The sequence below is a fragment of the Pantoea sp. 18069 genome, from assembly GCF_902706035.1.
Lineage (GTDB): Bacteria > Pseudomonadota > Gammaproteobacteria > Burkholderiales > Burkholderiaceae_C > Comamonas.
Window position 1 is genome coordinate 1 of sequence record NZ_CACSJA010000044.1, and the last position, 40,871, is coordinate 40,871.

The window sequence follows — 40,871 nt, forward strand, 5'->3', positions numbered from 1 at the left end:
ACGCACGTTCATCGTCTGGGGTGTTGGCGTTGTGAATGGTGAGGGACGGGATGCCTGGGCAATCCGTGGGAATGCGGTAGGTGGTGCCGCCGGCCCAGGTCTTGGCGGTGGCGGTACCGGGCAGGCCCGGGAGGTGCTCGAGGCCGCGGACGTGGAGCTCGGTATCGCGGAAGACCACGCCCAGGCGCTTGGCAATGCCTGCGACGGTGTCGGAGTGGAATCGTTTGGTGGCTTGCTTGAGGGTCATGCCCCAGCCGTACACCTGGAGGAAGCCTGCGAGGTCGTCGAATTTCATGCTGGGCGCCTGTGATGACCGCCCCCGCGCGAGCGCAGGGGCTGGGAGGGCTTACGCGCTGGGCGTGCCGTTCAGGATGGCCAGGCCGGTGCCTTCTGCGATGCGCGCGCGCAGTTCCTTGACCGCTTCCTCGATGACCTTGTGCGGGCGCACCAGTTCGACCCACATGACGAGGCGGCCGCCTTCTTCGATGCGGTAGCGCAGGCGCACGTCGACGCGCCATTTTTCGCCATTCTCGAAGACTGGCACGCCAATCACGAACAACTCGGGAATGGACAGCTGACCCTGCTGCGCTGAGCCCTGAATTTCTTCGGCGAAGGTGAACTGGTTGGTGCCATCGGACAGGCGGATGCTGCTGGAGAAGTTAACTTTCTTCTTGGCTTCCAGCGTGCGGCAGATCTCGAGCAGCGTGGCGCCATCAGGCTCAACCACGTCGACCAGGTTGTTTTCGATGAACTGGGCGATTTCGACCTGGTTCATCTTCTTGCCGTCGATGCCGGTCCAGGCCTTCCATTCAGGGGCGAGGGGCGCGTTGTACTGCGCCTTGTGGTCGCCCCAGCCGGCGCCGTCCGCATTGTGGTTGAACACCGCGGTGAAGGTGGGCGGGCTGATGGTGCTGAACAAGCGGGTGTAGTCCGTTTTCTGGTCGACCACCACAGCAACGAACGATTCAGCATCGTTCAGCGTGACGGTGCCTTTCTTGCGAAGCGGCTCGAGCATCGTGGTTTCAAAGGTCTTGACATTCATCCCCGATGGGAGGATCAGGACCGGCGCGCCGTTGATGTACTGAACTTTCTGTTGGCTCACGGCTAGGTCAGAGGCCAGCTGCGCAGTCACAGCGGCGTTGGTCTGGGCTTCTTCAATTGCAAAATTATTCATGGTTGTCTCACTTCAAGGGTTGGGAAAGGGGTCAATGGGCGACGACGCGCAACGGCGCGGCCGCTGCTGGAGGCTCGGTGGGCGCCGAGCGCAGCTCGGACTGGGCTTCCGCTTCCTGGTCGGCCGTGCGCAGGCCATCCAGCGTTTGCTGGCGCGGGTTCTCGCGCTGCAGGTTGTTGTCCGGCGTGGCGAACATGAGCGTCTTGCCGCGCGTGGGCGCGGGCAGCTTGGTCTTGACGTCGATGTCGAGTTCGACCTGGCCGGCCTTGCCGCCGATCGGCTTGAATTTGATCTTCAAGGTGATCTCGGCGGCTTTGCCGGTTTCGGTGGCCGCGTGCACGGCGTCATTGATCGCGTCGGTGGCTTCATCCTCGAGGCCGGGGATTTGCTTGAGCACGTCGCTGAACGGCTTGCGTTTGGACTTGAGGGTCGGGTTTTTGATGGCGCTCACGGGGTCTCCATGAAAAAAGCCCACCAGGAGGCGGGCAGGGGGGGGATGAAAGGGGCAGTCAGAAAACCGCCGCCAGCAGCAACATGAGGCCGGCCACGGCAGACGCGTCGCCGATGAAGAACAGGCCTGCGATGAAAAGGAAGACGCCGCGCATGGCTGGTGCGCAGGTCAGGCGGCTTGTTTGGGGAGGCGGGAGATAGCCCAGCTGCAGGCCTGGGCGACGGCGCCGATCTGGCCTTCGGCGGTCAGGCGGTCTGCGTGGCCGGGAAGCAAGCTGTCGCGCAGATCTTCCAGCTCAGTGATCAGCGCAGCGGCTGTGCCCTTGAGCTGTGCGGCCTGGCCGGTGTCGGAGTCGGTCAGTCCTACCGCGCGGCATGCCGACTGGCTGATACCACCGCTGGCCACCAAAGTTTCTTGCGCGGCTTGGTCGGTCCCGCTGTCCTGGGCCGCGGCCGCGGGGCCTTCGGTGGCTTGGCTGTCGCCGTTCGCCTGCTGTGCAGGATTGCAGCCTTGGCAGGCGGGGTCATCGCACTTTCCCGCGAGCAGCGCAGCCAGGAAGGCCGGGGCGCCATTGTCGGTGGCGGCGCGCAGTTTGTTGGCCGCTTCTGGCGTGGACAGAACGAGTGCAAGAAGAGAGATAGCGTTCAAAGGGCTCGGGTTGCGCATGGAGTTTCCAGGTGATGACGAAAAAATGCCCGCTGGGCGCGGGCGGGCGGTGCTGGCGCTCACGGGATGAGCATCGGCGGTTGGGATATGGCGATGGAGAGCAGAAGGCCGAAGGCCATCAGGCCCAGCCACAAGAGGGCAAAAAGCAGTGTTTTCAAGGCGATTCCTTCAAGCAATACACCGTCGTCCCTTCCCACTCGGCATGCATTCCTGGGCAGTTCCAGGCGCCGGCCGCGGCGCGCTTCAAATCTGCTGCGCTGATGCTGATGCTGATGCTGGCGCTGGTCGGCTGGGCCTCGGCGCTGCCGCAGGCGGACATGGCCAGTGTGATCAGCACCAGCATCGCCGCTGCAATCCAGAACGCGGGGCGGTTCGGTACCGGAAAGCGCCGCGGCGACGCCGCCAGGTGTGGATTGAAGGGGAAGGCCTCGGCCATGCCGCGCGAGTACTTCGCGTCGGGCTCGGGGTTGACGTCTGAGGGGAATGTCATGCGGATTGCCATGTCGATCTCCAGATTGAAAAAACCCGCGGGCGCGGGCTTAGATTGCGTCTGCGCTGCACTCGAGCAGCGCGGGGAGTTGGTCCAGCAGCTGCCGGACCCGCTCGGGCGGCCGCGGCGGTGGCGGGGGATGTGGCAGGCCATAGTCCTGGGCCGTGGTGCGTATGACGCGGTGGTGCTGGGCGATGGCAGGGTGGTGGGCGGCGCTCATATCGGGTCGGCCAGCGCGATGCGCTCGACTGGCGCCAGTGCATCGCGTTTGCACTTGCACTTCATGCGCCAGTTGTGGGCCAAATGCTCGAAGCGCATACCGAAGTCGTGCCGGCCGTAAAGCTGGTTCAGCAGCTCATGCACCTCATCCTGGGGGCGGGCATCGAAACGCAGCAGCTGCAGCGCCATGTCCAGATCCTTGGTGTCGAGGCGGCGCAACTCGGTCAAGTCGAAGGGGAAGCGCGAGCCGCTGTAGAGCCCCAGCAGCAGTTGGGCCGCGACGTGGGCTGTGCTGTGGCTGTGGCCATCGGCCAGAATAAAGAAGTGGACCAGGATGTGCAGAGGATCCCGGGCGGGTGTGGGTGCAGGTGCTGATGCTAATGCAGCCATGACGAACTCCAAGAGGGCGAAGAAAAGCCCGCGCGCTGGCGGGCCGGTGGATAAAGAGCCGCGTGGTGCCCGGTAAAGAGAGAGGGAGGGCGGAGGTGCCGGGCGCGGCTGAAAACGAGAAAGCCCACGTGCGCGGGCTCGGTGATGAAGAAGGCGGAAGGGCCCCTCATTGCCATTCCTGACCAGTGCGTCGCGGTCTGTTGCGAAGCTGGCTTGACCATCATTGAAGCGGGCTGGGCTTGATTCCAGCTGTCGAAAAACCGCGTGTCGCGCTTGTGCTTCGCTTCACTCTACGGCCCGCGTGTCCATCCACGCCGCCGCTTCAATGATGGCCCGGGCGCTGGGCCCGGACAGGTTCGAGATGCCGGCGAGCAGTGCGCCAGGCAGGAGGATTAAACAGGTGTTGAGCCCTTGCCCTGGGCCGCTTCAATTGCTGCTTGCAACTCCGGGCCTCCGTCGTTCCCCAGTGGAATGCCAAGGCGGGCTGATATGCCAACAAGCATCTCGGCCTTCTCCTGCACAGACTGGCCACCTTCTTCGCTGGTGGCTGGGCTCTCGGCCTGGGGCTGCTCGTTCTCGGCCCAGTCGTCACCGCCTGGCATTGCCCAGTCCATGTAGGTGACCTCACCGTCGTCGTCCTGGTCCCGGCACTGGCCGAACAGGTTGTTGAACCACTCTCGCTTGGTCATCAGGCGAAAGCCATCGGGCATTTCCTCGCTTGCGAACTTGGCAACGCGATCGCGCAGTTCCTGTTCCGTCGGATACGCGCCATGGCCCATCCCGATGGTCACGGTCCCGATTTTTCCCTGCCCGTCGGTGATGCTGATCTTCAGATCGACCTCAATCGGGGCTTGCAGCTTTTGTGTCACGTTGATCTCCTTGAAAAAACAAAAGCGCCGACCCGCGACGCTTTCGATTTGCCCCTGATAACGCTCAGGTGGCTGGCGCTGCTTGCGCAGTTGAGCCGCGCAAGAAAAAGCCGCCTCAATGGGCGGCCTGTGAAGTTCATCGAGTTGTCAGTGCATGGTGGCTATCGTGACTATAAAAATCGCAGCTACGACTGCAATCATGAAATTTGCAGACCCTGAGAAGCCGTTCTTCTTCACGAGAATCTTGTAGATTCCATAGGCGATGGCGAATATTGCTAGAAGCATAGGTATCGTGAGCTCGCCATCCGCGCTTGCGCCATCCTCATGCAAGAGATTTCCGCCTCTCCCCACTTGCGCCCAAGCCGCCATCGGCGCAAAGGCGGCGAACAGTGCTGCACAAAGTTTTCGCATGTTTCCCCCCTCAGTTTTGAAAGAGTCAATGGTATCGGCACAACCTCGAAATTGAGAAGTAGCGATGCACTGAAAGCGAGCTGTTGTTAATAGCAAAAAACACTCCTTGAATGCTCTTTGGTATCCACCGTGACTTTCCGGTGTGTCAGCGCTCGCGCGCCGGCCGTTGTTTTTCTTGGCCTTCCGTTATGCCTCACCCCCGTTTGAACCCAGGGTCTGGTTCGCAGGCATCGGGGGCCACAGGTGCCGCCCCCACATCTCGTTCGCGGTGCCGATCCCCTCCGGGGGCAGAGCGCTACTAGCCTTTGCGTGCGTTGCCTGTTTGGCCTGTGGGTTGTCCCATCTGTTTTTGCCGCAGCCGACATGTCGCTGCCGCCTTGTGTTTACCCAGCCGTGCGTGCTGCAGGAGCGTGGAGTGCCGGCCGATGTCGTGCCACCCATCGCCATGTGTTTGGCGACGGATGAATAATCACATAAGTGATTAAATTAGTCAACACTAAAGTGATTTTATTGGTGATGCCCATGCAATCAACTCTTGCCCGCTTCAGGCGGATAAGACAAAAGCCACTCGGAGGTGGTGCTTTGCTTGCATGCTGTAGCCGAACGGATACAATCAACTGCATGTACAGCGTCATCGAAACTGAGTGCTTTGCCGAATGGGTGGACGGTCTGCGCGACATGCCGACCCGCATCCGCTTGCGCCGAAGAGTGGGCAAGGCAAAGCTCGGCAATCTGGGCGACGTCAAGGCCGTGGGCGATGGCGTCTGGGAAATGCGGGAGTTCTTCGGCCCCGGATGGCGGATGTACTACGTGCAGCGCGGCGACGTGCTGATCGTGATGCTGGGCGGCGGCGACAAGTCCAGCCAGGAGCGGGACATTGAAGCCGCGAAGGCGATGGCCAAGGAGATAGATCTATGAGCAACATCAAGACCCGGCCGTTCGATATGGCCAACTACCTGAATAACGAAGAGGAAATCGCGGAGTACCTGCGCCAGGTTCTGGAAGACAACAACCCGGCTGAGCTGGCTGCTGCTCTGGGCGATATTGCCCGTGCGCGAGGCATGACGCAGCTGGCGCGGGACACTGGACTGTCCCGTGAAAGCCTCTACAAAAGCCTCTCGGGCGAGCGTGCACCAAGCTCTGACACGCTGTTCAAGGTCATTCACGCCATGGGGTTCAAGCTCTCTCTGGAGCCGCTGGCCCACGCGTGATTCTCGTTCTGGGCTGCTTGTAGAAAAGCGACCTAAGAAATGCTGACAGGGTAGGTCGGCGTCGAAAGAGGTGCAGAGTTAAAAATAGACATGCACATCACTTGACCCAATTCTCAAAATCAAGGTTGAGCTGTCTGCAGGATCTTGCTATTTGCTCGTAACTTGTGTTTTCCACAAGAGACTGCCGCTTGAAGGCCAGGGGGCTCTCATGTAGTTCGGTGAACGCATAGTAGGCCGTATAGATGGGATGGGAAGGGTTGCCGCCTGATCTCTGTAGGATCTCTTGAATTGACATGCGCAGCACCTGGCGGCCAGTTCCACTTCTGGTGAATTCGTCGCAGCGTTCCATCATCTCGAGGACCTGCTTCGATGGAATGGATGTGCCTTGACTCTTCACGCATTTCGCCCCAAGCATGCAAGAAGGGCTGAAGGCAATTGCATTTGAGCAGGCCGCCATTAATGCAAATACAGCTATTGCAGTTTTGGACACTTCATCGTTCCTACAGTTTTTTAGCGTGCTGACACAGCGGGTGCAGATGTCATTGTGTTCGGCCTGGAGTCTGAGCGTCTTGAATGCGTGTTCGCAAATACGACAGGCAGGCATGATTTGTCACCCGTCTTCCCACTTGCCCAGCACGGTTCCCAGCACCCTGAAATGATCACGGATAGGTTCGTGTGATGGATTCAGTGGCTGCAGCCACTGCCGGCCGTCTTCGTTTTTGTAAACCTTAAAGGTCACCTCATGCTCAGCGCCTGGGCTGTCCATGCAGGCCACGATACGGTCACCGTTCGAAGGGTTGCGGCGCTCCGGATCCACAAAGATGAAGCAGCCTTCGGGATAGGTGCGTGTATTGCCGTGTGCTGCCGTCATCGAATCACCGCGCACGCGCAGTGCAAACGTCGCTGGGCTATGGCCCACGGGGCAATCCATCCAGCGTTCAACGTCATCGGGATCAAGTGAAATATCGGCTTCACACCACTCGCCGGCGCGCACCCACGAGATCAGCGGCACTTTTCCGCGCAAGTCCGGGCCAGGTTCGACGTTCGATTTGCTTGGGCGATCAGCGGTGCCGCGAAGGTAATCAGGGCTGACGCTCAAGATGCGCGCGATGTCGATCACGCTGTCGCCGTAGCCTCGCGTATCGCGCTCAATGTTGCCGATTGCGCCTTGGCTTTTAAGGCCTGCAGCGGCCGCAAGCGCGCTCTGGGTAAGGCCTTTGGCCTCCCGAAGACGCTTCAGGCGTTGTCCAAGTGTTTCCATTATCAGATTCCATCACTTTTGTGAATCACTTTGGTGTTGACTCTGCGAATCACTTAAGTGATGATTGAGGGATGAAAGCACTTGATATAGCAATCGAACGGGCGGGAGGCGTAGGGCGGCTTGCTGTAGCAATTGGCGTCGGCCAATCTGTTATCAGCAACTGGCGAGCAAGGGGCACCAAACCGGATCCCGTGCATTGCGTCGCCATAGAGCGCTTCACCGCCGTTTCCCGACAGAACCTTCGCCCTGACGACTGGCAGCAGATCTGGCCCGAGCTGGCGGCCCAGCCAAGCGAAACACTCTTTACACAGCCCCCCGGCCCTGCTGCCGACGCAGCGCCGCCAGTTGCCCAGGAGTGCACCCATGACTGAAGCACCAAGCGCCGGAGAGGATGAAGCCCAAGATCCTGGCAGGCCCGGCGCGGGCCATTCCTCTGCATATCCAGGCGCAGCTATCTCTGGGTGGCTGAGCCTGCTCGCGCCCCTGCACACCGTGAGAACGACTTCATGAACCATGACACAGACATCCCCATGTTCGCCCGAAGCAGGCACGGCACGGCCGCCAGCACGGCAATGGAGCTGCGCGGGCAGTGCCCGAGCCACATCGTGGCCGCGCTCGACGCGCTGGCCATGGCCCGGGGCCTGGACCGGAACGCCTACGTGAATTCGGTTCTGAGTGCTCATGTGCAGGAGGAAGTTGACAGGGCCAGTGTCTTGGTTCGGACGCTGCGGGGCAATCCGCTGCTGTCGGATGGAGTCGGAGGCACATCGGAATGAGCCTGTCCCATTCGCTGGCGAACGTGGGCCGCGCTGTCGCCTACTACCCAACGCTGTCCAAGTTCTTTGGCAGCATCAATGCATCAATCTTTTTTACCCAGTTGCACTACTGGCAGAGCCGCACAAGCGACGAGCGCGGCGTGCATAAGACAGCGGATCAGTGGACGGAAGAGACCGGACTGTCGTACCGCGAACAGGCCACCGCGCGCCAGCACTTGGTGAAGCAAGGCTTTCTGATCGAGACGCCTGAACGCCTGAAACACCGCATCTATTTCCGCCTGGATTTGCTGGCGCTGGACGCCTCTTTCGAGGCATGGACGAAAGCGCAATTCGCGAACGACGAAAACGCAATTGGGGAAATGCGGAAAGCGCAATCCGCGGAAGACGTTTTGCGCAGTTCGCCAAGTGCGGCAAACGCAGTTGGCGGACTGACAAAAACGCATTCCGTTAATAAAGAAAAGATTACTACAGAGATTACTGCAGAGACTACTGCAGAGAGTGTTGTGACCCCCCCCCGTAAACGGCGGAAGGTCACCCCCAAAAAGGCGCCTGCACCCAAGCCGCAACCGAAGAAGGCGGCGAAGGTCGACGTTGAACCAGCGCCGTCCGTGCCGATGCTCATCACGGCGGGCAACGGGACTGTTTACGAAATCCCGGGCGAGCTGCGTTACCCCGGAGAGGGCACCAAGACGCACAAGGCTTGGATTGCCTACGCCATTGCGTACCACGGCCGGTACCACTCCTGGCCCGTGTGGAATGGCACGGTCGGCGGCCAGATCTCGAACTTCATCGAGCGTGTCGGCATCGAGCGCGCGCCGCGGATCGCCGTGCATTACGTGCGACGCGTCCATGAGGAATTCGTGGTCAAGCAGATGCACCCGGTGAAGCTGCTGCAGTCGGACGCTGAGAAGTGGGCCACCCAGTGCGATACCGGCCGGACTGTGACGTCGGAGGGTGCGCGCCAGCTGGACCGCACCGCCACCAACGCCAACACCGCCGAAGGCGCGGTAGCGAAGGCCATTGCCTTGGTGAAGGCGCGCCGCGCCCGCGAGGCCGCAGCAGGCCAGGAAGGTGGCGCAGATGCTTGATGAACAAGGAATCGCATGGCTGATGGGCGAGCTTGTGGCCACGGCAGAAGCGACGGGGCAAACGATCAGCGAGAACACTGTGACGTTGATGGCTGCGGATCTGGCGTCGTTCCCCCAGTCCCAGCTGCGCATGGCGCTGAGCCGCACACGCAAGGAGTGCACGGGCAAGCTGACGCTGAAACTCATCCTGGACCAGTTGGACGTCGCTCAGGGCCGGTTGGCCGGCAATGAGGCCTGGGCGCTGGCGCTGCGCGCCCGGGAAGAGCGCGACACCGTGGTGTGGACGGACGAAGTGGCGCAGGCCTGGGCTGTGGCTGCGCCGATGGCGAGCGGCCGCGACCTGGTTGGTGCGCGCATGGCGTTCAAGGATGCCTACGAGCGGATCACCCAGAACGCCCGCGACACGTTCAAGCGCCCCGAGCCGCAGATTGCGGTGGGCTGGGACAACGCGCAGCGCATTGCCGTGGTCACAGAGGCGCACAACGACGGACGGATACCTCTGGCGCTTGCGCTACGGGTGGTAGGGTCGCATGAAGTGGCCCAGGTAAGGGGGCGGCTAGTCCCTGTTGCTTCGGGCGGCTTGCAGGTCGGCTACGACGGTCAAGGCGTGCCGTTCAAACTGCCAGCGCCAGCTGCGGGCGCCGGGATGCTGGCGCTGGGCGGGCCCCAGGGGGCGCTGCCCGCGGTGATGAATTCCGGACTGCTGGCGCCGAACGTGGCCCAGCGCATCCGCGAGATTCAGGCCAGCGCGGTGATCACCGACCGCAAGAAGAAGCGGCGGGCGTCGGCGCAGGCGCGGCTCGAGCGCTGGAAGCTCGGCCAGGCGAAACGTGCAGCGAATGAAGCAGTGGCCCAGCGGCTGGCGCAGGAGGCCGGGACAACATGAGGACCATCGAAGAAATCAAGGGCCGGTGCTTCATCACAGAGGATGGGCATTGGCTGTGGAAGGGCGCGCTGCGTCCGGATGGCCGTCCCAACATTCACGCCCCCGACTACACACGCGGCGATGGAGGGATGCAGACCCAGTGCGGTACGCGCGCGGTATGGCACTGCGCCAACCAAAAGCCCGTCCCGCCTGGCTACCGCGTGATTGGCACATGCAGCGAGAAAGCTTGCTGCAACCCGCGGCACGTTGCGTGCGTGAGCGAATCCGAATTTGGGGAGCGCCTGCGCAAGACCGGCGCTTACAAAGGCAAGACCACCCGCATTCTGGCGAATCGCGCGATCGGTCGGAAGCGCTCGGTGTTCACGCCTGAGCGCATCGCCTACATCCAGGCCAGCACAAAGACCGGGATCGAGCTTGCTGCAGAGCTTGGCATCAGTAAGTCGTCGATCAGCAAGGCGCGCCGCGGCCAGCTGGTGGTGTTTGCAGGCGGCGCTGCTGCAGGCATGTTCCAAGGATTGATGCAGCGGGGTGCAGCATGAGCCAGCTCCCCGGAAATGGCGGGCGTTTGGAAGTGACGCTTCCCTGGCCGCCGATAAGCCTGAGCCCGAACACTCGGCAGCACTGGAGTGCGCTGGCGCGCGCGAAGAAGGCCTACCGCCAGGCTTGCGCCATGCAAGCGCGTGTCCAGGGCCTGCGGAAGATCGACGCGACTCGTTTGCATGTGGCGCTGCTCTTTGTTCCTCCAAACCGTCGCGCATTCGACCTCGACAACCTGCTCGCCCGCATGAAGTCTGGGCTTGACGGGTTGGCCGATGTGCTGGGCGTGGACGACAAGGACTGGAAGCTGACGATCGACAAAGCCGACTCCATCGGCGGCATGGTGCAGGTTGTGATAACGGAGGTGAATCCGTGAAGCGGGGCGCGCCTATGAGGCGCACCGGCTTCGCGCGCCGCGTGGCTGGCGCTGCCAGCAGCCCTGTGAACACGCGCGAGGAGCGACTGGCGAGCCGCGCGGCGCGCGCGATGGCTGAGGTCGTGCCTACGGCCTCTTCTATTGCGCCCGTTACGGCCGCATGCGTGCCGGTGCTCAAGGCGATGCTGGTGGACAGTAAGCCTTATCGCCGAGTTGTCGCTGGTCTGGCGTGTATGTGGTGCGGTCTCCAGGGTTCCAGCCAGCACGCGCACTTGAACCGCGGCAAGGGCTTGGGCCTGAAAACCGACGACCGCACAGGCTTCCCGCTGTGCGCCAGCCGCCCAGGCGTCGAAGGTTGCCATGTTGCCTACGACCAGTACCGGCTGGTGGAGGGCGGCAACGAGGCCCACCACGCCTACGGCCTGGAGTGGGGCCGAATCACCCGCGCCGAGATCCTTTCCCTTGGCCTCTGGCCCATCAATCTGCCGCTGTGGCAGGAAACAACATCGAGCAAGTAATGGCCAGTTCCCCCTACATGTACAAACGTTTCATCCTGCCGTCCGGCAAAGTGGTTGAGGTTCGTGGCGTAGAGCAGGGCGCAAACCCTGAAGTCGCGGTGCGAGAAGTGAACGAGCACGATCAGCTGGCGCCGCGGGAGGATACCCTCACACTGCGGTTTCTCCTGACCCGTTGCAAGAAGGCACTGTCATGAGCCAGGTGCCGGAAACTAAGCCCTCTGCCTGGCCTGACGGTACGCCGCGCAGCCAGGGCAATGCATTCGCGGTGCTCTACAGCCAGCGCGTGGCGCGCGCCGCGGGCGAAGACAGCCTAGCGCGCAAGCCGCGGGCTGGAGGAAAACAGCTGCCTTTCAGTCTGCCAGGGACCCGCTGCCGGAGCTGAGAGCTCTCTACTGGCCGCGGCTGGAAGTTAACTCGTTTGCCCCAGCGGGAGGCTTCCATCCCCGGCCGATGCCCGCGGCATCAAGGTCATCAAAAGACTTCAGTTGCGGGCCGCCACCTGGCACCGTATATAGCCTTGGTTCTTTCGACCCGTCATTTGCGGGGCTCATGGGCGCGAGGGCAGAAGGTTGCTGGTTTCTCGCCTTCTCGGCAGTCACGATTTCTTCATATATGGATGCGTCCGAGAGCCGCGCGTTCTCCGCAGTCTGACGTGCTCCTAGGGAGTTAATCCATGGCCCAACCGTTCCCAAGACGACGAAGATCCAGGCCAAAACGAAAAAACGTGTTGGCCATGCATTTCTTGCGTGCTTAGTGAAAAAGAGTGCGTACAAGGCAAACGCCGCGCCTGCGATTGCCAGGGGAGCGAGCCAAGCAGTCAGCCAATAGCTTATCGAATCGCCGCTGTAGTAAATCAGCGGATTGGCCAACGTGACGATCGCCATTCCAACTATGTGGCGGCAAAAGATCAGTGCGCGGGGTGTTGGTGAAGTCTCGGCTGCCTGCATTCTTCCCTCTCCTATGTGAGGGAATGTATCAGACACCGCCCGTACCCCCTTGAATTCGGCATGGTGCTGTCGTTTCATAGCGCGCGCCGGGGCCGGTGTGTGTGCCTGCGGTGGAGCAGGGATACATGACCAGTCCAATCATTGCCTTTTTGGCCGGCGCCGGTTCCGGCTACCTGAAGCAGCGCAACGTCGAGGATGAGCGCAAACGCGATACGGAAGACCAGAAGTGGAGAAATGAGCAACGTGACCGCCAGCGCCGAGCCGACGCAGATGCTGATGCGCTGAATACTTCCCTGAAGCAGGCTCAGGCGCCGGCCGAGGTAGTGGAAGGCCCGCTGGGCGACCAAAGCGCAGGCCCACCGATTCCGGCAGGGCTTGGTCAGGCCTCTGCGGCGCCGATTGCTGGGCAATTGGGTTCCAGTGGTGGTGCCCCCGCCGTGCAGCGGCAAACTTCCGGCGCGCCAGTCGCCGGTCAAATGGGGAGTCAGGCCGCAGCGCCTGCAGCGCCCCAGGCATTTCGCATGGTCGCGCCGGGAGGGGTGAACAAGACATTCAGCTCGGTCGCGGAGGCCCAGGCTGCGGCAAAGGAATATTCCAGCCCCGAAGCCGCGAACGCCCGTTTTGTGGCGGCATATCGCGGCTCGGGCCACATTGACAAGGCCGTGGAGTTGGAGCGCAACCTGATGCAGGGCCAGGCCGCAAAGCTGCAACTGGACGAAGCCACGCAGGCGCGGGCTGATAGGGCTTGGGACCAGGGCCTGACGGCCGCGGCCACCAGTGCAGACGCGCTGGCGCAGTACTTCAGCGGCTCGCCTGTCGTTGGCGGCAACCAGGTGAAGGCCGTGCCCGCGGCCGACGGCAAGACAGTGCAATTTGTCTCGCTGGGCGCCGACGGAAAGCAAACCCCGCTTTACCAGCCGGTGGACAGCAACCCGGCGAGCTGGGCGCCGTTGCTCACGCAGATGTCGCGCAGCCTGGCGCCCGAGGCGCGCCTGCAGCACATGTACCGCATCGACGAATCGCGCCGCCAGCAGGTCAACTCAGACCGCGATTACGAATTCAAGAAGCAGGTTCACGCCGATGACCGCGACTACAAGAGCCGCATGCTGGCGCTGCGCACCACAGCGGCCGGTGCTGCTGGCAAAGGGGGGGCGGCAGCGCCAGCCGCTTTTGACCCGCTGTCCGACTTCGATTCCAAACAGGCCCGTAAGGGCGCGATGGATCAGGCGCTGGACGAGGCCAAGAACAGCGCCAGCGGTCAGCCGGTGAGCGAGAAGGAAATTGCTGCGCGGGCCCAGGCTATCTATGCCGGGATGCGCGATGCGGCAGCCGCTGACAACACCATTCGCCAACGAGCGGAGGTTTTTGCCGCGGAGGCGCAAGACGCAAAAACGCCAGAGGCAGTCCAGATCGTCAAGGAACGCGCCATGCAGATAGGACTCACCGAGGCCGAAATGGCGCGCATCGATTCACGCTTTGCGCCAGCTCCGAGCGAGAAAAAAGAGTCTGCAGCGCCGCAGAGCAGCAGCGGCGCGAAGTCGGTCGAATCGGCGCCAAAACGCGAACCGTCGCCTGGACGCCCGCCATCTCCGCCGCCCCTGAATCAAGCCGTTCAGCAGCCAAACGCCAGCGATCGGCTGCAAGCTGCCGTGACCCGTGCTGAAGCTCGCAAACGCCAGGCTGCCGAGGAGCAGCAAGCCTCCTTCATCGCGGCCCAAGAATATGAAGCACGGAAGGTGGCCGAGCGCCGCCGGATCGCTGCGGGCATGGACGAACTCAAGCGCAACGCTGCCGCGCGCATTCAGTAAGGGGATGGACATGGCCAAGAAGAAGCAACTGCCCGCGGTATTGAAGACTTTCGATGATCTGGACGCGGCCGGCATTGGGATCGGATGGAAATCTCCGTTTACGGCTGAGGTAACGCCAACTCCGAAAGCTCCCAAGAGCGGCAGCCTGATGAGCGGAGCAAACGACATGGTGATCGAGCTCGCAAACGCAGCTGCAGGCGGGGTGAAGTCGGCGGCAGATTTCGTGAAGCCGGGGAACGCGGTTTCGGGCTGGATCGATAAAAACATCATCAAAGCAGGTGAAGATTCGCAAAGCGATTCTGCGAAGGCATGGAAACAGCAGCTCAGCAATGAGGTGGACCAGGCTGATGGGGCAATGGGTGAGTTGAGCGCGGTTGGCAACTATCTCACCAGCGCGCCGCACTTAGCTGTGGCGCAGGCACTGGGATCGTTTGTCGTGCCCGGCGCCGCGATCAAGGGCGCAGGCATGGCCGGGCGAGCAGCTGGGCTTGGCGCGAAGGGTGTGCAGGTTTCGGGGCGCGCGGGTGGCGTGGCTGCTGGTGCAGCCCTGGCCGGTGGCGATGCGGCCGGTACCGCCTATGAGCTGTCGACCAAAGCGGGAGCCACAGAGGATGAGGCCGTTTCCGCGGCGCGCGGCGCCAGCGTCATTCCTGCGCTGGTGGGCGCGGCTGGCGGCGCGTTTGGCGCGGAGAGCCTGCTGGCTGGAGCCAAGGGGTTCGGCGGCGGCGTCGCGGCGCGGGCAGCCAAGACTGGCCTGAGCGAGGCGGCGCAGGAGGCTGTGGAAGAAGGCGTGACCCAGTACGAGGGGCAGCGTGCGGCCATGCCTTTTGATGCGAGCATCGACCCCAGCAAGGGAGTGGCGGCCGCGGCTGGCATGGGCGCGGCGCTGGGCGGCATGACGGGCGCGGGCACGTCGCTGCTGGTTGGTGACCGCGGACGTGAAGCGCCCACCGCCCTGGATGCTGCTCTTGCTGCCGATGATGGTGGCCTGCTGTCGACGCCGACTGTCGAGCAGGACCAAGGCGCGCTTGGCCCTGCGGCGTCGAGCAATCCTTCGCCTGAACAGCTGGCGCTGCTTGAACAGTTGCAGGCCGACAGGTCCGGCGCCAACAACGTGAGCCCGATCCTTGACATGGACACCCTGCAGCGCCAGGGTGTTACCCCGGCCGGCGTGCTGGATGAGCGTGCGCTGGCGCGCGAGGGGCTGGGCGGCCCAACTGCTGTGATGCCGGCGGCCCCGGTCCCCGTGGTTCCGGAGCGCGGCGCGCTGTCCCGGGCCGCAAACCTTGCCGCGGCCTCGGCGCCACCTGCAATTGCACCGCTCACGGACGCCGTGCAGGCCCAGGCACAAGGGCAGCCCGCGATGGCGGCGCAGAACGCTGACGACGAAACGGGAGAAATCTCGCCCGAGGAGCGTGTGGGCCAGATCGAGGATCGGCTGGACTATCTGGCACAGATGGGCCGTGCCCAAGGCTGGAGTCCCGAGGCCGTGGCCCAGCGCAGTGCGCTGCAGCAGGAATTGGATCTGCTGTCGCCCGCTCAGCGCATGGACGACCTGCAGGCCCAGGCCGATGCGGCCGAGGCGCGCGCCGCGGACTGGGCCGGGCGCGAGTACCGTCCAAACCCCATGGAACTACCAGCGCACGCTGCCCAGGGCGGGCCCGTCGACATCCAGGAGGCTAACGAGCAGCGCCGGCTGAAAAGCATCAACCAGGCCCAGCAGGAAGCCGCCGCGGCGAGGGACCAGGCCCAGCAGCTGGAGAATGAAGGTAACGCGCAGGCCCAGCTGGCTGCGCAGCAGGACCGCGCGGCGCGCCTGGATCCTGAGATCAGCGCAGAAGCCCCCAACCCCAGCACCATGGACGCCGGCGCTGGCGAGCAAGCAGACCTGCAGGCAAGTCCGGTACCGGAAGCACAGGCCCCGGCAGCGCCCGACATCCTCAACCGCCTGGGCAAGCCCTTCACCGTGAAGCTGGCAGCCAACAAGGCAGCAAAGGAAGCTGGCGCTGGATGGGAGCCGGTGAAGGTGGAGGGGGGCTTTGTGGTGCGCCAGGTTCAGCCCAGCGCCAGCATCAGCGCCGCAGCGCCCGCCGCGCCGGCGGCGCAGCAGGCCGTGGCCCAGGGTGAGGAGGTTGGGAGCGAGTCCAGCGCCCAGGACCAGGTGCCAGCAGCGCCGCAGGAGCCGGGCGCGCGTTGGGATGGGATGGCCCCGGAGGCGCAGCGCGCCGTGTTGGCGGCCGCGCCCAACTTGGTGCCCGTGCTGCGCAAGAACCTGGAGGGCAAGGCCTGGGAGAAGATCAGCGAAGGAAACCGGGCCAAGCTGTCCTCGGCCATGACGGCCCAGCAGGCTATGACTGGCCCGCAGGGACCGAGCACCGCGCTCGCGCCAAGCTCATTCCAGGAGGAGCTGGGCGAAGGGGTGGGCACCTTTTCCGAGAAGTTGGCTGCCAAGATCAACGATGCACGGTACAAGCTGGCGCAGGGCGAGAGCATTGCGCCCGCTATGCGGAAAATCAATGGTGCGGATGTGCCCGCCATGACCACCGAGGTGCAGCGACTGGAGAGCTTGCGCGAAGAGGCGAAGGCGTTGGACGCCACGGCGCAGCGCGACGACACAGCGCGCGGGATGCTCAAGGCTGCGCGGCAGGAACTCGACGCCAGTGCGTTGAACGCGACCGCTCGAACCGAGGCTGTAGCGCGCGCTGGCGCCACCGGCAGCGCAGTGGATGCATCGCAGGCAATATTCGACGCCGTGGACAGCAAGACCACGCCCGTGCCGGTGGAGGGCGAAGACCTGGGCAACGGCTGGGCCGCATTCGCTCCAGAGTCCGGCACCAAGGGTATCCCGCGCGCCGAGATGCCGCAGATCAAGGCTGAGCACCGCGGCGCCATGGTCAATTTCATGAATGCCCGCGGCATCGCGCATCAAGAGGAAACGGTTCCGGCCGCCAGCCTGAAGCCCACGCAGGCCGAGTTCGACCGCGCGAAAGTGCAAAAGGCCATCGGCTTCCAGGGCGGCGACCGCTCCATTCTTGTGTCGCAGGACGGCCATGTGCTGGACGGCCACCACCAGTGGCTGGCGGCGCGCGAACAGGGTAAGGACGTGAAGACGATCCGCCTCGATGCGCCCATAGAGCAACTGCTGGAGAAGGCGCGGGAATTTCCCAGCAGCACCACCAGCGCGGGCGCGGTGCCGGGGCTCGATGTCCAGGCATTCAGCAGCCGGCCGGTGCCGGCCCAGGTCTCTGCCCCGCGTGCGGGCCAGGATCCGGCGCCGGCATCCGTTGAGAAACCCAAACCCGCAGGTCCGATAGATGGTCCGGCATTCAAAAAATGGTTTGGCGAATCCAAGGCGGTGAGCGACGAGGGCAAGCCAATGGTGATGTACCACGGCACCAGCGCCAGCGAAGACGGCCAGGCCTTCGGCATGTTCGACACCTACGCGTCGAACTACGGCCTTATGGGCATGGGGGGCTATTTCACTGCTGACCCGGATGTGGCCAGCAACTACACGAGCAAGGGGAAGGGCACCACGCCCACGGTGTATCCGGTGTACCTGTCGGTCAAGAACCCGCTGGATATGGACGCGAAGGCCACGCCGGATGCTTGGCGCAAGCAGTTCCCGGATGCGGCGAGCTTTCACGAAGGCGGCGACACGAACGAATCCTGGTACCGCGCCGCAGAGGAGGCGCTGAGCCAGGAGGGCCTGCCCAAGTGGGAGGGGGCGGAAGCCATGCAGGACGGGTTGCGCGCCATGGGATTCGACGGCATCACCCATGTGGGAGGTGGCCGGGTGAAGTCCGCTGGCGTGAAGCACCGCGTGTATATCGCTTTCGACCCGGAGCAGATCAAAAGTGCCACAGGCAACAACGGCGAATTCGACGGCGGCAATCCCGATATTCGTTTCCGGCGCGCGGACCAGGAGGGCGGCAAGGGCGCTGCGGGCCCGGGAATGACGCCCGAGCAAGCTGAGCAGTTGCTGCGCATCATGGGCCAGGCCCCGCAGCAGTCGCGCGCGGCCCAGGCCCGGGCCGTGAGCACGGTGCGCGCCACGGCGGACGGCATCCGCGCTGGCTGGGCCAATGGTCCAGAGGTGATCGTGGTGCACGACATGAGCGATCTGGCCATCCCGGCCGCGGCGCGGCGCGCGGACCAGGCGCAGCGCAGCGGCGGCGCCGAGGGCGATCCGGAGGGCTTCTATTACGGCGGCAAGGTCTACCTGCTGGCGAGTCAGTTGCCCACGCAGCAAGACGCGGCCCGGGTGCTGATGCATGAGGCGCTGGGCCACCACGGCTTGCTCGGGGCGTTCGGCAGCGGCTTGGACGGTGTGCTGCAGCAGATCGTGGCCGTTCGTCGGGGCGACGTGCGCCGCAAGGCCGCGGAGTATGGGCTGGACTACGAGAAGCCGGCACAACGCCTGCAGGCTGCCGAGGAGGTGCTGGCCGAGTGGGCCCAGACCCGGCCCGAGATGGGTTTCGTGCGCCGCGCCGTGGCTGCCATCCGCACCTGGCTGCGCCAGCATGTGCCCGGCCTGAAGCGTCTGGCCGTCACCGACGCCGAGATCATCCGGTCCTACATTCTGCCGGCCCGAGGCTGGGTTGAGCGTGGCGCTGGCGCTGGAATGGGCCGGGGCCTTGCCTTCAGCCGCGCCACCGGATCGACCAATATTCCCGACTCCATCATTGGAAGCACGCTGGGCGCAGCTTCCTCGCATCCTGACTATGCGTCTGCCAAGGGCGGCGACATCGAGGCGGCCGTGCGCTTGGCCCAGGATCTGGTGACGCCAGAGTTGGAGGCTAAAGTTCGGGCCGCCATTGGCGACGCAAAGCCGCGCGTGGTGCCGGTGGCCGCCGAGGAAGCGGCAGGGCGCAACAAGATTCCGCGCGCCGCGGCCGAAGTGCTTGCCATGCGCCTGGGTCTGGAGACGGCCAGCGGCATCGTGCAGGCCAATCGCGCCCGCCGCACCGGCCTGGATGGGCTGGATCGCATCTTTGCGCCCGTTGACTTCGCCGGTACCGTCGAGCCTGGCCCCTATCTGCTGGTGGATGACACCTTGACGCAAGGCGGCACGTTCGCGGCGTTGGCCAGCCATATCAGGGAAGGTGGCGGCACCGTGGCGGGGGTCATTGCGTTGACTGGTAAGCAGTACAGTGCAACAATTCAACCCTCTTCAGAAACCCTGACAGCCCTCCGACAAAAACATGGTGACCTCGAAAACGAATTCCGCGCCGCAACCGGCTACGGCTTCGACGCGCTCACCCAGTCGGAAGCCCGTTATCTCGCGCGCTACGAGCCGGCTGACCGACTCAGAGATCGAATCCTTGCAGAAGGACGACGCGGACGCCAGCGCGAAGATCAAGGCGATTCTGGCTCAGGCGCAGTAAGCGACGGTCCGGTCTTCAGCCGCTCCAGCCTCGCAACTCTCAAGAATTCTGCCCTCGACCAACTGGGCCAGGCCCTGAGCCATCCGGGCAAAGTCACGCTTTGGGACAAGACCGTGGGCACCATGCGGCACTTGGCCGAGCGCTCGCCGGTATTCCGCCCAGTCTATGAATCAGCCCAGCGCAACATCGACGATGTCAGCATGCTGGCCAACGACGCCGCCGACCGCGCGCCGCGCATCCTGCCCCGGGTGGAGAGCATGGGCGACATCGTGGGCAAGAATCGCAAGCGCCCGGTATCCGCCGAAGACAACAAGGCAGTGGCCCGACCGCTGTTCGAAGGCACGCTGCTTTACGGCCGCGATGTCGACGGCAAGCCGGCGTTGGTCGATGACCTGGCGAAGAAGTACGCGAACATGGCCGTGTACAACAAGGCCGCGCTGCTGCTGCGCACCAAGAAGCTCGACTCCGGCGTGTTGGCCATGTGGCAGGGGCTGCCGGTCCAGCAGTATGAAAAGCTGATCGAGTCGCGCTTCCAGAGCAAGATCGTCAAGGCCGGCGTGGTCTGGAGTGATGCGGAGCTGAAAGCGATGTTCAGCGCCAGCCCGAACCAGATAAGCCTGTACCGCGAAGCGCGCGCCGCAGTCGACCGCTCCATCGACCTCACGGCGCGCACCGACATGCTGCGAGCTCTGGGCGACGAGTACTCCGGCATGCGCGATATCGTGCTGGACCAGGCCGACCTGGCTGGCGCTGCCCAACTGCTGCTGGACACGCTGGAGCAGGACGCCAAGGCAGTTCCGGACAATCGCGACCGAATCAGCGAGCTGATGCAGCAGGTGCGCCGGCGCCTGGACACGGCCACCGACCTGCAGCAGGCCGGATATGCGCCACTGTCGCGCTTCGGCCAGTACACAGTCGACGTGGTGGATGCTGCAGGGGAGCGCCAGTACTTCGGCATGTACGAAACCATGCGCGAGTCGAACATGGCCGCTCGCAATTTCCGCCAGACCTTCCCAGGCGCAGCGGTGACGCAGGGCACCATGAGCCAGCAGACCTTCAAGCTGTTCGCCGGCGTGTCGCCCGAAACGCTCGAGCATTTCGGCGAGATGCTGGGCCTGAAGAGCCAGGGCAACGACGCCCAGGACAAGGCATTCCAGGCTTACCTGCAGCTGACCAAGAACAACCACAGCGCGCTCAAGCGCCTGATCCACCGCAAGGGCACGGCTGGCTACAGCACCGATGTTGGGCGCGTGGTTGCCAACTTCGTTTACTCCAATGCGCGCGCTGGCGCGCTGGGCCTGAATGCTGGCACTCTGGACAAGGCGATCCAGGCCATTCCGCAGGGGCAGGGAGAGATACGCGACTTGGCGATGGGACTGCGCAGCTACATCCAGGACCCGCAAGAAGAAGGCCAAGCCGTGCGCGGCATGCTGTTTGCCCAGTATCTAGGCGGCTCGGTGGCCAGCGCGTTTGTGAACATGACCCAGCCATTCCAGGTGACGCTGCCATGGCTGAGCCAGCATGGCGGAATGAAGAAGGCCGGCGCCCAGCTGGCTCGCGCCCTCAAGGATATGGGCACCAAGGGGTTCCAGTACGAGACGGAGCTGGCGAAGGCCCTGAAGTCTGCCGAGGATGACGGCGTGGTCAGCCCGCAGGAAATTCACCAGCTGATGGCGCAATCCCGCGGCGCTGGCGGGCTGCGCGCCGGCGACGGCACAGCGGCGGGCAATGCCCGGGCCGCCGCGGGCAATGCGTGGGAGCGCACCAAGGTGGCATGGGGCCAGCCGTTCGCTCTGGCCGAGCAGTTCAACCGCCGCAGCACCTTCATTGCGTCATACCGGCTGGCGAAGCAGCAGGGCATCCAGAACCCGGCGGCATTCGCGCGCCACGCGGTGCTGGAAACCCAGTTTGTTTACTCCAAGGCCAACAAGCCGCAGTGGGCCCGTGGCACGATCGGTGGCACTTTATTTACGTTCAAAACCTATAGCGTCAGCTACCTCGAGCTGATGCAGCGCATGTGGACGCAAGGTGGCCCAGAGGGTAGGCGTGCGGTTGGCTGGTCCCTGGCCATGCTCATGCTGATGAGCGGTGCCGGCGGCTTGCCGTTCGTCGAGGATGTGGAGGACCTGATCGACGCGGGCGGCCAGATGATGGGCTACAGCATGAGCACGAAGCAGTGGCGCAAGCAGTTCTTGCAGGACCGGGTTGGCAAGGAATTCGCTGATTTCATGGAGCAAGGTATCTCTGGCCTGCCAGGCGCGCCTATCGATATCTCGGGACGATTGGGCATGGGGAATCTGCTGCCCGGCACAGGCTTGTTCCTGGAAAAGCGCGATCACACGCGAGACGTGGTGGAGGTCATCGGGCCTGCCGGTGATTTGCTCCAGCGGGGGGCATCCGGCCTCCTCGATATCGCTAAGGGCGTGTTTTCCGGTGATGTCGCATCTATTGGGCGCGGCGCGCTGGAGATGGCCCCGACCGCAGTGCGCAACCTCGCCAAGGGCGTCGACATGGCGAACAGCGGGGTGTACAAGGATTCCAAGGGCCGTAAGGTGATCGATGTGACGCTGGCCGAGGCAGTGGCCAAAGCCATCGGCTTCCAGCCCAAGAGCGTGGCAGAGGTGCAGGAGGCGACGGGCACCGAGCAGAACCTGATCGGTCAGAACCGAGCGATGAAGGAGCGCCTGACCGCCGACATGGCCCAGGCCGTGTACGACCAGGATGCCGAGAAGCAGAGTGAGATCCGCGAGCGCATGCGCACCTGGAACAGTCGCAACCCGGAAAGCCCGGTATTCATCGACAGGCGTGCGGTGCGTAGCCGGGTGATCAAGATGCGCCAGACCAAGGCTGAGCGGGTGGCTGCCGCGGCCCCGAAGTCCATTCGCGCCAGCGTGCGCCAATCCTTGACCGAGGCACAGGCCGCATCAGCAGCCCCTTGAATCGGTCAGTGCGCGCGCACATAATGCGCCCACACACTCTCTGCCCAGGGCATGCGGTTCCTACCAAGGAACCCCGATGCCCCTCAAATACTCCACGGCGCCGGCCGCAAACGGACATGCCGCCACCTTCTTCACAAGGGGGGCGCGAGCATGAAAAAACCACTCATCGCCTTGCTGGCGCTGCTGGGCATTCAGCACCACTTGAGTGCCGAGCAACGAGATGACATTGCCGGCGCGCTCTATCAAGCAACTCCCGGAGCTGTCACAGCGGGAAGTTTCCGCCTTGTCGGCCTGCCTCTTAGCGATTGGCTGGTGCTGGCCTCCATAGCATTTGTGGCGTTGCAGGCTGCATACCTGATCTGGAAGTGGCGCCGCGATTCTCGCCAAGAGGCCCGCGCCGCGCGCCGTGCCGAGTTGCTGGAGAAGTCCTGCGTTTCGGATCGGGGGCCTGCATGAGCAAGGTCCCTAAATTCCTTGCATCGAGCCTGGCCGCGCTGGCGCTGCTCGCAGGGCTGGGTGGTGGCGGCGCCATCCTCATCCACGATCAACCGTTGCAGGTGTCGGCCGCCGAGATGCAGCAGGCGCTGGCCGACCAATACGTGCGCGTCGTCGCCGCGGACCCTACCACCAGCCAGGCAGTCAAGGTGGCCATGGTGCTCGGCAGCTTCTACGAGTCCAGCGGCAAGCACATCGGCAAGCCCTACGTTGACAAGCTGGGCCGCGGTCAGCCGCTCACGGTCTGCAACGGCATCACCGGCGCCGGCGTTGTGGCCGGCAAGTGGTACAGCCCAGCCGAGTGCTACCAACTCGAAAAGCGCAGGTATCTGGCGGCCGAGCGCGCGGCGCAGCGCCTGCTGGTGCACTGGGATCGCTATGACCCGCTCGTGCAGGGCCAGTTCATCGACTTCCTGCACAACAAAGGGGAGGGCGCATTCACCACCAGCACGATGCGGCGCAAGGCCAACGCCGGCGACCTGGTGGGCGCGTGCCGCGAGAACCCGCGCTGGAACAAAGGCACCGTGGCCGGGCTGCTGCAGGTGCTGCCAGGCCTGCAGGGCCGCGCCGATGCAAACGACGAGATTTGCCGCCTGTGGCGAGTGAGTACGCCATGAGCATCCGCGCAGTCACCCACCTTGCCGCCGCCGGCGCCGCGGCCCTGGCCGTCTGGATCTTCCAGGACGCGCGGCTCGGCGTCGACCTGGCCGAGGCCAATCTGGCCGCCACCACCTACCAGCTCGATGTCAGCCAGGCCCAGCGCGCGGCCGATGCGCGCGTTGCGCTGGTTGGCCAGCAGATTTCCAGCACATACCAAGGAGCCCTGAATGCTGCCCGTACACGCGAGGCGCTGCTGCGCACTGAGCTTGACCGCCTGCATGTTGTTTCTGACGGCCTGCGCGCAACCGCCGCAGATGCCGCCCGCCGACTTGCCGAAGCTCCCCCCGCGACCGTCCTTGACTACGCCCTTACCGGAAACGCCGTATTCGACGACTGCCGAGCAGCGTATGCAGGGATGGTCAAAAAAGCTGATGGGCACGCAGCTGATGTCCGAACCCTCAGCGAAGCCTGGCCAGTGATCACAACCCCCAAGAAAGAAGTCCCATGACCAAGTACCGTAAAAAGCCCGTAGTCATCGAAGCCGTCACGTTTGATGAGCTGGTGGCCCATGGCCTCAAGAACTGCACTTCCGCCGTCGATGGCATGCCCTGGGCGTTTGACTACAACGGCCATCCCATCACCCACGAGAACGACGACTGCTACCTGATCCCCACGTTGGAAGGCGTGATGAAGATGGGGCGCAGCGACATGCTGCTTACCGGTGTCAAGGGCGAAATTTACCCGTGCAAGCGCGACATTTTTGAAGCGACCTATGACGTTCTGGGCGGCAGCGCCATGACATTTGGCCAGGCCATCGAAGCTGCCAAGGTCGGCCAGCGCATCGCGCGCACCGGCTGGAACGGTAAAGGCATGTTCGTCTACTTGGTGCCGGCCGCCAGCTATCCCGTGCAGACCGGCGCGGCGAAGGCCCACTTCGGCGAAGGCGCGATGGTGCCCTATAACCCTTATCTTGCCATCAAGAACGTGGACGAGACCGTCAGCACCTGGGTGCCGAGCGTCAACGACTGCCTTGCCGGCGACTGGGGCGTTGTGGGTCAGGCCGTGCCCGGCCACCAGCAGCGCGTGCTGGCCGAGAAGCTGGAACTCGATCTGCGCATCAGCGCCCTGGACCCCTTCATCGATCGCAACCCAATATTCGCCACTCTGCCCGTCGATGAGCAGGCCCGCCTGAAACGCCAGCTCGACGTCATGCATGAGCTGTCCTCGATCCTGGGCGAGCGCATCGCCCAGTTCTAAGCCGGTTGGAGCGGGCTGGTGAAGCGAGGTCGACACCCCCTTGAATTCTTCTCAGTCTTGTTGTTTCATTGCCCGCGCCCAATAGAGGGCATGCCACTGACAGGACTTGAGCAAGAAGCGCGCGTCACCTGATCAAAACGCCAACCCGGCCTCGAAGACCGCGCCTACCCGCGTCCGCACCTCATCTTTCAAAGCCCCGGCTTCAGCCACGAAGCCGCCTGCGGCTGCCAAGACCTCCCCCATCAAAACAGCCATCAAGCCTCTGACGCCTTTTCAACGATGGTCGTCGGGCATTGGTGCGCTTGACCAGTTCCTGGCATTCGTCCTGGAGGGCGGTCATATGGCCGATTTCTGCCGCCAGAACGAGTTTGCGTACACGACCATGCTGGACTGGATCAACGCCGACCCGTCCCGCGCCGAGATGTACGCACGCGCGCGCGAGGACCGCTCGGACAAGCTGGCCGACGAGATCGTGGCGATTTCGGACGAATGCGAGTATGAGCCGGTCACGGACATCAGTGGAAACACCGTGGGCGTGGTGTTCGACAAGACGGCCGTAGCACGCAACAAACTGCGCATCGACGCTCGCAAGTGGACTGCTGCGAAGCTCAAGCCGCGTGTCTACGGCGACAAGGTCCATCTGGAGGGCACTGTCGACCACAAGGTGATGAGCGATGACGCGCTGCTGCTGCGCCTGTCCAAGCTGGGGGTGAAGGTGGACGGCATCGTGCCGCTGGGTGAATCGGGGAGCGGTGATGCTGGCTGAATCCCTCCTGCATCTCACCCCTGATCAGCGCATCGAGCTTGCCGGGCTCCTGGATGAGCTTGAGCGGCGTCGGCGCACGCGGCTGCTGGACACCATGTTTCCCGACGCAGGCCCACTGCGCCGTGAGCTGTATCCGCGGCATGTGCAATTTTTTGAGCTGGGCGCGACCTGCAGCGAACGCGTCTTCATGGCCGGTAACCGGGTTGGCAAGACCGTGGCTGCGGGGACCGAGCTGGCTTATCACCTCACGGGGCGCTATCCGTGGTGGTGGGCCGGACACCGCTTCGACAAGCCGGTGCGCGCGCTGATTTCTGGCGATACGCACGAAACGACGCGCGACATTCTGCAGCTCAAGCTGCTGGGCTCGACCACCGACAAGCCGGAACGTTTCGGTACCGGGCTGATACCAGGCGACGCGATCACCGGCATCGTGTCGCGCACCCACGTCAAGGGCGCGGTCGAGCGCGCAATGATCAGGCATGCGAGCGGCGGCGAGTCGGAGCTGTGGATGCGCAGCTATGTGCAGGGGCGCGAGATTTTCCAGGGCTTCGAGCTGGACATTTTTTGGGCGGATGAGGAGTGCCCCGAGGACGTGTACGAAGAGGGCCAGGTGCGTTTGATGACGCGCGCGGGTATCTCCATGCTGACGTTCACGCCGCTGTCGGGCCTCACGCCGCTGGTGCAGCAACTGACATCGCCCGATCCCGAAGGCAAGGTGATTGGTCGAGCAGTGGTGCAGTGTGGCTGGGACGATGTGCCGCACCTGACCGCAGAGGCCAAAGCCAAGCTGCTGTCGCGCCTCATGCCGCATCAGCGCGATGCGCGCACCAAGGGTGTTCCAGCGCTGGGCGCGGGCGCAATCTACCCGGTGCCCGAGAACGACATCGTGGTACCGGATTTCGCTCTACCCGACTTCTGGCCTCGTGCCTATGGCATGGATGTGGGCTGGAACCGCACCGCGGCCATCTGGGGTGCGCACGACCGCGATTCGGACATCGTTTACCTGTACAGCAGCCACTATCGCGGCCAGGCCGAGCCTTCGGTACATACGGCCTCGATCAAGGCGCGCGGCGATTGGATACCCGGCGCTATCGATCCGGCTGCGAAAGGGCGCTCGCAGAAGGATGGCGAGCAACTGCTGCAGAACTACGTTGACCTGGGCCTGCAACTGACCCCCGCCAACAACGGTGTGGAGTCCGGCATCTACCAGGTCTGGGAGCGCATGAGCACCGGCCGCCTGAAGGTCTTCAAGTCGATGCACGACTGGCTCAACGAATACCGCATTTACCGGCGCGACGACAAGGGCCAGATCGTCAAGAAGGACGACCACGCCATGGACGCGACGCGCTATCTCATCGTGACGGGGCTGTCTCTGGCCTCCGTCAAACCTCGCGCCAGCAGCAGCTCTGCACGGCGCAAATCCTGGAGAGTTGTATGACCTCGATTCTTGGGCCACGCGGCACGCCGGTGGCCGAACTGGGCGGTGAACGCGCGTGGCGTCAGCGCGTGATTGGCGACGTGGTGTGCAGCTACCAGTGGCTGGACCTGCGCGCGGCGGGCGACGATACCGCGGACGGCGAGCCCGAGCCTGCCATGGTGCTGTTTCCAGCCTTTCGTCGCATGGAGACCGGCGCCTATGTCATTCCCCAGCGCAATGCCTACGCCTACGTGGACAACAAGGGCAACCCCACCCCGCAGTTCATCCGGACCGCGGCGCTCGCGGCCGAAACGATGGGCTTCACGATGACCGACCGCAGCAGCATCAGCCGCATGCTGGACATCATCTGCGAGGGCATCCCCGACCTGATCGACATGCCGTCGGAGCAGCCGCGCGCGCTGGAGGTGCAGCGCCACCGCCTGGGCATTGAGGTGACGGCCCGCGCTTGCGGCAAAGACCTGCATAGCGAGGTGCTGTGATGTTCGAAGTGCGCGACAACCCTTCCACCCCGGCAGGCGACACGCTGGATAAGGTCAACGTGGAGCCTATGGCCGAGGGCGCGGCCGAAGGCGGGCAAAACGAAATGGTGCAGCAGAGGCACGCCACGCTCATGGAGCTGCTGCAGTACGAGCACGAGCGCCAGGGCGAGGAGCGCCAGCAGATGCAGATCGATGAGGACTACCAAGACCATTTGCAATGGCGCCCAGAGGATGCCCGTGAACTGATGGATCGCGGTCAGGCTCCTGTGGTCTTCAACGAGGGACGACAGACCATCGAATGGATCTGCGGTACCGAGAAGCGCTTGCGCAAAGACTACAAGGTGCTGCCGCGCGAGCGCGACGACGAGGCCATGGCCGAGGTTAAAACGAAGCTCATCAAGTACACGGACGATGTGAACATGACGCAGTGGCACCGCAGCCGGGCATTCCGCCAGTCGGTGACGGCCGGCCTGAGCTGGCTGGAGGAGGGAGTGAACCGTGATCCCGAGCGTGAGCTCATCTACTCGGGCTGGGAGGACTGGCGCAACGTATACCGCGACAGCCACAGCCGCAACCTGGATTACAACGTCGACGCGCGCTACCTGTTCCGCCGACGCGTGGTGGATCTGGATTACGCGGTCGCGCTGCTGCCTCAGAGCCGTGTCCACCTGCTGACTATGGCCGGCAGGCACGACGACCTGGACCCAGAAGGCATCTGGTATCTGGGCGAGCGGCTGACCGGCGCCAGCGAAACCGAGTGGGGTACTGCTGCCCACATCTTTGGTGCGCGCGCGGCAAACATCGCTCGGTCAGGCTACTACGACAACAGCCGACGCCGCTCTGTGGAGCTGCTGGAATGCTGGTACCGCGTGCCTGAGCGCGTGAGCGTGTTTGCGGACGGACAGCTGGCGGGGAAGATTTTCAATTCCGCCGATCCGCTGCACGCCTTTGAGCGAGAAGCGAAATCCGCGCGCCTGTATGACACGGTGAAATTCCGCATGCGAGTGCAAATCTGCACGCGCGAAGCGCCTTGCCTGGACATGCCAAGCCCATTCCGGCACAACCGATTCCTGATGGTGCCCATCTGGGGCTACCGACGCGCGCGCGACGGCCTGGCCTACGGTGCGTGGCGCGGCATGCGAGACATTCAGGACGACCTGAACAAGCGCCGCTCGAAGGCGCTGTTCGCCTTGAGCGTGAACCGCATCATCATGGAGAAGGGCGCTGTGGATGACATCGATGACCTGCGTGAGGAGGCAGCGCGGCCGGACGGGATCATTGTCAAGAACCAGCAGCGGGAATTGAAGTTCGACACCAACATGGGCGACTTCCAAGCCAACGTGGAGCTGGCCGCGCAGGATGCGCAACTGATCCGCAATGCCGGTGGGGTGACGGAAGAAAATTTGGGGCGCAACACCAATGCCAGCAGCGGCGTAGCAATTCATGCCAAGCAGGACCAGGGCTCGCTCACAACCAGCGAGTTCTTCGACAACCTGCTGCTGGCGATCCGCCAGGCCGGTCAGCTGCGCCTGAGCCATATCGAGCAGTTCTACACCGAGGAAAAGGTGGTGCGCATCGTGGGCGAGGGCCAACGCCCCATCGAGTGGCTGACCATCAACCAACAGGACCCGGCCACGGGAGAAATCCTCAACGACATCACCGCGCGTGAAGCGGATTTCATTGTGGACGCGCAGGATTACCGCTCGTCGATGGCCCAGGCCGCCCTGGAGCAGATGTTCGGGCTGCTGGGCCAGATCGCGACTTACGCACCTCAGGTGGTGCTGTCGGTGCTGGACTTGGTGGTGGAGTCCGCCGATATCCAGGGCAAGGAAGAGTGGGTGGCGCGCATCCGCAAGATCAATGGCCAGCGCGATCCGAGCAAGCCGCCTACGCCCGAGGAGGTCCAGCAAGAGCAGGCAGCAGCAGCCAAGCAGGCCGAGTCCGAGCAGTTGGCCGCCGACACCGCGCGCGCGCAGCTGGGCAAGATCCAGGCCGAACTGAACCTGGTGCAGGCGCAGATCAAGAAGCTGGGAGTGGACGACGTGCTCAAGAAGGTGCAGTCGATGCTGGCCGCCCTGCAGGCCGGTCAGATCGTGACCGCCCAGCCGAACGTCGCGCCCGCGGCCGACGAAATCACCGCGGCGGCTGGCCTGGATGACGCCTTGCCCGCTGCCGAGGTCACCGCGCCCGCGCCAACCCAAGGCGAAGCCGCGGCGCCGCCGCAATCCGAATTCCAACCCGCTCCCACCGAGCAACCCCAGTAAAGGAGTATTCCCATGTCCATGTTCAACGAAGAAGACCTGGCAGGCCTGTCCGAAGCCGAGCGCAATGCACTGCGCGATATGTCCGAAGACGACGAGGATCTGCAGGGCGCGGCTGACAGCGCTGGAGGTGCTGATGACGCTGCCGACGTCGGCACCCCTATCGACCCTGCTGACGTTACTGGCGGCGCGGCCCAAGACCCAGATCCTAATGCCGGCGCGGCGAAGGATCTCGAAGGCAAGCCAGGCGTGGCGGACGGCGCGGCAGGCTCTGAACTCGATTCAGCGACATCTGCCCCGGTACAGCCAGCGCTGCACCCTGTCACCCCGGAGGACGCCGGCGAGCAGCGCAAGGTCTTGCGCGCTGAAAAAGCCGACGCGCTGCAACAACTGCTGGATGGGGTGATCGACCAGGAGCAGTATCAAGAGGTAGAAGCCCGCGTGCAGGACAAGCTGGACGACCTGGCGCGCGCCGCGGCCGTGGATATGGCCCGTACGCAGCTTCAGCAAGACTCGATGATTGCCGAGTACGGGCAGCACCTTGCAGTCGTGCAAAAGGAGTTGAAGGCAGCCGGTATTGACCTGGATGGCGATGCAGGCTCGCAATTGGACCGCGCCATTCGACTGTTCGCCCAAGATGCGGCCGAGCGTGGTTTGGCGGATGCCGCGGGCAACATGGCCGCTTCGCGCGAAGCACTGGCCGAGGCGAAATCCTTGGTGCTGCGCCGCTTTGGCAAAGCCGCGGCGGAAGTTCCGGCGGCGCGCGCGTCCCAGCCACCTGCCGCTCCTACCCGCAGACCCGCACCTGCCGATCGCTCTGCCTTGCCGCCCACCCTGGCCGGCGTGCCCGCGGCGGCAGATTCTGCTGTGGGCAACGAGTTCGCGCACCTGGATGGCTTGGAAGGTTCCGCGCTGGAGCGAGCGATCGCGGGCATGACGCCTGCGCAGCAAGACCGTTACCTGGGGGCCTGATGTCGGGACGCAGACTGATTCGGCAGATCAAGGCGGGCGAGAGCCTGTCTTTCGACGGCGGGCGCTTGGTGGTGACACTGCGCCAGCGCACAGGCTCCCGCGCGGAACTGAGCTTGCACTTGGAGGACGATGTGGTGGTTGACAAGCCGTTGCGTGAACGGGTCGAAGGCCCGGGATATCGTGCAGCGTCCGCACGCGCCAGAGTTCTCCCACACTGATGAATGGAGCGGACATGCCGAAACCGATTGGTGAAATCTACGGTGCTATGTGGGAGCGCCAGCGCGACGAAGCGCAGGCCAAACAAGATGAGTTGGCGCGTCGGCAGCGTGAGCAACTGGCCGAGGATACGGCGCGGCAGCAGCGTGCACTGCAAACCACTGCACAAGATGGCCAGGCTCAGATACCGCAGATCCCTAGTGGACTCATGAACATGATGGGGGGCTCAGGCGGCGGCGCTGCCGGCTCATCCTCTGCGGGGGCTTCGGCCGGTGGGTCGGCGAGTAGTGCATTGGCTTCTGCCGGTCCATGGGCGGCGTTGGCTGCTGCGGTGATTGCGAATGAAACATCCGCCAGAAACGGCGGCCATCGCCGAGACGGCCTTGACTATGTGGGCGATCTGATTACTGGTGACGTGGCCTACCAGGACGCAGATCGAGTCGAGAAAGCCACAGGTTCAAAGACAGTCGGCTCCCTATGGAAAGCGGCGACTGCAGCGAATCCGCGGCGGATCTTGAAAGCATTGTTTTAAGAGCGATTTCATGGGTACTTGATTTTCCAGAATTCAGATTTATTCTCTTCGCAGCTGCGGCGCCTGCATGGGCGCCATTTTCGAAAGCAGCAAATTGCCGCCGGGGGCCATTGCCCGGTTAAGCGCAAGACGCGCTCAGTGCTCGCAAGGGCAGGAGTTGCGTTATGCGTACTTTGATCGGCGTCAACGACCCTCAAGCCGTCAAAAAATGGGCTTCCATGATGGCCGTGGCCATCAACAAGGAAAGCTACTGGTCCCGCAAGTTCGTGGGGAATGGCAAAGATTCCCGTCTTCCTATTCAGCGTATCGATGACCTGCAGCAGGGCGCGGGCGATGAAGTCACCGTTGACCTGCTGATGCCCATCAATCAGGAGCCCGTCATTGGCGACGAAACCCTGGAAGGCAAGGAAGTCCCGCTCAAGTATTACACCGACCGTCTGCGCATCGACCAGGTGCGCGGCGGTGCGGACCTGGGCTCGCGCATGACCAAGAAGCGCACCTTGCGCGATCTGCGCACCGACGCCAAGCGTGCAGCCACCGACTGGTGGAAGCGCCTTCAGGATGAGCTGTACTTCATCTACCTGTCGGGCTCGCGCGGTACCGGCAGCGGCTTTGTGTGGTCTGCCAACAACCCGTTCTTCACGGTCAACCCGCTCACGGCTCCGGACAGTCAGCACATCTTGTATGGCGGCGCGGCCACGTCGAAGGCCTCCCTGACGGCTTCGGATACGTTCAAGCTGCGGCTGATCGACAAGGCCGTGGCCAAGGCCGAGACCATGGGCGGCGACGGCACCGACGAACTGTCGATGATCCCTGTGTCTATCGAAGGCGGCAGCCACTACATCTGCCTGATGCACACCTACCAGGCCGACGCGACGCGCCAGGACGCGGGCACAGGCGGCTGGCTCGACATCCAGAAGGCCGCAGCGGCAGCCGAGGGCAACAAAAACCCCATCTTCCAGGGCACGCTGGGCATGTACAACGATGTGGTACTGCACAAGCACCGCAACGTTATTCGCTTCAGCGATTACGGCGCTGGCGGCAATGTAAATTCCGCTCGCGCGCTGCTCCTGGGCGCTCAGGCTGCGCTGATCGCCTACGGTGACAACGAAACCGGCACGCGCTACCGCTGGACCGAGGTTCCCAAGGATCACGAAAACAGCGTGGCCATCGGCACACACGCAATCATGGGCGTGAAGAAGGCCACCTACAAGTCCAAGGACGGCAACGTCCAGCGCGACTTCGGCGTAATGGCCCTGGACACGGCCAACACCGACCCCAATGCTTGATGAGCCCGCGGCCCGCCGCGCGGGTCGCTGTTTCACCAGCCCATCCACTCATCAGACAGGAGCATCAAATGCCCAAGTACCAATCCGATGTTGCGACCGGCAAGAAGGCCGTGCCGCAGCCCTTTGACGCCAGCGTGCTGACCGTGGCGGTGGACCTGACCCTGCCAACCGCGGCCCTGGTTGCCAACGACCTGCTGGAGTTGCTGGAGGTTCCGCCGGGCGTTCAAGTCGTCGGCGTCGACGTCGTGGCGCCCCAGCTCGACAGCAATGCGACACCCACCCTGGCGTTCTCGCTGGGCGTGCTCAATGCCGCGGGCACCGACCTGGGCACCGTGTACGAAGCCGGCCTCAAGCCAGGCGTGGGAGCACCGGGCTCGGCCGCCACCGCCAACGCGGCCGCCCTGGCATTTGCCAATCGCGATGGCGCCCGCAAGCTGGCCCTCAAGGTCACCACCGCTGCCGCTACCTCTGCCTCCGCGGGCAAGCAGGTCCTGGCTCTCGTGCGCATGCGCTATTGAGCCGCAGCCCTGGGCAGTGAGTGTGCAAGGGCTGCGCAGGGCGCGCGGCCCTTTCTATTTGAAAAGGCAAGGAGTTTCCATGAAAGTCATCCACGCATATCGCCGCAAGGAGTCCACGACGGTGGAACTCTTCGGCCTTTCCATTGAATTCAAGCCCAACGATAAGAAAGACGTTGTGGCTGAAGTCGACAACGAGGAGGCCGTGGATCGGCTGCTCAGCATCCGCGAGGCATATCGCCTGTATGCGGACCAGCCGCGGCCTTTGCAAGTGCGCGATGAAGCGGCTGGGCGGCTGGTCAATGTCATCGATGCGCGCGTGACGGCAAGTGCTGCCACGACACTGCCCGCGCTGCAGACTTCTCTTGCCGAAGCCGGCGCGGGCTTGCAGATCAATGTCGACGGCACGGCCGAATTCCCTGGCGTGACTGTGAATGGCGTGTACACAAAGCCTGCCGATACCGACGACGCAGGCCAGGTCGTGGCGCAGGATCAGGCTCAAGGTAACACCGGCGGCGCGGTTTCGCATTATGTGTTTGCGAACGAGGCCGGCGAATCCATCGACATATCGAAATGGACCGCCAAGGAGATCCGCGATTTCGCCGATTCCAATGAAATCGAACTGCCCAAGGGCAACAGCGTGAAGGTAGGCGAGTTGCGCGATCAGCTCGCCGCAGCCCTGGCCGCGAATTCCAAGGAGTAAATCATGCCGCTTGAAGCCAAACACGTTGTTCAACGCGGCGTGGTGACCACGCAAGACACGACCTCGATTCGCTGGCCCGTCGGCGAGTGGGTACGCTACCTCAACGACGGGCAGCGCGAGATCATGCTGCACCGCCCCGATGCTTTCAACAAGAGCGCGACCATTACCTGCGTTGCGGGCTCCAAGCAATCGTTGCCGGCGGATGGCGCCAAGTTGATCGACGTGCAGCGTAATGCGTCGATGAACAGCATGCGCGCGATTCGCATCTGCAGCCGGGAGATTCTGGACGCGCAGATGCCGAACTGGCACAACATCACAGGCTCCGAGGAGATCGTGCATTTCATGTACGACCCGCGCGAGCCCAAGGCGTTCTGGGTGTACCCGCCAGCGACAGCCCTGGCGAAGGTGGAAATCAACTATTCGGCCACTCCCACGGACATCGTGGAACCCGTGTCTGGCAGCGATTACACGGCGGTGGAAGGCGATATCTCGGTGGCGGACATCTACGCCAACGCGCTGCTGGACTACATGCTTTACCGCGTCTACCTGAAGGACGCGGATTATGCGGGCAACGGCGCGCGCGCGCAGGCCCACTACGCTGCGTTTGCCACGGCACTGGGCATCGAGCTGAAGTCCACGATGGCGATTGCCCCTGTCTCGCTGGCAAACCCCAACTTCCGCCAGGGCAGCAGTGCGGCCACCGTGCAGACGGGTGAATGATGAGGGAGTGGGCCGACTTTTTCCCCGATGTGTTGCCCGGCGTTCCGCTGGGCACGCCTGAGCCCACCGTGGTGCATCAGTTGCGCCGCGCGGCCCAGGAATTCTGCACTCGCACCCGCGCCTGGCGCGCAGTCCTCGAGCCGATCACGACCGAGGCGGGCCGCTCTGCCTACGGCATGCCGTTGCCGGCTCAAACCGCGCTGGTGCGGCTGGAGGGTGCAGAACTACAGGGCTACGGGCCCCTTACCCTTTGGCGGCCGGGACCCGGCGCCGGGCCGTACCTGATGACACCTGACGCGCGCACGGTGTCATTCGGCCGCCTGGTGGCCGCTGATATGGCCCTCGTGCTGGACGTGACGCTGAAACCCAGCGACACGGCCGCAGGCGTGGACGCCGATGTCTTTGACCAATACAGCGAAGTGATTGCGCGCGGCGCGTTGGCACGTCTGCGCGGCGACGAGGCGACGAGGCGCGAGTTTCTGAGCAGCTGCGATGACATCAATGTGGCCGTGTGGCGCGGGAGGTCCGCGGCGCGCCCGCGGGTGGTTCCGTATTTCTGAGGGTTGGCGATGAAGATCACGGTTTCGGGTTTCACGGGGGCTGTCAATGCCCCGCATCCCAAGCTCTTGCCGGATACGGCGGGCACGGTTTCATGGAACCAGAAGCCCGGGCGCGGTGACTTCCGCCCCTGGCGTGAGCCACTGGAGGTGGCAACGGTGCCGGCCGCGCGCAAGACTATCTACCGCTTTGGCCGGGATGTGGCCGAAGACGGGCGTTACTGGTTTGCTTGGACGGGGACTGTGCATGCTGTGCGCGGCATGTTGGCCGACGATACGACGGAGCGTACCTATTATTCGGGTGATGGCTTCCCAAAGTGGACCGACAACACGATCGCGCTGGCGGGCGGTAGCTATCCGGCGGCCTGGCGCAAGCTGGGTGTGCCGCCACCCACGTCGGCACCAACCCTTCAAGTGTCGGAGGGCGACAGCACCGAGACCGAGGTGCGCTATTACGTTTACACGTTCGTGACGGACAAAGGGGAGGAGAGCGCCCCGGGGCCCGTGTCTCTGATGTTGACTTGCCCGATCAATGCGGTGGTGGCCATCTCGGGTATCGAGAGCCCGCCCTCAGGGGCTCTCACGATCGATCGAGTGCGGATCTACCGCACCCAGACCGGATCGACTGGCGACACAGAGTTTTTCTTTCTGCGCGAGCTGGCCGCAGGTGCGGCCACGACGAGCGATGACAAACGTGTGCTCGGCGAGATCCTGGAGACGGTGGATTGGCTGCAGCCGCCCGAGGACTTGACATGGCTGACTGCCATGTGGAACGGAATGATAGCCGGCATTACCGGCAACGCGGTCCGCTACTGCATGGCCTACAAACCCTACGCCTGGCCGATTGCCTATGAGACGCTGCCCCCCGATGCAAAGCCGGTGGCGCTGGCGACCTTCGGTCAAAGACTGCTGGTGCTGACGACCGCAGACCCCGTGCTGGTGGCCGGGACCTCGCCAGACAGTCTGGACGAGCAGCCGCTGGAGGTGGGGCAGGCCTGTGTTGCCCCGCGCGCCGTGGTGAGTTTTGGTCATGGTGTGGCTTGGCCTGCGCCGGATGGGCTGGCGTACTACGGAGCGGCTGGTGCCAAGCTGGTGACCGCTGGGATCCTGACGCGCGATGACTGGCAGGCTATGAACCCCGCTGGGATGGTGGCTGGTCTATATGAAGGGCTTTATCTGAGCTTCTTCACCGATGCCGGCGGTGTACGGCGTGGATTTTTGGTGGATCCGCAGAACCCCGCGGGCATCTTTTACCTTGAAAGAGGTTACGACGCGTTGTATCTGGATGAGTTGCAGGATGCTCTTTATGTGCTGGACGGCAACCAGGTGCTCAAATGGGATGCTGGCGCCGCACTGATGAGCGCGCGTTTTGTCTCAAAAGTGTTCGGCCAGTCGGCGCCGGTCAGTCCCGCCTGGTGCAAAGTCGCGGCCGACAGCTATCCGGTGACGGTCAAGATCAATGCTTTGGAGCTGGACAGCCGCGAGGTGGCGCAGCATATCGTCACCTATGGCTCCCCGCGCTGCATCTCCGTGAGCTCTGGCAATAGCAGCGGGGTGCAGTTTACGCTTGCTGCGCAGGGACCTGAAGCATTCCGACTGCCGGCAATTGCAGCGCGATCCTGGCAGATCGAAGTGTCTGGCGAACAGGCGGTACAGGGCGTGTCATTGGCTCAGTCCGTGGAGGAGTGGCGCTAATGGCAACAGCACCCCGCAAGGATATTCCCAACCCGAGCGCGCCCAACTGGGGCCCGCGCGTGACCGAGGAACTGCGCGTGCTCATGGGGCGCGTGGGCAATGGGCGCGCGCTGACGGCCACCGATCTCATTTCAGCAGGTATTGCTAAGCCTGGTGTGGGCGGTGGGCTGGTGCCGGGAGGGCCATCATCTGGCGGAGAAGCCGACCTGACGCCGCCGCCTATGCCCACAGGTGTGACGGTGGCTGCGGGCTTGACCACGGTACTGGTGGAGCATGATGCGCCGGTCTATTCTCAGGGGCACGGCCACGACCGTACGGTGGTGTATGGCGTGCTGCAAACCGGGGACACGCCGCCGACGTTTGACCAAGCGGTAATGCTGTTCCAGTTTCAGGGGAACATCGGTGCCTATCCGGCGGCCATCGGTACTAGGTACCGGCTGTGGCTCAAGTGGATGTCGGTGGACGGCGTGCAGTCTGCTGCGCCTGCGGGCGGCACCAATGGCTTGGACGTGCAGACTGGAAAGATCGGCAATAACGACCTTGGGCCCCTGATTGTCGAGGCTCAAAACCTTGCCGACGGTGCCATCTCTGGAAGCAAGCTGGCGGCTGACTCGATTGACGCTACCAAGTTTGCTCAAGGTATCGAGCCCGTAACCATTGTTGATGGTCCGGAGCTTCCAGCAGAAAAGCGGACCACGAATATTTCATGGAGCGGCGCTCTATACACCTGGAATGGAGAGCGTTATAAGGCAGCAGCGCTGGGTGATATTAGTTTTACTCAGATTAATGGCCTGATAATTGCAGATCAGATCGCTGAAGGAATTTTGACAACAGCGAAGTTTGCCCAAGGACTTGAGCCGGTCACTATTGCACCGACATTGCCATCGGTTAAGTCTACGACTAACGTTGTTTTTAATAACGAACTCTACACTTGGGACGGAACGAAGTATTCCAAGTCCGTGAAGACTACGGACCTTGCCGGTACGATCACGGCAGGTCAAATCGCAGCCGGCGCGATTGACGTAACCAAGTTCGCTTCGGGCTTGGAGCCTGTAGAGATCGTGGCTTCGCTGCCAGGAAGTAAGACGACTACGAACGTAGTATTCGGTGGAGAGTTATACACTTGGAGTGGCACGGCTTACTCGAAGGCTGTGAAAGCGGCTGATATCACGGGTCAGTTGATCGCTGCACAGATCGCAGTTGGTGCGATTGACGCTACGAAGTTCGCTTCAGGTGTAGAGCCTGTGAACATCGTGGGGACTCTGCCCACAGTTAAGTCCACTTCTAATGTGGTGTTCAACAACGAACTCTATACGTGGAACGGTACGGCTTACTCGAAGACAGTGAAGACGAATGACCTTGTTGGCACTATCTCGACAAGCCAGATCGCTGCAGGTGCGATAGACGTCACCAAGTTCGCCTCTGGACTTGAGCCAGTGTCCGTCGTGGCTTCTCTGCCGGGTACGAAGACGACCACGAATGTGGTGTTCGGTAACGAACTGTATACGTGGAATGGCACGGCCTACTCTAAGGCGGTCAAGGCGGTGGATATTACCGGGCAACTGCTTGCTGCGCAGATCGCTGCAGGAGCTATCGACGCGACCAAGTTCGCAAGCGGGATTGAACCGATCACTGTTGTAACAGTGCTGCCGACAGTCAAGGGTACGACTAACGTTGTATTCAACAACGAGCTTTACACCTGGAATGGCACGGTCTACTCCAAGGCGGTGAAGACGACTGACCTGACGGGAACGATTGGCAGCGCTCAGATAGCCCCCGGCGCAATCGACACCTCGAAGCTCGCCAACGGCGCAGTGGATGCGGCCAAGTTTGCAAGTGGGATCGAGCCAGTTGCTGTCGTGATGGTTCTGCCTACAGTCAAGAGCACTGCAAACGTAGTGTTCGGCAATGAGTTGTATACGTGGAATGGCACGGCCTACTCTAAGGCGGTCAAGGCGGTGGATATTACCGGGCAACTGCTTGCTGCGCAGATCGCTGCAGGAGCTATCGACGCGACCAAGTTCGCAAGCGGGATCGAGCCTGTCTCCGTGGTTGGTTCGCTGCCCGGAACGAAGACCACTTCCAACGTGGTTTTCAACAACGAACTGTACACATGGAACGGTACGGTCTATTCGAAGGCAGTGAAAGCCGTTGACGTCACCGGACAACTGACGAACGCGCAGATCGCTGATATCGCTGCGGCCAAGCTGGCGGGTCAGATCGTTGGTACGCAGATCAGCGACCTTGCTATCAGCACTCCGAAGCTTGCTGCCGGCGCTGTAGTGGCAGACAAGATCGCTGCGAATGCGATTGTGGCCGACAAGATCAATGCGAATGCAGTCACGACTGCGAAAATCGCAACTGGTGCTGTGACTGCGACCGAGATTGCTGCGAATGCGGTAACTGCAGACAAGATCATTGCGAACGCTGTAACGACTGCGAAAATCGCTGCTGGTGCTGTTACGGCTGCAGAAATCGCCGCAGGCGCTGTTACGACGGCAAAGCTTGTAGTGACGGATACAAACGCGGTAAATATCGACCCGTACTTCCAAGATGAGGCTGCCTGGACTATCGGCAGTACGTCTGTGACTACGGTGGCACTCGCTGCTGGCGCTGTAAACTCTAAGGCTTGGACCTCGACTGTCGTCGCTGTTGCAGTTAACCCGCAGCGCAATAAGATTGACTCCAGCAAGTCCTACCTGCTCGAAGTGTGGATGCGAGATGCTTCGGCTGCAGGTAACGGCGCTCAGTTCCTGCAATTCCACTTCTATAACGCGGCCGGTGCGATCATAGCTGGAACCGCCGGCACTGGCTGGCCCAGTATCAACGGAAATAATCACTACTTCCCAGGCACGAACACACAGCCAGCGGTAACGTGGACGCGGTATACCCTGACGATGGGTCCAGACGGCACTGCACAGATTCCTGCGGCAGCGGTGGAGTACACCATCGGCGGGTGGTTCAATTACAACGCGACGGTCCTGACTGCGCAATGGTTCGGTGCGATCCGCATCACCGAAATGGCCCGTGGCGAGTTGATCGTAGACGGAGCAATAACCGCTGACAAAATCTCTGCAAACGCAATCACGGCAGGTAAGATCGCTGCGGGTTCGATTACGGCTACCCAACTTGCTACGAACTCGGTTACGGCAGATAAGATCATCGCGAATGCGGTTACGACTGCCAAGATTGCTACGGGAGCAGTAACTGCGAATGAGGTAGCAGCTAAGACGATCACAGCAGACAAACTTGTAATCGGCAACTCTGCGAACCTACTTGCTGACCCGACGTTCGATGCTGGAAGGGGCTGGGCTGTAGGAGCGTCGTTCGCTTACAGCACTACCACTACAGGCCCTGACGGTAGCTCTGCAGTTAAGCCGGTTATGCTGGTCACGCCTCAAGGTCCTGACGTCTCGAGCGCTAATGCGGACTGGGGCGGTTTTACGCTGCCCGCTATGACCTCCGTGGCTGCTGGTAGCCGTTTCCGGTACACAATGACAGCGCGGGTGGTCAGCGGTACGGCAGGTTCTCTGCGCCTGCGCCTCCTGGAACTCGCTCCGGGGCTGGCAAACTCCTGGCCGATTCTTATCAACCTGAACGGCACTTCGGCCAACGGTCAGTGGGTAACGTTGACTGCAGAGCGCGACCTGCCAGCAGATCGCACGCACATGACGGTGCAACTACAGGCTAACGGGGCTGTAGGTACGGTGTTCGAGGTTGCGGAAGTTTCCATGCGCCAGATGGCGACAGGAGAGCTGATTGTCGATGGTGCGATCACCGCAGACAAGATCGCAGCTAACTCCGTAACAGCAGCGAAAATCGTAGCTGGGACTATCACTGCTACAGAACTTGCTACGAACTCTGTCACCACGATCAAGATCGCGGCCAATGCTGTGACTGCGACTGAAATAGCCGCTAATGCAATCACGGTAGACAAGATCATTGCGAATGCTGTAACGACTGCCAAGATCGCTA

41 protein-coding genes are annotated in these 40,871 nt (G+C 62.9%); 29 read left to right on the forward strand and 12 right to left on the reverse strand.

Translation table 11 applies throughout. From position 1 onward, the window contains the following. From GVL12_RS22965 to GVL12_RS23005, 9 genes are all read right to left on the reverse strand, one after another. The coding region (locus GVL12_RS22965) for a hypothetical protein (protein ID WP_159917891.1) at nt 1-295 on the reverse strand (295 nt) is incomplete at its 3' end. Between the two features lie 51 nt (nt 296-346). Beyond that, a complete protein-coding gene (locus tag GVL12_RS22970) occupies nt 347-1,132 on the reverse strand; it encodes a DUF2303 family protein (protein ID WP_200844022.1) in 786 nt (261 codons plus the stop codon). Between the two features lie 73 nt (nt 1,133-1,205). Further along, the gene (locus GVL12_RS22975; RefSeq protein WP_159917893.1) at nt 1,206-1,625 is read right to left on the reverse strand and encodes a hypothetical protein; all 420 of its coding nucleotides are present in this window, start codon (nt 1,623-1,625) and stop codon (nt 1,206-1,208) included. 168 nt (nt 1,626-1,793) lie between these two features. Then, nucleotides 1,794-2,291, reverse strand: coding sequence for a hypothetical protein (locus GVL12_RS22980; RefSeq protein WP_159917894.1), 498 nt, complete (start codon nt 2,289-2,291; stop codon nt 1,794-1,796). A gap of 154 nt (nt 2,292-2,445) precedes the next feature. Further along, nucleotides 2,446-2,793 carry a hypothetical protein gene (locus tag GVL12_RS22985; RefSeq protein ID WP_200844023.1) on the reverse strand — a complete coding sequence of 116 codons (348 nt, stop codon included), beginning with the start codon at nt 2,791-2,793 and terminating at the stop codon, nt 2,446-2,448. Nucleotides 2,794-2,830: 37 nt separating this feature from the next. After that, nucleotides 2,831-3,001 (reverse strand): hypothetical protein, encoded by a 171-nt coding sequence (locus GVL12_RS22990; protein ID WP_159917895.1) that lies wholly within the window; start codon nt 2,999-3,001, stop codon nt 2,831-2,833. Next, nucleotides 2,998-3,390 (reverse strand): hypothetical protein, encoded by a 393-nt coding sequence (locus tag GVL12_RS22995; RefSeq protein ID WP_159917896.1) that lies wholly within the window; start codon nt 3,388-3,390, stop codon nt 2,998-3,000. The genes GVL12_RS22990 and GVL12_RS22995 overlap by 4 nt, the downstream gene beginning before the upstream one ends. A 392-nt stretch (nt 3,391-3,782) precedes the next feature. After that, entirely contained in the window at nt 3,783-4,259 is a 477-nt protein-coding gene (locus tag GVL12_RS23000; protein ID WP_159917897.1) for a hypothetical protein, read from the reverse strand. 147 nt (nt 4,260-4,406) lie between these two features. Then, nucleotides 4,407-4,670 carry a hypothetical protein gene (locus GVL12_RS23005; RefSeq protein ID WP_159917898.1) on the reverse strand — a complete coding sequence of 88 codons (264 nt, stop codon included), beginning with the start codon at nt 4,668-4,670 and terminating at the stop codon, nt 4,407-4,409. Between the two features lie 621 nt (nt 4,671-5,291). On the opposite strand from GVL12_RS23005, the gene GVL12_RS23010 reads away from it, so the two are divergent. Both GVL12_RS23010 and GVL12_RS23015 read left to right on the forward strand, forming a co-directional pair. Further along, nucleotides 5,292-5,588, forward strand: a complete 297-nt coding sequence (locus GVL12_RS23010; protein ID WP_159917899.1) for a type II toxin-antitoxin system RelE/ParE family toxin — start codon at nt 5,292-5,294, stop codon at nt 5,586-5,588. Beyond that, the gene (locus GVL12_RS23015; protein ID WP_159917900.1) at nt 5,585-5,881 is read left to right on the forward strand and encodes an addiction module antidote protein; all 297 of its coding nucleotides are present in this window, start codon (nt 5,585-5,587) and stop codon (nt 5,879-5,881) included. The genes GVL12_RS23010 and GVL12_RS23015 overlap by 4 nt, the downstream gene beginning before the upstream one ends. Before the next feature lie 97 nt (nt 5,882-5,978). Here the strand turns inward: GVL12_RS23015 and GVL12_RS23020 are convergent, their stop codons facing one another. Both GVL12_RS23020 and GVL12_RS23025 read right to left on the reverse strand, forming a co-directional pair. After that, a complete protein-coding gene (locus GVL12_RS23020; RefSeq protein ID WP_159917901.1) occupies nt 5,979-6,371 on the reverse strand; it encodes a hypothetical protein in 393 nt (130 codons plus the stop codon). A 120-nt stretch (nt 6,372-6,491) separates the two neighbouring features. Then, the gene (locus GVL12_RS23025; protein WP_159917902.1) at nt 6,492-7,142 is read right to left on the reverse strand and encodes a LexA family transcriptional regulator; all 651 of its coding nucleotides are present in this window, start codon (nt 7,140-7,142) and stop codon (nt 6,492-6,494) included. A 71-nt stretch (nt 7,143-7,213) separates the two neighbouring features. On the opposite strand from GVL12_RS23025, the gene GVL12_RS27090 reads away from it, so the two are divergent. From GVL12_RS27090 to GVL12_RS23065, 8 genes are all read left to right on the forward strand, one after another. Then, the gene (locus tag GVL12_RS27090; protein ID WP_159917903.1) at nt 7,214-7,513 is read left to right on the forward strand and encodes a YdaS family helix-turn-helix protein; all 300 of its coding nucleotides are present in this window, start codon (nt 7,214-7,216) and stop codon (nt 7,511-7,513) included. Nucleotides 7,514-7,648: 135 nt separating this feature from the next. After that, nucleotides 7,649-7,918, forward strand: a complete 270-nt coding sequence (locus tag GVL12_RS23035) for a hypothetical protein (RefSeq protein ID WP_159917904.1) — start codon at nt 7,649-7,651, stop codon at nt 7,916-7,918. After that, nucleotides 7,915-9,006, forward strand: coding sequence for a hypothetical protein (locus tag GVL12_RS23040; RefSeq protein WP_159917905.1), 1,092 nt, complete (start codon nt 7,915-7,917; stop codon nt 9,004-9,006). Before GVL12_RS23035 ends, GVL12_RS23040 begins: the two co-directional genes overlap by 4 nt. Next, complete coding sequence (locus tag GVL12_RS23045; protein ID WP_159917906.1) at nt 8,999-9,892, forward strand: hypothetical protein; 894 nt, start codon at nt 8,999-9,001, stop codon at nt 9,890-9,892. The genes GVL12_RS23040 and GVL12_RS23045 overlap by 8 nt, the downstream gene beginning before the upstream one ends. Beyond that, complete coding sequence (locus tag GVL12_RS23050; protein ID WP_159917907.1) at nt 9,889-10,431, forward strand: hypothetical protein; 543 nt, start codon at nt 9,889-9,891, stop codon at nt 10,429-10,431. Before GVL12_RS23045 ends, GVL12_RS23050 begins: the two co-directional genes overlap by 4 nt. Continuing rightward, the gene (locus GVL12_RS23055; protein WP_159917908.1) at nt 10,428-10,805 is read left to right on the forward strand and encodes a hypothetical protein; all 378 of its coding nucleotides are present in this window, start codon (nt 10,428-10,430) and stop codon (nt 10,803-10,805) included. The genes GVL12_RS23050 and GVL12_RS23055 overlap by 4 nt, the downstream gene beginning before the upstream one ends. Nucleotides 10,806-10,819: 14 nt before the next feature. Further along, a complete protein-coding gene (locus GVL12_RS23060; RefSeq protein WP_159917909.1) occupies nt 10,820-11,323 on the forward strand; it encodes a hypothetical protein in 504 nt (167 codons plus the stop codon). Further along, a complete protein-coding gene (locus tag GVL12_RS23065) occupies nt 11,323-11,517 on the forward strand; it encodes a hypothetical protein (RefSeq protein WP_159917910.1) in 195 nt (64 codons plus the stop codon). Before GVL12_RS23060 ends, GVL12_RS23065 begins: the two co-directional genes overlap by 1 nt. A 195-nt stretch (nt 11,518-11,712) precedes the next feature. Here GVL12_RS23065 and GVL12_RS23070 read toward each other — a convergent pair whose 3' ends face one another. Beyond that, nucleotides 11,713-12,207 carry a hypothetical protein gene (locus GVL12_RS23070; RefSeq protein ID WP_235033961.1) on the reverse strand — a complete coding sequence of 165 codons (495 nt, stop codon included), beginning with the start codon at nt 12,205-12,207 and terminating at the stop codon, nt 11,713-11,715. Between the two features lie 188 nt (nt 12,208-12,395). Here GVL12_RS23070 and GVL12_RS23075 point away from each other — a divergent pair, with 188 nt between their 5' ends. The 19 genes from GVL12_RS23075 to GVL12_RS23170 form a co-directional block, all read left to right on the forward strand. Further along, nucleotides 12,396-14,078, forward strand: coding sequence for a hypothetical protein (locus GVL12_RS23075; protein WP_159917912.1), 1,683 nt, complete (start codon nt 12,396-12,398; stop codon nt 14,076-14,078). A gap of 10 nt (nt 14,079-14,088) precedes the next feature. Then, nucleotides 14,089-22,401: a PLxRFG domain-containing protein gene (locus GVL12_RS23080; RefSeq protein ID WP_159917913.1), complete on the forward strand. Its 8,313-nt coding sequence runs from the start codon at nt 14,089-14,091 to the stop codon at nt 22,399-22,401. Nucleotides 22,402-22,551: 150 nt separating this feature from the next. After that, nucleotides 22,552-22,857 (forward strand): hypothetical protein, encoded by a 306-nt coding sequence (locus GVL12_RS23085; RefSeq protein ID WP_159917914.1) that lies wholly within the window; start codon nt 22,552-22,554, stop codon nt 22,855-22,857. Next, nucleotides 22,854-23,513: a glycoside hydrolase family protein gene (locus tag GVL12_RS23090; protein WP_159917915.1), complete on the forward strand. Its 660-nt coding sequence runs from the start codon at nt 22,854-22,856 to the stop codon at nt 23,511-23,513. The genes GVL12_RS23085 and GVL12_RS23090 overlap by 4 nt, the downstream gene beginning before the upstream one ends. Next, nucleotides 23,510-24,004 (forward strand): hypothetical protein, encoded by a 495-nt coding sequence (locus GVL12_RS23095; RefSeq protein WP_159917916.1) that lies wholly within the window; start codon nt 23,510-23,512, stop codon nt 24,002-24,004. Before GVL12_RS23090 ends, GVL12_RS23095 begins: the two co-directional genes overlap by 4 nt. Next, nucleotides 24,001-24,753 carry a DUF2829 domain-containing protein gene (locus tag GVL12_RS26405; protein WP_200844025.1) on the forward strand — a complete coding sequence of 251 codons (753 nt, stop codon included), beginning with the start codon at nt 24,001-24,003 and terminating at the stop codon, nt 24,751-24,753. The genes GVL12_RS23095 and GVL12_RS26405 overlap by 4 nt, the downstream gene beginning before the upstream one ends. Before the next feature lie 106 nt (nt 24,754-24,859). Then, nucleotides 24,860-25,519, forward strand: coding sequence for a hypothetical protein (locus GVL12_RS27095; RefSeq protein ID WP_159917917.1), 660 nt, complete (start codon nt 24,860-24,862; stop codon nt 25,517-25,519). Beyond that, the gene (locus GVL12_RS23115; RefSeq protein ID WP_159917918.1) at nt 25,509-26,957 is read left to right on the forward strand and encodes a terminase family protein; all 1,449 of its coding nucleotides are present in this window, start codon (nt 25,509-25,511) and stop codon (nt 26,955-26,957) included. The genes GVL12_RS27095 and GVL12_RS23115 overlap by 11 nt, the downstream gene beginning before the upstream one ends. Then, entirely contained in the window at nt 26,954-27,436 is a 483-nt protein-coding gene (locus GVL12_RS23120; RefSeq protein WP_159917919.1) for a hypothetical protein, read from the forward strand. The genes GVL12_RS23115 and GVL12_RS23120 overlap by 4 nt, the downstream gene beginning before the upstream one ends. Beyond that, a complete protein-coding gene (locus tag GVL12_RS23125) occupies nt 27,436-29,700 on the forward strand; it encodes a portal protein (RefSeq protein ID WP_200844026.1) in 2,265 nt (754 codons plus the stop codon). Before GVL12_RS23120 ends, GVL12_RS23125 begins: the two co-directional genes overlap by 1 nt. 12 nt (nt 29,701-29,712) lie before the next feature. Beyond that, nucleotides 29,713-30,669: a hypothetical protein gene (locus tag GVL12_RS23130; protein ID WP_159917920.1), complete on the forward strand. Its 957-nt coding sequence runs from the start codon at nt 29,713-29,715 to the stop codon at nt 30,667-30,669. Between the two features lie 232 nt (nt 30,670-30,901). Further along, the gene (locus GVL12_RS23135) at nt 30,902-31,417 is read left to right on the forward strand and encodes a hypothetical protein (protein WP_159917921.1); all 516 of its coding nucleotides are present in this window, start codon (nt 30,902-30,904) and stop codon (nt 31,415-31,417) included. A 164-nt stretch (nt 31,418-31,581) separates the two neighbouring features. Further along, nucleotides 31,582-32,706, forward strand: coding sequence for a N4-gp56 family major capsid protein (locus GVL12_RS23140; RefSeq protein ID WP_159917922.1), 1,125 nt, complete (start codon nt 31,582-31,584; stop codon nt 32,704-32,706). A gap of 68 nt (nt 32,707-32,774) precedes the next feature. Beyond that, entirely contained in the window at nt 32,775-33,224 is a 450-nt protein-coding gene (locus tag GVL12_RS23145) for a hypothetical protein (RefSeq protein ID WP_159917923.1), read from the forward strand. Nucleotides 33,225-33,303: 79 nt separating this feature from the next. Next, a complete protein-coding gene (locus tag GVL12_RS23150) occupies nt 33,304-33,924 on the forward strand; it encodes a hypothetical protein (RefSeq protein WP_159917924.1) in 621 nt (206 codons plus the stop codon). 3 nt (nt 33,925-33,927) lie between these two features. Next, nucleotides 33,928-34,644, forward strand: a complete 717-nt coding sequence (locus GVL12_RS23155) for a DUF6682 family protein (protein ID WP_159917925.1) — start codon at nt 33,928-33,930, stop codon at nt 34,642-34,644. Beyond that, nucleotides 34,644-35,204 (forward strand): hypothetical protein, encoded by a 561-nt coding sequence (locus GVL12_RS23160; RefSeq protein WP_200844027.1) that lies wholly within the window; start codon nt 34,644-34,646, stop codon nt 35,202-35,204. The genes GVL12_RS23155 and GVL12_RS23160 overlap by 1 nt, the downstream gene beginning before the upstream one ends. Before the next feature lie 9 nt (nt 35,205-35,213). Beyond that, a complete protein-coding gene (locus tag GVL12_RS23165) occupies nt 35,214-36,896 on the forward strand; it encodes a hypothetical protein (RefSeq protein WP_159917927.1) in 1,683 nt (560 codons plus the stop codon). Further along, a partial coding sequence (locus GVL12_RS23170) for a hypothetical protein (protein WP_200844028.1) occupies nt 36,896-40,871 on the forward strand: 3,976 nt, incomplete at its 3' end. The genes GVL12_RS23165 and GVL12_RS23170, both read left to right, overlap by 1 nt.

Excerpts from the sequence above, each read along its gene's own strand:
- GVL12_RS22980 (WP_159917894.1), bottom strand. The coding sequence starts at position 2,291 with ATGCGCAACCCGAGCCCTTTGAACGCTATCTCTCTTCTTGCACTCGTT.
- GVL12_RS22985 (WP_200844023.1), bottom strand. The coding sequence starts at position 2,793 with ATGGCAATCCGCATGACATTCCCCTCAGACGTCAACCCCGAGCCCGAC.
- GVL12_RS22990 (WP_159917895.1), bottom strand. The coding sequence starts at position 3,001 with ATGAGCGCCGCCCACCACCCTGCCATCGCCCAGCACCACCGCGTCATA.
- GVL12_RS22995 (WP_159917896.1), bottom strand. The coding sequence starts at position 3,390 with ATGGCTGCATTAGCATCAGCACCTGCACCCACACCCGCCCGGGATCCT.
- GVL12_RS23005 (WP_159917898.1), bottom strand. The coding sequence starts at position 4,670 with ATGCGAAAACTTTGTGCAGCACTGTTCGCCGCCTTTGCGCCGATGGCG.
- GVL12_RS23010 (WP_159917899.1), top strand. The coding sequence starts at position 5,292 with ATGTACAGCGTCATCGAAACTGAGTGCTTTGCCGAATGGGTGGACGGT.
- GVL12_RS23015 (WP_159917900.1), top strand. The coding sequence starts at position 5,585 with ATGAGCAACATCAAGACCCGGCCGTTCGATATGGCCAACTACCTGAAT.
- GVL12_RS23025 (WP_159917902.1), bottom strand. The coding sequence starts at position 7,142 with ATGGAAACACTTGGACAACGCCTGAAGCGTCTTCGGGAGGCCAAAGGC.
- GVL12_RS27090 (WP_159917903.1), top strand. The coding sequence starts at position 7,214 with ATGAAAGCACTTGATATAGCAATCGAACGGGCGGGAGGCGTAGGGCGG.
- GVL12_RS23035 (WP_159917904.1), top strand. The coding sequence starts at position 7,649 with ATGAACCATGACACAGACATCCCCATGTTCGCCCGAAGCAGGCACGGC.
- GVL12_RS23040 (WP_159917905.1), top strand. The coding sequence starts at position 7,915 with ATGAGCCTGTCCCATTCGCTGGCGAACGTGGGCCGCGCTGTCGCCTAC.
- GVL12_RS23045 (WP_159917906.1), top strand. The coding sequence starts at position 8,999 with ATGCTTGATGAACAAGGAATCGCATGGCTGATGGGCGAGCTTGTGGCC.
- GVL12_RS23050 (WP_159917907.1), top strand. The coding sequence starts at position 9,889 with ATGAGGACCATCGAAGAAATCAAGGGCCGGTGCTTCATCACAGAGGAT.
- GVL12_RS23055 (WP_159917908.1), top strand. The coding sequence starts at position 10,428 with ATGAGCCAGCTCCCCGGAAATGGCGGGCGTTTGGAAGTGACGCTTCCC.
- GVL12_RS23060 (WP_159917909.1), top strand. The coding sequence starts at position 10,820 with ATGAGGCGCACCGGCTTCGCGCGCCGCGTGGCTGGCGCTGCCAGCAGC.
- GVL12_RS23065 (WP_159917910.1), top strand. The coding sequence starts at position 11,323 with ATGGCCAGTTCCCCCTACATGTACAAACGTTTCATCCTGCCGTCCGGC.
- GVL12_RS23070 (WP_235033961.1), bottom strand. The coding sequence starts at position 12,207 with ATGGCGATCGTCACGTTGGCCAATCCGCTGATTTACTACAGCGGCGAT.
- GVL12_RS23075 (WP_159917912.1), top strand. The coding sequence starts at position 12,396 with ATGACCAGTCCAATCATTGCCTTTTTGGCCGGCGCCGGTTCCGGCTAC.
- GVL12_RS23080 (WP_159917913.1), top strand. The coding sequence starts at position 14,089 with ATGGCCAAGAAGAAGCAACTGCCCGCGGTATTGAAGACTTTCGATGAT.
- GVL12_RS23085 (WP_159917914.1), top strand. The coding sequence starts at position 22,552 with ATGAAAAAACCACTCATCGCCTTGCTGGCGCTGCTGGGCATTCAGCAC.
- GVL12_RS23090 (WP_159917915.1), top strand. The coding sequence starts at position 22,854 with ATGAGCAAGGTCCCTAAATTCCTTGCATCGAGCCTGGCCGCGCTGGCG.
- GVL12_RS23095 (WP_159917916.1), top strand. The coding sequence starts at position 23,510 with ATGAGCATCCGCGCAGTCACCCACCTTGCCGCCGCCGGCGCCGCGGCC.
- GVL12_RS26405 (WP_200844025.1), top strand. The coding sequence starts at position 24,001 with ATGACCAAGTACCGTAAAAAGCCCGTAGTCATCGAAGCCGTCACGTTT.
- GVL12_RS23115 (WP_159917918.1), top strand. The coding sequence starts at position 25,509 with ATGCTGGCTGAATCCCTCCTGCATCTCACCCCTGATCAGCGCATCGAG.
- GVL12_RS23120 (WP_159917919.1), top strand. The coding sequence starts at position 26,954 with ATGACCTCGATTCTTGGGCCACGCGGCACGCCGGTGGCCGAACTGGGC.
- GVL12_RS23125 (WP_200844026.1), top strand. The coding sequence starts at position 27,436 with ATGTTCGAAGTGCGCGACAACCCTTCCACCCCGGCAGGCGACACGCTG.
- GVL12_RS23130 (WP_159917920.1), top strand. The coding sequence starts at position 29,713 with ATGTCCATGTTCAACGAAGAAGACCTGGCAGGCCTGTCCGAAGCCGAG.
- GVL12_RS23135 (WP_159917921.1), top strand. The coding sequence starts at position 30,902 with ATGCCGAAACCGATTGGTGAAATCTACGGTGCTATGTGGGAGCGCCAG.
- GVL12_RS23140 (WP_159917922.1), top strand. The coding sequence starts at position 31,582 with ATGCGTACTTTGATCGGCGTCAACGACCCTCAAGCCGTCAAAAAATGG.
- GVL12_RS23145 (WP_159917923.1), top strand. The coding sequence starts at position 32,775 with ATGCCCAAGTACCAATCCGATGTTGCGACCGGCAAGAAGGCCGTGCCG.
- GVL12_RS23150 (WP_159917924.1), top strand. The coding sequence starts at position 33,304 with ATGAAAGTCATCCACGCATATCGCCGCAAGGAGTCCACGACGGTGGAA.
- GVL12_RS23155 (WP_159917925.1), top strand. The coding sequence starts at position 33,928 with ATGCCGCTTGAAGCCAAACACGTTGTTCAACGCGGCGTGGTGACCACG.
- GVL12_RS23160 (WP_200844027.1), top strand. The coding sequence starts at position 34,644 with ATGAGGGAGTGGGCCGACTTTTTCCCCGATGTGTTGCCCGGCGTTCCG.
- GVL12_RS23165 (WP_159917927.1), top strand. The coding sequence starts at position 35,214 with ATGAAGATCACGGTTTCGGGTTTCACGGGGGCTGTCAATGCCCCGCAT.